Raw genomic sequence first — 57267 nt, forward strand, 5'->3', positions numbered from 1 at the left:
TTCTCCGGCGTGTTCTGGTTGACCCAATTCAAGGCTTGGCCAAAAGCCTCCAAAGTCGCGTCCAATTTGGCGGCCTGCGACTGGGACACCTTGAGCTTGCAGGATACGGTCAGGACTTGGGTCATGGTTCTATTGTGACTTCCGCATTCCTCCCGGCACTGACCCTACGGGTACAGTGCGGGGCTCCTGCGATTTCTAGCTGAATGTCCAACTGCCCATAACGAGATGTTTTGGACTACGGAGTGCAGAATAGACCAATAAACAGAACAGTGTCCAAATCAATTCAGATTACTCTCGCTGTTTTCGTTCATGGCTGCAGGGATCCGATGGTCAGGCTGCGCCTGGGCAAACACCTGCACTTCAGTGCTCATTTTGCGCAGTTGGCGGGCCAACTTGATCGCCTTGTCGCGGGGAAGGGGCGGGCTCACCACCGCCGGCAGACAGCGCAATAGGGGTTTCAGGGCCGTCTTGGGCAGGCGTGCGTAGAACGATAAAGCCGAGAGGATATCCTCTTCAAAATAGGGGTTGCGATACTCTAGGAGGCGCACCTGATACAGCTCTGGGGGAAGAGGCCGTCCTTGGGTTAAGCGAATCAGGGATTCCACCGTTCCCATCACATAGAGTTGATCGCCTTCTTTCAACGGGGTCTTGCCCTCTTTTTGCCAGATCTTGGGAAAAACACAGGGTTTCCCCGGTCGGGAGCGATGCAGCAAGATCACCAGGTCATAGTCCTGGGCCAGTTGGCGCAAGGATAGCCCCAGGTAGTGGCAATCGGCCGAGACCTCCAGCAGCGTCACCAGCAGAGTTTCCCCTTGCCAAGCCAGGGTGCCGTAGACGGATCCCACCAGTGCTGCGGTGGCAAAAGCCCGTGCCCCCAGCCCGGTAGCGCTGTAGCTGATCCCCAGCGTCTGCATGTGGCGCTGCATCCGAGCGGCCAATTCGGGATCGGTAACCCGCAAAATGGTGCGGATCCCCGGCTGCAGGCTGTGGGCCGTCAGGGCCGTCTCCAGGTTGGTGAGATCGTCAGGGGTGGTGCAGATCAGGCAGCGGCTGCCTTGAATGCGAGCCTGTTGCAGCGTGCTTGCCAGGGCGTAATCCCCACGAATCACCACTGCCCCCTCCCGTTCCGCTGCCTCCAAGAGAGGGTTCTCGCTATTGGGATCCACCACCACCACCTCGTAGCCCATCTGCCGCAACAACTGCAGCACCAAATAGCTCAGCCGCCCCAACCCTGCGATCACCACATGATCCTCTTTGGGCATACGGGCAGCCCGACCCAAGCCAAAGCGACTGCTCACCAATTTGTCGGTCACCAAGCCGTAAATCAACCCCACCAGGGCGGCCCCCACCAAGGTCATCATCACCGCCAGCACCTTCGCCCCCAGCGGCGTTTCCGGCTGTTGAAAAGCCTCAATATCCCCGTAGCCCCCTGTCAGCACCACGATCGTCAGCAACAGCCCATCGATGAGGGGTTTGCCGATCATCCTGAAGTTGATCACCCCCAGCACCAGCATGGCCCCCAAGGTGAAGGTGAGGGTGCGCACGATGGGCTTGACCTGTAGGAGTCCCTGCACTCCTCTGCGCAGCCAAGACCCAAGGGATCCCCGCCCCAACGACCTGCCTTGCCGTTGTTGTCGCTTGTCCTGCATCTGGCCGCTGGCCCAGCGCTGTGCCCGTGAGGAGCCCCGTCGCCCGTTGCGTTCCAACAGTTGCAGGTAGGCTCTGGGATCGCAAATGACCAAAACGCGATCCCCCTCCAGCAGCTCTGCCTCGTGGTCAAAGTCGTCGAAAACTCGCTGTTTGGAAAAGTCAGAAAGCCCATCCACCGGGTAATGAAACAGCACCCGCGCCCCAAAAGTTTCCTCCAGCTCCGAGAGGGGCATATGCAGCAGGCGGGAGTTGTATCCGATGGTCAGCTCTACCACGTTCCAGAGGGTGGTCTCTCGGTCTGAGACAAAGTAAGCCGGATCTGCCAGCTCTGGCGGAAGCGTGGCCGGCTGGGCTTCCAGCTGGGGCAGCTCAAAGTAGCCAACAAATTCGTCGGAAACGGCCTTAAGGGCAAAAGCCGGGGCAGCCAAAGCCGCCACCGATAGGGAAAAATGCTGTGGCAAAACCGAGTCGAGATAGCGGGCAAGGCTGTGGTTGAACAGACGCGAGACGACGCGCACCTGTGGGTTGAGATCTCGAATTAGCAAAGCCAGCTCAAAGTTGGCTTGGTCATCGTCCTCCAGCAGCAGCGCCACCCTAATCCGCTCGATCCCAGCCCGCTGCAACACCCCCGGCTGGCGGGGATCCGCCTGTAGGTATTGCCACTGCTCTTCCAAATGAGGGGGCAGATCGGGAGCAACTACTACAGCGCGACGTCCAAAAGCTTCTAGGGCTTGGAGAGTGAGCTCCACCAAATCGTTGTAGCCGCAGACCAGGATAGAGACACCTGGATCCCTGCCGTTCTCTTGCACCTGCGCCTGAGGTAGTCCAGAAAGGGAGCCCACCATACTCCGCCATCTACCCTGCTCCCGTTATACCCGAAGCCCTTCCAGCTTTTGCGGGTGTTGTCAATACTGCTCCGCGGGGCTCCGGCCACAGACCGATTGCTCAACAAGATCGGCAAGATCGGCTGGGTCGCCGGCCATCTCGAGTGCTGTCGAGGACAAGGGGAAGCCACCCAGTTTCATCCCAAAGGGTGAGAAGTGAGAACAACTCCCAAGAGCTTGACCTGGTACTTGAGATCCTCTATCATTGCCCCAAGGCGAGGTTCTTGAATAAAAGTCTCAATAAAGCTGGCCTAAGATGAGGGTCAACGGAGTGAGATTTGCGGGAACCGCCTTTGTCCTTTGGGCGTAGCTTTCAGGTTTTTTCTCAGAGAGAGGCATGGCCAGCTTGGCCGGTGGAGCTGTATCTCTTGAGATGTTTTTGAACTTAGGAGTTGGGTATGCGCTTATCGCGACGGCAATTTGTCAGTGGAGCCACGCTAGGTTCTGCGGCTCTGGCAGCAGGGTCTCTTCTGCGTCCGGCCCATGGCGCCAATCAGGAAGTGAACCTCTACACCTCGCGGCACTACGGCACAGACGAGAAATTGTACGAACTTTTCAAGCAGAAAACGGGCATTACCGTGAAGTGGGTGGAGGGCAAAGCCGATGAGATCATCGAGCGCATCCGCAGCGAGGGATCCAACAGCCCCGCCGACATCTTCATGACGGTGGATGCTGCCCGGTTGTGGCGCGCTCAGAACGAGGGCTGGTTTCAACCCATCCAGTCGGAGACGCTCTCCAAAAATATTCCCGAGTCTCTGCGGGATCCAGAGGGGTACTGGTTTGGCCTCACCAAGCGGGCGCGGGTGATCATGTACAACAAAGACAAGGTGGATCCCAAGGAGTTGTCCACCTATGAGGACTTGGCAAACCCCAAATGGCGGGGCAAGGTGCTCACCCGCTCCTCCAGCAACGTTTACAGCCAATCCTTGACGGCCTCGATCATCTTGGCCCACGGGATCCCGGAGGCGGAAAAGTGGGCGCGGGGCTTGGTGGCCAACTTTGCGCGCCCGCCGGAGGGGGGAGATATTGATCAAATCAAAGCCGTAGCCGCTGGCGTAGGAGACGTGGCTTTGGCCAACACCTACTATTTGCCGCGTTTGATCAAATCCGACAATCCAGAAGAGCGCGCCGTAGCCGAGAAAATCGGCGTCTTCTTCCCCAACCAAGAGGATCGCGGCACCCACGTCAACATCAGCGGGGCCGGCATTCTGAAAACAGCTCCCAACAAAGACGCGGCCATCCAATTTTTGGAGTTTCTCTCCGGGCCAGAGGCGCAGGCCATTTTTGCCCAGGGCAACAACGAGTATCCAGTGCTGCCAGGGGCCGAGATCGACTCGGTGGTGGCCAGCCTTGGCACCTTTAAGGAAGATACGATCAACGCTGCCAGCATTGGCCGTGTCACCCCTGATGCCCTAAAGGTAATGGATCGGGCCGGTTGGAAGTAGATCAGGCCTCCAGGACAGGCCCTGAGTGCAGCCTTTCATTGCTTGACGCCGTGAACGTTAAGCAGCTTGACGGTTCTTGGCCAAGCGTCGATACTCTAGGACGGCGTTGCTTCCGTTTGAGGCCGCTCAGGCGTCCTGTCTTTCTTTTTCAAAAGCTTCTGGAGGTTTGCCAAATGAAACAACTGCGAACAGCAGGCTTGTTCTTGCTCCTGCTTTCTTTAACCTCTTTCTACACCAATAGCCCGGCAAAGGCAATTGAAAACCTTCCCGAAAAGGCTCCTGTTCCAAAGCGGGATCTGCTTTTGACCACAGAAAACGGCGTCAAAATCTACAATGGTGGGTTTGGCTCTGGCCTTGCCTTTGATGGCCAATGTTTTTATGTGCTCACCGATCGCGGTCCCAATATTGATGGAGCTGAGTCAAACGACAAGATTTTCCCTAAGCCAGACTTTACCCCTCAAGTTGCCAGATTGTCTTTGGACGGCAAGGGCTTCAAGTTGGACAGGGTCATCCTGCTGCAAGACGAGACAGGCAAAAATCTCACCGGGATCCCCAATCCATCTGACTCGGGGGGAACGGGAGAGAATGCCTACGATCTCAGCGGCAAGCAGCTTGCGCCGGATCCCAAAGGTATCGATCCAGAGGGGATCGCGGTGGCCAAAGATGGAAGCTTTTGGATTGCCGACGAATACGGACCTCACTTGATCCATTTTGATTCCAATGGCAAGGCCATCGAGTGGCTAAATCCTTTTGGAAGTGGAGTTGGCGGCAAAAAGCTTCCAGAAGTTTACAAAAATCGGCGCCCCAATCGCGGCATGGAGGGGCTAACTCTGACGCCCGATCAGAAATACTTGGTCGGCATCATGCAGTCTCCGCTTTTGAACCCCAACAAAGATGTTCAAAAGACCGCAACTGTTTGCAGGATACTCTTCTATGAACTGGCCACGGGCAAGTTCAAAGAATACCTCTATCCTTTAGAGGGAACTGGCACCGCTGTTAGCGAAATTGTCGCCATTACCGACACAACCTTCCTGGTTCTCGAACGGGATGGCAAAACGCCGGGAGAGGACAAAGAGGTTACGAAGAAGATCTACAAAATCGATACTGCCGCTGCCACGGATGTCTTTGATCCTGGTCCAAATGGCCTGCTGGTTAACGGCAAGACTCTGGAGCAGTTAACCCAAGAGGAAATCATTGCAGCGGGGATCAAGCCCGTTTCCAAAGAAGAAGTATTTGACATTATGTCGATCCCCAATTATCCCCACGACAAGCCCGAGGGGTTGGCCATTCTCAACTCAACTACCCTAGCGATAGTTAACGACGACGACTTTGGCATCGTCTCGGAAAAGGGCGCGGTTCAAGAAAAAACTATGCCTTACCTTGGTAACAAGCAAGACGAGAACATCGTTTATTTCGTTAAGCTGCCCAAGAGCTTGTTTTGAGAGAAAACTTGGTTGGGGATCCCTGGAGGATCCCCTTTTCCTCCCCAGGAGTTGCTCAAGAGGTAGCTCCCGCCTGTTGAGATGGACAAAGAGATGAGGTTGAAGTTGTTGAGCAAATCTCTGCCGGGAAGTGGCTTCTTTCCTCTGAACGGCTGGGCGCTTCTGACTCTGACCCTCAGCGGTCTCATTCTCGTTCCTGTCCTTACGGTGTTGCTCAGCCTTTTTGCGGACGAGCGGCAGGTTTGGGAGCACCTGGCCGATACGGTCTTGGGGCTTTATGTGCGCAATAGCCTGGTGATGATGGCAGGGGTGGCGGCGGGGGTCATCCTGGTGGGCAGTGGCACTGCCTGGCTGGTGACCATGTGTCAGTTTTGGGGGCGGGCCTGGCTGGAGTGGATGTTGGTGCTGCCCCTGGCGGCCCCCACCTATGTGTTGGCCTACGCCTACACCGATTTTTTGCAGGTAACCGGCGGTTTCCAGATCTGGCTGCGGCGGGTAACAGGTTGGGGGATCGGCGACTACTGGTTCCCTAACATTCGCTCGTTGTGGGGGGCGATCCTGCTGCTGATCCTCACCCTCTATCCCTATGTTTACCTCTCGGCCCGGCTGGCCTTTCAGGAGCAATCGGTGGCCTGCTTAGAGGTAAGCCGCTCCTTGGGCTACGGGCCTTGGGCCAGCTTTTTCAAGGTGGCTTTGCCGCTGGCCCGACCGGGGATCGTGGCCGGCTGTCTGCTGGCCTTGATGGAAACCCTCAACGATTTCGGCACCGTCAGCTATTTCGGGGTAGATACCTTTACAACCGGCATCTACCGCACCTGGACGGCCCTGGGCAATCTGGTGGCGGCGGCTCAGCTTTCGGCGCTGCTGTTGCTGCTGGTGCTGCTGCTGATGGCGGTGGAGCAATTCTCCCGCCGGCGGGCGCGCTACTATCGCCAAGGGTTCAAACCCACCCCAACCCGTTATCGCCTACAAGGGATCCGGGCGGTGGGGGCTTGGCTAGCCTGTGGGATCCCAATTGGGCTGGGCTTCGTCGTTCCGGCCTTGATTCTGCTCAATATGACCCTGCGGCAGGGGGAGTTGGGTCGCCGCTTTTGGAGCTACGCCCAGAACAGCTTTCTGCTATCGACCATCACGGCTGTCATTGCCGTTTCCGTGTCGGTGGTGGTGCTGTACGGGCTGCGCATGCAGGGGCTAGGACGGGCGGGATCCCCGTGGGGCCTGCGGCTGGCAGTGCAGTTGTCTTCTCTGGGCTATGCGCTGCCTGGGGTGGTGATTGCAGTGGGGGTTCTGATTCCCCTAGGGTGGTTGGATCAACTGCTGAGCTACCTGCGGCAGGTGGTGCTGCAACAGCCACCTGGCCTGGTGATCAGTGGCACCCTCACGGCTTTGGTGTTCGGCTACCTGGTGCGGTTTTTGGCCGTGGCTTTGGCCACCGTCGAGGCCACGCTGCTGCGCATTCCCCCCAGTTTGGATGAAGCGGCCCGCAGCCTGGGACAGGGATCCCTGGGCACCCTGTGGCAGGTGCATTTGCCCTTGATGAGGGGTGGCCTCTTGGGGGCTATGCTGCTGGTATTTGTGGATGTGATGAAGGAGCTGCCGGCCACGATGGTGCTGCGGCCCTTCAACTTCGACACCTTGGCGGTGCAAACCTACCGCTTGGCAGCCGATGAGCGTCTCGCGGAGGCAGGGGCACCGGCTTTGGCCATTGTCTTGGTGGGGATTTTGCCGGTGGTTCTGCTCAACTCCCAGATGGCGCGGCAACGCAACCTCGGCTCCTCAGGGGATCTCCTTTGAGAACCCTACAAGGCCTCCGCTCCGGCCACCACCTCCAGGATCTCCTGGGTAATAGCCGCCTGGCGAGCTTTGTTGTAGGCAAGACCCAGCGTGCGAATGAGCTCGCTAGCATTGTCGCTGGCGTTGTTCATGGCCGTCATGCGAGCTGCCAATTCGCTGGCCGCCGCCTCCTGCAAGGCCCGTAGCAACTGGTTGTTCAGGTACAGCGGCAGCAGTGCATCCAAAATCTGCACGGGATCCTGCTCAAAGATCATGTCCTGAGGTGGGGCCGAGACCGCTGCGATGACTTTGCTGCGCTCGACAGTAAACTCTCCGCCCCGCACCAAAAGACGAAAAATTTCATCGTCTTGAGTGGCCAACCGCGACGGATCGAGGGGCAACAGGGATTGCACCACCGGACGGGAGCTGATCAAAGAGACAAAGCGGGTATAGAGCAGCTCTACCTTGTCCACCTTCTCCGACAAGAAGGCCGAGAGGAGCTGATCCCCAATCTGGGCAGCCTCAGCCGCCGTGGGGATCTGCGACAAATTCACGTAGGTCTTGGCGATGGGAGCGGAGCGCCGCTGGAAATACTGCACCGCCTTGCGGCCCACCAGGTAAAGCTGCACCTGCTGCCCTGTCTCCTGCAGCTCGCGAACCCGCTCCTCGGTGCGCTTAATCACGTTGGCGTTGTAGGCTCCGCACAAGCCCCGATCCCCGGCCACCACCAACAGCCCCACCGTCTGGATGGGCCGCTGCTTCAGCAGAGGCAAGTTGACATCCTCCAGTCGCAGCCGCGTCTGCAGTCGATAGAAAACCTGGGCCAGTCGGTCGGCAAAGGGACGGGTGGCCATCACTTGCTCTTGGGCGCGCCGCACCCGAGCTGCTGCCACCAGTCGCATGGCCTCGGTGATTTTGCGGGTGTTTTTGACCGCTTTGATGCGATCGCGGATGCGCTTGAGGTTTGCCATAACCTACTCCCTCTATTTTGGTGGTCGACAGGGATCCGGGCCAGGAGAGATCCGCGTCACCCTAGGCCGCCTTGGCCACGAAGCTCTGCTTAAACTCTGTGATGGCCGTTTTCAAGATTTCTTCTGCCTCGTCGGTGAGCTGCTTGGTGGAGAGGACGATCTCGCCGTACTTGGGATGGGTGGTGCCTAGGTAAGCCAAAAGGCCCTGCTTGAAGCTGGAGACCTTCTCCACCGGAATGTCATCCAAATAGCCTCGTGTTCCCGCATAGATAATGGCCACCTGCTGATCCAGAGACAGGGGAGAGTATTGCGGCTGTTTCAGCAACTCCTGCAGCCGTTGGCCGCGGGCCAGTTGCTTTTGGGTAGCCTCATCCAGGTCAGAGGCAAATTGGGCAAAGGCTTCCAGATCGCGGTATTGCGCCAGTTCCACCTTGATGGAGCCAGCCACCTTTTTCATCGCCTTGGTCTGAGCTGCCGAGCCGACGCGGCTGACGGAAATCCCGACGTTGATGGCCGGGCGGATGCCAGCGTTGAACAGATCCGATTCCAAGAAGATCTGCCCATCGGTGATGGAGATAACATTGGTGGGAATGTAGGCCGATACGTCGTTGGCCTGGGTTTCCACGATCGGCAGCGCCGTCATGGATCCCTCTCCCAGTTGGCTGCTCAGCTTGGCGGCTCGCTCCAATAGCCGCGAGTGCAGGTAGAACACATCCCCAGGATAGGCTTCTCGACCGGGTGGACGGCGCAGCAGCAGTGACATTTGCCGATAAGCCACCGCCTGCTTGGAGAGGTCGTCATAGACCACCAGGGTGTGTTTGCCCTGGTACATGAAGTATTCGGCAATGGTGGCACCACAGTAGGGGGCCAGCCACTGCAACGGAGCTGGACTATCGGCGCCGGCAGCCACCACAATGCTGTAGTCCATAGCCCCTCGCTCGGTCAGGATGCCCACCACCTGGGCGATGGTGCTCTGCTTCTGGCCAATGGCTACGTAAATGCAGATCACATCCTGCCCTTTCTGGTTCAGGATCGTGTCCACCGCAACGGTGGTCTTGCCGGTTTGGCGGTCGCCGATGATCAGTTCCCGCTGCCCCCGCCCGATGGGAATCAGGGCATCGATGGCGGTAATGCCGGTTTGCAGAGGCTCGTACACGGAGCGGCGATCGACAATGCCAGGCGCTGGCGATTCGATCAGGCGAGACTCCGTACACTGGATCGGGCCTTTGCCGTCGAGGGGGTTGCACAGGGGATCCACCACGCGGCCCAAGAGGGCTTCCCCCACCGGGATGCTGGCGATTTTGCCCGTAGATTTGACGGTGGATCCCTCCTGGATATTTCGCCCGGAGCCGATCAGCACGGCACCGATGTTGTCTTCTTCCAGGTTGAGGGCAATACCGGTGGTGCCATCCTCAAATTCCAGCAGCTCGCTGGCCATCACCTTATCCAAACCGTAGATGCGGGCAATGCCATCCCCCACCTGCAGAACTGTCCCCACATTGGAGACCTGCATCTCCTGGTTGTACTGCTCGATCTGCTGTTTGATGATGGTGCTAATCTCGTCTGGGCGAATGGTAGGCATAGCAGTCCTCTCAAGTAATGGGAAGGGATCCTCAAAAACCAACTTAGGCCAACTGCAAGGCAAGCCGGCGCAACTGTCCACGCAAGCTGAGGTCGATCACCTGGGATCCAATCTTGATGACCACCCCTCCCAGCAGCTCCGGATCCTGAGTGGCTTGCAACTCCACACCGCTGGCCTGGGTGAAGTCCATCACCCGCTCGCGAATTGACTGCTGCTGAGCTTCCGTCAAGGGTATCGCCGTCGTCACCTCGGCCAGGACGATGTTCTGGAGCTTCCGCTGCAGATCCAAAAAGCGCCGGCAAACAGTCCCGAGAAACATGATACGGCGGCGGTCGGTCAACAACTTCAGCGCATTCAGCAGCAGAGGGTGGATCTGATCGGCAAATACTTGCTGCAGCAGGTTCTTTTTGGCCTCGGCCTTGATCACCGGGTTGGCGAGAAACTGGCCCAGCTCCGGCGTAGCCCGCAAAACCTCGGCAATAAAGCGCATATCGGCGGCAAAAGTGTCCAGCAATCCCTGGCCTGACCCAAGAGCAATGAGAGCCTCGGCATAGGGATCCACCACCTTCTCAGCCATTGTGCTGCTGATCATACCTTTCTCCTCCTTGAGAGCTAGCGGGCAATCATTTGGATCCCTCTCTCGATCAAGCTGCGGTGAACCTCTTCGTTGAGGTGCTGCGGCAACTCCTGCTCCACCTTGCTCAGGGCTTGGCGAACGATCTGCCGACGCAACTCCTGAAAAACCCGCTCCTGCTCGCTGGACAACTCTTTCTCGGCATTGGCCCGCAGCCGCTCCACTTCCCGCTCCGCCTGCTCCAACAACTCTTGCCGACGGGCTTCGGCGTTGGCTTCCGCCTGCTTGCGGATACGTTCAGCCTCCTGCTGAGCCTGGGCCAGCTTTTGCTGCTCCTCCGCCAGCCTCTCGATGGCTTCCCGCTTGCGCTGCTCCGCCTGCCGCAGTTCTTCTAGGATCCCCTCCCGCCGCTTGGCCAGGGCTTCTCCCACCACTTTGCGACCCAAGATAAACAGCAAGGTGAGAATGATCGCGATGTTGATCAGGTTGCTCTCAAGAATCTTGGCCAAGAGATCCCCCTCTCCTGCCTTGGCTTCTGGGAGTAGCTCCGTGGTCTCGGCCACAGCCAAGATCCAACCGGCCACCCAACTCCACACAGGCATCGCAAGCTCCTCCAAAAGTACTTCCAACCAGCGATCTAACGAGCACTGCCCAACAGTTTCTGGGTAATCTGGGCGGCAATGGCATCCACCTGCTGCTGCAGCTGTTCGAGGGCTGCCTGCTTCTCTTGCTCGACCTGTAGCCGCGCCGCCTCCAGCTTCTGCTGGATCTCTGCCTGCACAGCAGCCAGTTTCTCGGAACGAATGCGAGCAGCTGCAGCCTCTGCCTCAGCGATCACCTGCTGGGCTTGCAAGCGGGCCTGGCTGATCTCAGACTCATACTGTCGGGTCAACGACACCGCCTTGTCCAACCGCTCTTGGGCTTCCGCTTGAGTGGTGCGGATGTAGTCGCTGCGGCTGTCGATAGCCCGCGTAACCGGCTCATAGAAGAGGGAGTTGAGCACTGCCACCAACAGCAAAAACTGAATGGCAATCAGGGGCAGGGTGGCATCCAGATCGAAAAGACCACCTTTTTCAGCCGCTTCAACAGCCAATAGAGTTTGGAAGAGCATGGGTGTTATGACCCCAACAGAAACTTAGGTCTACCGTCAGGCCGGGTTGGGGGGCGGATATGGCTCACCTCGGCCATCGCTGCGGCCCGCCCCCGTAGGACACTAGGCGAAGGGGTTGGCAAACAAGAGCACCAAAGCCACCACCAAGCCGTAGATGGTCAGAGCTTCCATGAAGGCCAGGCTAACCAGCAGGTTGCCGCGGATCTTGTCTTCCGCCTCAGGTTGGCGGGCCACCCCTTCCATCGCAGCAGCAGCGGCGTTCCCCTGTCCGATCCCAGGACCCAGGGATCCCAGACCAATGGCCAGAGCAGCAGCCAGAACAGAAGCAGCAGAGGTTAACGGATCCATAGTGAGATGCTCCTTGGTGATTGACACAACAACAACGTCTCTTGAGCTTCAGAGGTGATCGGGTCTGATACACTACAGCCTCAAATCACTCCCTTGTCGGCGGCTTTCAGAACCAATCTGTCAGCCCCAACAAACCTTACCAAAAGAAGGGATCCCTTGCGCTGACCCATTTGAGATGATCCTCCCGAAAAGGTTCAAGATGGATCGACCGACCAGCGGGATCAATCGTGGTGATCCCCTCCTCCATGACCTTCCAGCGCCTCTCCAATGTAAGCTGCCGAGAGGGTTGAGAAGATCAAAGCCTGAATTGCCCCCGTAAACAGAAACAAAATCATCACCGGCACTGGGATAAACAGAGGCACCAGCAACACCAACACCGCTATCACCAGCTCTTCGGCCAGGATGTTGCCGAACAGACGGAAACTCAGGGAGAGGGGCTTGGTGAAATCTTCCAAAACATTGATGGGCAGCAGAATCGGGGTAGGCTCAATGTATTTTTTGAAGTAAGACAGCCCCCGCTTGCTGATGCCGGCCACGAAATACATGATGCTGGTGAGCAGCGCCAACCCGGCAGTGGTGTTGATGTCGTTGGTGGGAGAGGCCAGCTCCCCTTCCGGCAGAGGAATCAGCTTCCACGGGAAGAGGTTGCCCATCCAGTTGGAGACAAAGATAAACAGGAACAAGGTGCCGACATAGGGTACCCAGGGCCGGAAGTTTTTCTCGCCAATCTGGGCACGGGCAATGCTCTGCACAAATTCCAGGGCATACTCGACAAAGTTTTGCAGACCAGCCGGCTCCCGCTGCAGTTGACGGGTGCCCAAGATAACCACCGTCAAGATCAGGGCAATGGCGATCCAGCTGGCGATCAAAACCTGCCCGTGAACCGTGAATTTGCCCAGGTGCCAGTAAAGGTGATGGCCGACCTCGAGTTCTGCCAAAAGAGGAGGAGAGGAGAAGGACAGGTTCATGGGCATCACACAGAAGAAGATGAACGGGTCAAGGTCTGGACAAGATGAATGAGCAGGGTGACCTTGTAGGTCATGAACCCCAGGAAAATGGGCAATATCTGTAAAGACTTCACCTGAGTGGCTAAAACGATCAGCCCGACAAACAGAGCCAAACGCGTCACCCCCAAACGGTTGCGGCTTTTGCCCAGCTCCGCTACGCCGCGGCCCAGCATGCGCAGATAAACCACGCCAACAACCGCCCCCAGCAAGTAGTTGGCAGCTACCCCCAGAGAGTAAACCAGGGCCACTCCCACGGCAATGGCCAGACTTACCCCCAAGGTAACCAGCACCAGCCACAGCTGCAGCGCTTCATAGCTCCCGCTGCCAGCAACTGCTGCCCCCCTAGCTCCACCCTTCACCTTCCTCGCCAAATCGGGCTTCCCCAGGGCAAGGGGTGGCTCTGACGCAACTGGATCCCCTGTCTCTTCCTCCCGCTTCGGAGAAGGAGGTGCATTCTCCAAGGGAGGCAGTGGTCTGGGCTTCCACTGGGTCGCCTTCCAACGGGTAGAACTGTGAGAGAGGAGTCTGGAAGAACGGGCCATGGTTTCGAGGTCATGCCTCTCAAGGTTTGACCTTAACCCAAGATAACACGATTAAGTAACAATACTTAATGAGATTAAGTTGGGCCAAGGTCTGAAGGAGACTCCGCTGGTCGCTCAGACAGGCAGCTGGCCTTCCGAACGACAGGGATACTCCTCTGAGGAGCTAGCTAAGAATCTACCACTTTCGGGGATCGGTAGCGGCAAAATGGAAAACTTTCTGAAAGCTGTCTGGTGTAAAGTTTTGCTGGGGATGGTCAGCAGGCGTTAACATTCCGTAACTCTCTGTGTCCCGTCCTGGATCCCCCAGGTTTCATATACTAAGGGGCAGGAGTGGCAGAGGGTGAGGATGACTCCCCAGAGTTGGCTGGTGGATGCAATCTGGCTGGACTACCGCTTGGCAGTGGCGCTGACGGTGGTGATGCCATTGCTGCTGCTGATTTGGGCTTTTGCGGTGGGGTTGCGGCCCTTGATTCAGCTATTGATCGTTTATTGGCGGGTATCGAGCCTCTTGGCGGTGACGGTGTACCTGATGATTGGGGGCCTGCCCGTCAGCTTTCTCAGTGGAGCAATGGCGCGGCTGTTGATCTTGGTTTGTCTTTGGTTTTGGCGGGACTGGAGTGCTGCTCTCGAGCAGTCGAGAACCTGGGCGGCGCGAGCCTTTTTGCTCTGGCGGTGGGGCCTGACTGGTTATATGGGGGCCGGGATCCTCTTTTCGGGGGCCTTTGTGCCCTGTGCTTTCCGCACTTCTCTGCCAGAGGAGTGCCGGGCTTGGTTTGGGCCACCGCTGGGGTTTCGGGAGATCTTCCATCCCAATGTATCGCCGGAGCTGCTGGGGAGCGTGGGGGCCTGGGGGCTGGTGGCCTACCTGCTCTACAGCCTCTACTTTGTCTGGCGGCTGCGACCCGGAACTGATAAGGGGGAACTGGAAGCATGAGGGCCCTGCCTTGGCCCTTGGCCTTGGAGCGCTATAGCCAAGACCACCCGCAAGAGGTGCTGCGGGTGGAGGTGGAAAGCGAGGGAGAGTCTGATCTGGTGCTGATCTACCGCGGCTACAGCAGCTCCTTGCGCCGACCCACTCCCCCCGATCCCGAAGCGGCGGTGATCCCTCCCCAGGCCCGCTTTTTGCAGTTGGAGCGCTTGGCTGCCCCCTATCACCCCGATCGCTCACGGGTTCTGGCTGTCTATCGCAACTGGGGAGAGCTAACAGCATGGCTGGCCCAAGAAGGGATCCCAGTGACGGAGTAAGGGATCCCTGGCACCTACCGCCCCACAGGACTGGGTTGCCGCTGGAGGATGGTGTATTCTGCCGGCTGCAAAAGCGAACGTCCTGTCATTTCGGGGGGCTGAGGCAGGCCCAAGATCTCCAGCAGGGTGGGGGCCACATCAGCCAAAGTGCCGTTGGAGCGCAACTTGACATCGCCGCCACAGCCGGGGATTTTGCGCCTTTCCCCCTCCACCAGAATGCAGGGAACGGGGTTGGTGGTGTGGGCCGTCCAGGGGTTGCCGTTCTCATCCCACATCAGCTCGGCATTGCCGTGATCCGCCAGGATCAAAGTAGTGCCTCCCGCATCTACCACTGCCGCCAGCAGCCGGCCCAAACAGCGATCCACCGTTTCCAGGGCGCGGATGGTGGCTTCGTAGTTGCCGGTGTGACCTACCATGTCGGGGTTGGCATAGTTGAGCACCACCAGGCTGTATTCGCGGCGGGCGATGGCCTCTATCGCCTTGTCGGTCACTTCCACTGCCGACATCTCCGGCGCCTGGTCGTAGGTGGTCACCAGCGGGCTTTGCACCAGGATGCGATCTTCGCCGGGGAAGGGCTGCTCGATGCCGCCGTTGAAGAAGTAGGTGACATGGGCGTATTTTTCCGTCTCAGCAATGCGCAATTGCTTGAGGCCGGCCTCGCTCACCACTTGGCCCAGCAGGTGATCCAGGTTCTGCGGCTTGAAAAGCACCTGCACCGGCAGCTCCGCCTCGTACTGAGTCATGGTGATGAAGGTGAGATCCGGCAGCAAGGGGCGCTGAAAGCCTGAGAAATCTGGGCAGACAAAGGCTTGGGTAAGTTGGCGGGCGCGATCTGGGCGGAAGTTGAAGAAAAGCACTGCATCGCCGGGTTGCACAGCCCCTGGAGCCAGGCGGGTGGGCGGGATGAACTCATCTGTGAGATCCTGGGCATAGAAAGCTTCCATCACCTCGGCGGCGCTTTGTCCACAGCCAGGGCCGTCTTGGGTCATGATCTCGTAGGCTTTTTGGGTGCGCTCCCAACGGCGATCCCGATCCATGGCGTAGTAGCGTCCGGTCAGGGTGGCGATGACGCCATTGCCCAGCCATTGCAGCTCTTTTTCCAGGGCGGCCAGAACCCTGGCACCATCGCGGGGCAAGGTGTCGCGGCCATCGGTGATGGCGTGGACATAGGCCGGAATCTCAGCCTGGGCCGCCAGCTTGAGCAACCCATAGAGATGGTCGATGTGGGAGTGAACCCCCCCCTCGGAGCAAAGGCCAACGAAGTGAAAACGGCCCCCTCGCTCTCTGAGCTGGCGACAAACTTGCATCAACAAGGGATCCTGGAAGAGGGATCCTGTCTCTATCGCGTCGCTGATGCGCACCAATTCCTGCGGCACCACCCGCCCTGCCCCCAAGGTCAGGTGCCCGACTTCAGAGTTGCCCATCTGTCCTGCCGGCAGGCCCACGGCCCGACCCGAAGCTTGCAGCAGGGTGTGGGGATAGGCAGCCCAAAGGCTATCCAGGACAGGGGTTTCCGCAGCCAGCACCGCGTTGCCATCGAGAGCATCCCGATAACCCCAGCCATCCAGGATCACCAAAACCACAGGTGCTACCGATTGCGAATCCATGAAATGGCCTCTCGTTTTATTTAAGACATAATACCAGCCCAGGCAACACGATACCGGATCTTACATTTGCGCTCAAGATTTCAGTATTATCAATCTTCTTTTGAGAGGATAAGGAAGTGCCTGCACAGGCAGGATGGAGTCTTTAGAGCCAACTCCTATGGACAACTGTGCTGCGGTCAAGAGTATTTCTGCGGATGAAATTGCAGATGGGATCCTCAGGGGCTGGGCTGCAACCGTTTGCGCAGAGACTCCGAGCGCCGCTTAGCAATGGCATTTCGGGGATCCAACTTCAGGGCAGTTTCGTAAGCTTCCAGGCTTGGGCCATAGAGATTTTTCTTCTCATAGGCATGGGCCAGATTGTTCCAAGCAGTTACATAACCAGGATCCGCAGCCACGGCATCCTTGTAGTAACGGATGGCCAAGTCGTACTGCCCCTGGCTGAAGTAGGCAAAACCGAGGGCGTTGCAGACGGGGGGAATGTTCTCCCCGGCCACTTCTAGGGCTTTTTTAAGCTGGGCAATCGCCTGGTCGTAGAGGCCTTTTTGCAAATAGACGCTGCCCAACTCGTAGTGCTCCTGCGGGGATCCCTTGCCTTTGCTCAGGCGGGGCTGCAGCTCACGGATGACCTTTTCCTGGGCCCGTACCCGCAGCACCTCCCGCAGGACAAAGAAGCCCGCCACGCCGAGGATACTGGCCAGAGCCACCAAATACAGGAGGGGAACGTTAACGCCCATTTTGCTTGATCCACTTGCCTGTGACTGGCCTCGCTGGCGTCACGCCTGCAGGTGAGCCTCGATAAACCAAAGATCTTTGTCAATCTGGCGCGAGATCTCGGTGAACAGGTCTGCTGTGTCGGCATCCCCCAGTTCGGTGGTGCGGTCAATGTTGCGGCGGACGGAAGCTGCATATTGAGCGTAACGGGCTGCCAAAGCCTGCAGGTGATCCCGACCCTCTTCAGCGGCCAGATCGTACTCCGGCAAGGTGGAGGTTTGGGCAACGATGCGAGCCGTGCCGCGGGCGATGCCCCCCAGCGCCGTAACCCGTTCCGCCAGCATGTCCACGTAGTTTTCCAGGGTGCCGGCGAAGGTGTCGAACATCTCGTGCAAGGCGATGAAGTGCATGCCTTTAACGTTCCAGTGGGCCTGTTTCACCTGCGTCTTCAGATCCAACGTGTCTGCCAAGGACTGGTTGAGCAGCTCCACCAGTTGCGCGCGAGCCTCTGCCGGCAAATCGATCTGGGTGGGGTAGAGACGGGTTTTCTCGGCGGTAACCATGCCTAATCTCCTAATTGTGTTTCCATTATCGGGGATCCGCTTCGGCTTCCCAACTGAGCCCATAGTAACACAAACTCAGAATGAGTATGAGTTAGGAGGAGTCTATAGAGTTACTTGCCGATGCAGAAGCGGCTGAAGATCTGATCCAGCACTGATTCCGAGATCTCCTCGCCGGTGATCTGGCCAAGGGCATGTAGGGCGCCCCGCAGGTCGATGCTCCAAAAGTCCAGGGGGAGCTGAGCTTGGATGGCCTGCCCCACCTGTTCCAGGCTGGCTTGGGCTTGTTGGAGGGCAGCAGCCTGCCGCTGGTTCAGGCTTATCTCCAGATTGGGCTGGGGACGTCCCTGGGTGACAAGCTGCTCCAGGGCTTCTTCCAGCTCCGGGATCCCTTTCCCTTGGGCGGCAACGGCGGGGACGCGGTGGGCAATCTCGGGGGGGAGAGGGATCCCCTCTGGCGGGGCGAGGTCGGTTTTGTTGATCACCAGGATGAGGGGGCGATGGCGGATCGACTCGTAGATGGCGGCGTCGGCAGCCGTCCAGCCCGCTTGGGCGTCGATGACCAGCACCAGCACATCGGCAGCCTGGGCTAGGCGTTGGGAGCGCTCCACCCCCAGCCGTTCCACCGGATCTTCGGTGGCGCGGATGCCGGCAGTGTCCAGGAGCTGGACGGGGATCCCTTTCACCACTAGGTGGGATTCCACCACGTCGCGGGTGGTGCCGGGCAGATCGGTGACGATGGCCCGATCCTGTCCTGACCAAGCATTGAGCAGGCTGGACTTGCCCACATTGGGCCTCCCGACAATGGCCACCTTCACCCCGGTGCGCAGCAGTTGTCCCCGTTCTGCCGTGGCCAGCAGGGCTTGCATCTGGGCTTGAATAGCTTGGAGCCGGGCCTGCCAAGCGGCAACATCCAAGGGGGGCAGATCCTCTTCAAAGTCGAGGCGAGCCTCAATTTCTGCCAACAAACCCAGCAGCTCCTGGCGCAGGGCGCGAATGGATCCCCCTAACTTACCCTGCAAGCCTGCTAGGGCCATCCGGGCCGCCTGAGGGGAGCGGGCCGCCACCAGATCGGCCACACTCTCGGCCTGGGTGAGGTCAATGCGGCCATTCAGAAAAGCGCGCAGGCTAAACTCCCCCGGCTGAGCCAGCCGCGCCCCCTGCCGCAGGCATTGTTGCAACGTGGCCTGAACCACCATGATGCCACCGTGGCAATGCAGCTCTGCCACATCTTCGCGGGTGTAAGAACGGGGGGCCTGCATCCAAACGGCCAGCGCTTCGTCTAGGATTTGGCCTTTCTCGTCGCGGATCCAGCCGTAGAGGAGCCGATGGCTCTCCCAGACTGCGCTGCGGCGGGCAGGGGTAAAGATGGCTTGGACAATGGGAAGGGCTCGTGACCCGGAAAGGCGCACAATCCCCACACTGCCCTGTTCAGGCACTACCGCAGTGGCAATGGCAGCGATCGTATCGGCCAGGGGCGCAGTCGGATCCATCCTAAACAAAGCCCTGAGGGAGTTCGAGCAGCCGTTGGATTACAGCTCGGCATCCACTGGATTACAAATCGACATTCAAGTTAAAAAGCCACGCCCTCAGGCTGAGGGCAAGGTAGCCTGACAGTGGAAACAACGCTCCTCCCAGTCTTTATGAAGCCGCTACGCACGTTTAAGGTCACTCCCTACCTGCCTACTCCGCTGGAAAGTCTGCGCTTGTTGGCTTACAACCTGCATTTTAGTTGGAACGTAGAAACCCGCAGCCTATTCCGGCGCATGGATCCGGATCTGTGGGACGCCTGCGGCCACAACCCGGTGGCTTTGTTGGGGCAGATCCGGCAGGAACGGCTGGACGAATTGGCAGAAGATCCCGGATTTTTGGCCCAACTGGAACGGGCCAGCCAACAACTGCAGAGCTACCTGCAGGAAGACACCTGGTATCGCAAGTACCGCTCGGCCCAAGCGGTGGAAGGGGAGTGCTACGCTTATTTTTCGGCCGAGTTTGGCCTGGCGGATTGTCTGCCCATCTACTCAGGCGGCTTGGGGGTTTTGGCCGGGGATCACCTCAAGGCGGCCAGCGATCTGGGCTTGCCCTTGGTGGGAGTGGGTTTGCTCTACCAAAAGGGCTATTTTCGCCAGTACCTCAACCCCGACGGCTGGCAGCAGGAACGCTACCCAGTTAACGATTTCTTTAACATGCCCCTGGAGCTGCAGAGAGATGCGGAGGGCCGCGAAATTCGCATTGAGGTGGATTATCCCAACCGCAAGGTGTTCGCCCGCATTTGGAAGGTGACGGTGGGGAGGGTGCCCCTCTATCTTCTGGACACCAACATCGAGCCCAACAGCCAGTACGACCAAGACATCACCGATGAGCTGTACGGTGGCGACCAAGATCTGCGCATCCACCAGGAGATGATGCTGGGGATCGGCGGCGTGCGGGCTTTGCGCGCCCTTGGCATCCATCCCACCGTCTACCACATGAACGAGGGGCACTCCGCCTTTTTGGCAGTAGAGCGGATTCGCCTGTTGATGGTGGAGCAGGGGCTGAGCTTTGAAGAGGCCTGGCAGGTGGCCAAGTCCAGCCAGATGTTTACCACCCACACGCCGGTGCCCGCCGGGATCGACCTATTCCCGCCCGACAAGATCGATTACTACCTCGGCTTCTACTACAGCCAGATGGGCCTGAGCCGGGAGCGCTTTTTGGCTTTGGGACGGGAAAATACTGGCGACTTCCAATCTCCCTTCAGCATGGCAGTGCTGGCCATCAACATGGCCTCTTTTGTGAACGGTGTGAGCAAGCTGCATGGGGCGGTTTCCCGCAAGATGTTCAGCCGGCTGTGGCCTGGGATCCCGCTGGAAGAAGTGCCGATTACTTCCATCACCAACGGGGTACATGTCCGCACCTGGGTGGGGGAGGAGAACCAAGCCCTCTACGACCGCTACCTGGGGCCGGATTGGGCAGAGGCTCCTCCTTCGGATCCCCTCTGGCAAAAGGTGGATCGGATTCCGGATGGGGAATTGTGGCGGGCCCACGAGCGCAGCCGCTCCCGCCTGATTAACTTTACCCGCGAGCGCTTGATGGAACAGCTCCAGAAACGGGCTGCCTCAGCGGCTGAGATCCAACGGGCCTCTGAGGCCCTCAACCCGGAGGTGCTTACCATTGGGTTTGCCCGCCGCTTTGCCACCTACAAGCGGGCCACCCTTTTGTTCCACAACCTGGAACGGCTCAAGGCTTTGCTCAACCATCCTCAGTACCCGATGCAGTTTATCTTTGCCGGCAAGGCCCACCCCCGCGACATACCCGGCAAAGAGCTGATCCGCCAGATCGTGCAGGTGTCGCGGCAGCCGGAGTTTCGCCAGCGCTTGGTTTTCATTGAGGACTACGACATGTATGTCACCAGCTTGATGGTGGCCGGGGTGGATGTGTGGCTGAACAACCCCTTGCGCCCCCGGGAGGCCAGCGGCACCAGTGGCATGAAGGCGGCAGCCAACGGTGGACAGAACCTCAGTATTTTGGACGGCTGGTGGGACGAGGCTGACTATTACCAGACCGGCTGGCCCATTGGCCGCGGTGAGGAGTATGAGGATCGCGCCTATCAAGATGAGGTGGAGTCGAATGCCCTCTACGACCTGCTGGAACAAGAGGTTGCCCCTCTCTTCTACCAGCGCGGCAGCGATGGCCTACCCCATCAGTGGATCCAGCGCATGAAGCAGGCGATTCGCCTCAATTGCCCCCAGTTCAGCACGCAGCGCATGGTGTTGGAGTACGTCCAGCGAGCCTACATTCCTCTCAGCAACTACTTCGACCGCATGCGCCGTGACCACTTCGAGTCGGCCCGCCAGTTCGTTCGTTGGCAAAACCACCTGCAGGAGCATTGGTACAACATCCAGGTTCTCAACGTCCAGATCGAAACCCCGAAGAAAGCTGCCGCTGCCGGCCTTGCCTTGGCACAGGATGACCAAGTGGTGATGGCCAGGGATCCCCTCACCGTGACGGTGGAAGTGCGGCTGGGATCCCTGCGACCTCAGGATGTGATCGTGCAAGCTTACCAGGGGCCGGTCAATGATGAGGGCCAGATTCAGAAGGGACAGGCGACCCCCCTGCGCTATGTGGAGACGGTGGAGGATCGGGCCATCTTCTCCGGCCAGATTTGCTATGAGGCCAGCGGCTTGCAAGGGTTGGCCATCCGCCTGCTCCCCTTCCACCCCGACATGCACGATCCCTACGAGCTGCGGTTGATGCTTTGGGCCTAATGGGGATCCGGAGCACGCTCGCGTGAGCGGGCCAGGAGGGAGGGCAACCCAATCGGGCAGAATCGAAGAGAAATTGAAAAAACGGGATGCGTTGGTGACAGCGGTGCGGAGCAGTATGTTCAGAGCCCACGACTCTGCCGGCTTGCGCGTTTTGATTGCAGTTGCCCTGTTGCTGGGGAGCATGGCGAGTTGGCGGCAGGATCGCCTTTTGGCAGTGATGGGTCTGGCAGGTGCAGCGGCCATTTCTGCCTTCACCCGTCCTGCCATCTTGGCCTACAACCGTGGTCGAGAACGGTGGCTGAACCGGGATTTGCCGGGGGCTATTGAACAGCTCAGCTTGGCTCTGCAGCGGGATCCCTGCCTGGCCAACGCCTACATTTTGCGGGGAGAAGCCTACTTTGCCCTCGGCCAAGTTCCCCAAGCCTTGGAGGATTTCGGCCAGGCGACCCGGTTGGCCCCACGCCGTCCAGAACCCTATTTTTACCGCGGGCTGATTCGTCAGTCTCTCGGGGACCTCCAAGGAGCAACGGCGGAGTTTGCTGAACTGGTGCGCCTACACCCCAACGTCCCCCACCACCTAAGCTAGGCCAACCTGCTAGTGCAACGGGGCTCCCTGCCTTTGGCCCTAGCCCACCTGGATGAAGCCATCCGCCTGGATCCCACCTCAGCGCTTGCCCATTCCCAGCGGGCCCGTTTACACAGCTACCTGGGCGAATGGGAGGCGGCTTTGTCCGATTGGTCGCAGGCTATTTACTGGGATCCCAGCCCAGCCCACTACTACCAGCGGGGGGTGACCTACGCCTGTGGTGATTACTTTGACGAGGCCATTGCCGACCTCAGCCGCAGCCTAGAAATAGAACCCCAACAGCCCAACGTCCTCTACAGCAGGGGCAACCTTCTCTATGCGCTGGGGGAGATCAAAGCGGCTTTGGACGACTACGAGCGGGCCTTTCGCCTGGAAGCGGATATGAACCGCATCGACCTCTCCGACGAGTATGGCTTGTACGGACGAGGGCTGGCCTACTGGAATATGGGAGATAAAGCAACAGCTTTTTCGGATTTGCAGGCAGCTTTGCAGGTCAGCCGCCAACATCACAACCTGGCTCTGGAGCAGCGGGTACGCCGGTCTCTGCTGCAACTTAGCAATCCCGATTCTGCCTAGCGGAATTGACGTTAACTAGCTATTCCTTAGTAGGTGCTTTGCCTGACGCTGCGACTCCACGACGCTGCCGCTGAGGCCCAGATCCTGAATCGCCTGCAGCGGCTGACAGAGTTTTCTGTTCCTGAAGCAGCGGGGGGCTGAGGCCAAAGCAGTAGCCGACATTGCGCACTGTGTGGATCAAGCTGGGCTGGCGCGGATCCCGTTCCAGCTTTTTGCGCAACGAGAGGATATGGGTATCGACGGTGCGAGGGTTATCGGTGGAATCCGGCCATGCTCGCTCTAGTAGCTCTAGACGAGAGACGGGATCCCCGTCCGCCTGCACCAGCACCATCAGCAGGCTAAACTCCTGGGGCGTGAGGTCGATCCCTTCCCCAGCCAAGGCGACGCGCCGTTGCACCAGGTCAATTTTGAGATCCCCGTACTGCAGAAAGGTAGGGGGGATATGACGCTGTCGCCGCCGAGCCAAGGCTAGAAGGTGGGCATCCAGCAGTTGCATACTAAAGGGCTTGGTGAGGTAATCGTCCGCTCCTGCTTCTAGGCCGGCGATAATGTCCGCTTCGGATCCCCGGTGGGAGAGTAGCAAAATCAGCAGATCGTACTGGCGATGGGCCCACCGGCACAATTGCAGCCCGCCGCGGTTGGACAGCTCCGCATCCAAAATCAGCAGGTGAATGGGCTGGTGTTGCAGCAGAGTCTTTGCTTGGCGAAGGGTCTCTGCTTCCCAAACTTGGTGTCCGGCCTGTTGCAAATGCCAACACAGCAAGCTGCGCAGATGAGGGTTGCCTTCTGCCAGCAAGATGTGCAAGGGTTGCATGGCTGTTCGGTTGGGATCCCGCCCACATCATAGTGCTCCGCACCGCTGACGCGACAGTGCTATGCCTCCGGCACCCTACCGGGAACCGCACTGCTGTCCCAGTAGATAGCGAGTCACCTTGGACTCCGTCCCGCTAGCGCGAACGGGCAATGCTGTTCGCTTTTGGCAGCGCGCGGCGTTATAGACTGACAATCTCTACCAAGACCAAGGTGCTCCGCACTGCTGACATGATGGCCGATTCTCTCCCCCCCATTTCCGAGCGCAAACAGGATCACCTGGACATTGTTCTGCAGCAGGATGTGGCTGCCAAAGGGATCCGCACCGGGTTTGAGCGGTTTTTCTTTGAGCATGTGGCGCTGCCGGAGCTGCTGTTGCCGGAGATCGACCTAAGCTGCGAATTCTTGGGAAAACGCCTACAGGCACCCCTGCTCATCAGCAGCATGACGGGGGGAACAGAGGCTGCCCATGAGCTAAACCGACAACTGGCCGCCGCTGCCCAACAGTTGGGTATTGCCATGGGGGTGGGATCCCAGCGGGCAGCCTTGGAACATCCAGAGCTAGCCCGGACTTACCAGGTGCGCCAAGTGGCCCCGAATATTCTGCTGCTGGCCAACCTGGGTGCCGTTCAGCTCAACTACGGCTATGGGTTGGAGCAGGCGCGACGGGCGGTGGAGATGATCGAGGCGGATGCGCTGATTCTGCACCTCAATCCTCTCCAGGAGGCGGTTCAACCCCAAGGGGATCCCGACTGGCGTGGATTGTATGGCCGCATCGAACGGTTGGTGGCGCAGTTGCCGGTGCCCGTGGTGGTGAAGGAAGTGGGCAATGGCCTCAGTGCCAAAGTAGCCCAGCGGCTGGCCGAATGCGGCGTGGCAGCCCTGGATGTGGCGGGGGCGGGCGGCACCAGTTGGAGCGAGGTGGAGGCCCATCGCCAAACAGATGCTCTCAAAAAACGCATTGCCCACAGCTTCAGGGACTGGGGGATCCCAACGGCTTTGTCCCTGCTGGAAATTCGTCGCCTGCTGCCGGACTTACCCCTGGTGGCCAGCGGCGGCATCCGCAATGGCATCGACGCGGCCAAAGCTATCCGTCTGGGAGCCGATGTGGTGGGTATGGCCGCCCCCGCTTTACACGCCGTCTCCCAAGGACAGATGCAGGCAGTGGTGGACACCTTTCGCGCCGTGATCGAGGAGCTGCGCATTGTTGCCTTTTGCACTGGATCGGCCAACTTGGCTCGGCTGCGACAAGCTACCCTGCGGCGGCAGGATACTTGGGATCCCTTGCCCTAAACTCCAAGCACTTGCCACAAACTGAGGGTCAATACCAGAGCCCCCAGATGATAGGGCCACTGTATGCTTTGTCGAGATGCTTTGTCGAGCTATTTTGCCGGTCAGCACCCAGGAGAGAACCAGAGCCAAGATAGCGTGGATCCCTGGAAAAACCGAATCACCGCCCGGTAAACCTGCCAGAGATAGAAAGAAGGGATCCCGGCTGGGAGAAAGTTGCCCAGGTTACCGGTAGCACCTGGCCTGCCTCCGTCCGGACGGTCAAGGCAAAGGCAATTCTCGGCTAATTCGCACCATCGGCCCCAGTCCCAGTCCCGTTGGGTTCAAAGCCTGCATCTCAAACAGGGCCAGAATGTGGCGCACTTGCAGCTCTGGACGGGCAGAATTCACTCCCATTGCCACCACCAAGCCGCAATAGCCACCCGTATCGCGGCAACGCCGCTCCCAGCGCTTGCGAGCCATGGAGTGGACGGGATCATCTTCGGGAAACTCTCCAAACAGGTGCAGATCGCGATTGCCCGTTTGCACAATTTCCAAGTCGTAGCGATCGCCATCGAAGGGATCCACCCCTGTGTTGAAACAAACGCCTTGCGGCCCGCCTTCCCCACGCAAATTCTCGATGAGCTGCTTTGCTTTTGATCGAGAGGTGCGCACAATCACCACCGGCAGCCCTTCTCCATTTTTCACCAGCTTGCTTTGGGGGAGAGGATGCCATTGCCCCGTGCGCCGCAGCATTTCCACCGTTGTCCACGGCAAGACCCCCAGGCCTATCTGCGCGCCCTCGGGCACCAAATCATCCCGCAGCAGGGTTTGTGCAGGTTCTTCCGCCTCCCCTTCCAGCTGCAGCAGCTCTTCGGCCACGTCCGGCAGGGTGCGCACCTGCACCGAAAGGGTTGTCCCCTTCTCCTGGGGATTGGGAATGCGGTACCGGCCTTGATAGGGTCGAAAGTCATCTTCCAGCTTGCGGTGGTACTGCTTGAAGAAGCGATGCAAGGCTTCCAAGGCCACCGATAAGGCCGCCGCCTCATCCTCCTGCAAAGTCACGCGCAAGCCTTCCAGGGGGTGAATGGTGCCAAAGTTCGGCTCAACTTCCTCAGGATCCAAATCTGCCAAGTCCAGATCCGGCAGTTCGTTAAGTTCAGGATTGCGAGCTTGGAATGTGAGATAGAGACAATCTTGTCTGAGGAAGGCTTCCTCCATCTCTTCGGGAGTATCCGGCTGGCCCGCATCCTGGCGAAACTGTTTGAGGGAGGGCAGCGAGCGATAGAAAAGTACCCCATACTCCATGCCCAACCGCCCCATGACCGAGACGTAAAGGGTTTGGATATCCCAGTGATTTAGGTCGATCGCCAGGATTTGGTGATCCTCCAGGTAATCCCAGGGGGCATCTCGCCAGAGGGTAAGGGCTTTGCCGGTCAGCAACTCAGCATAGTGTTCCGGCAGAGGGGGAGGGATCCGCTCGTTGGCCTCTTCAAAGCTCTGCAGGATCTCGTCGATCAGAGGCAATTCCGGCTGGCATTCCACCTTGATGTCCAGCTCGTGCAGGATGCCGCGCAAGAAAAATTGCACCTCTCGATCCCGCACGATGATCTTCTGGGGGCGAGCAGGTGAGGCAGCATGGGGCCGCTCCATGGCCACAATCAAGGTTCGCACCATCGGCTCAAAGCCAGAACCGGCGGGCACCACTTCCATGGCCCGTACCACGCCCTGAACGCCATCTACCCAAAGAATGCACTCCCCTTCCGTTTGGGATCCCACGGGTGGCGATCCTGAGAGCTTGTGACGATCCCCTTCCCACACGGAGGGCACCTGGGGCAGCTTTTGCAATCGACGAACCGTAGCGGCTGGGAGACCGGACATAGACATCCAAGGAGAATCAGGAGAACAACCCAATCGGCTGAGTAGGTATGCCAAACTGAGCAGGGATCGGCCTTGGCCTCCTGTCAACAAGACCCAGGGATCCCGCTAATGCCAATCTAACCACCAGTGTAGAAGCTGAGTTCGGCTTCAGCGAGAGGAGACAGCAGAGCCAAGTTCCATGGCACCAGAAGCTGATGGTCAGATTCGAACTGACGACCGCTCGATTACAAGTCGAGTGCTCTACCAACTGAGCTACACCAGCAATTTCTGCTCACCGATTCTAGCATTTGTCCCCTGCGAACTGGGGCTCGCAGGGAAGGACGCCCAGCCGACTTCACGAGTCAGCTACTGCCGATCCACTGCCGGGCGAGCAATGGGAGCTAGGTAGATCACCAAAGCCCCTGCCAGAAACCCCAAGACGTTGCGCAAGACCGGGATCCAATCCTGAGTACGTGTGACCACCGGGCCGATACCGAAAGCCCCGAACAGAATGAACCACAGGGGAGAAATGAGCAAGGCCCAACGCCAGTTAAACAGCTCCTCCGCATGGCGGGGCTTGCCGGCAAACCCGAAGACAATCCCGCCCAAAATCGAGGTCACCAGCGTTAGGATCCACTGCTCCTGAGGCAGGCCGGGCACCACGCGGCAGCCTCCCTGATGAAAGCAGCGATCCAAAACATCCACGGTCTCCAGGATGGCGCGGTGGGTGCCGTGCTCCCGCACGTAGAATTGATTGCCAAAGCGAGATTGCAGCTCAATCCAAAAGGTACGTGGCAAGATCTCGCGCACAGCATCCCCCACATTAAACGCCAGCAAGTTGCCCCCCCTGGGATCCGCCACCATCAGAACGCTGCGCTCATTCAAGCCCCAGTATTCCTTCACCTGACGACCCGGTGTTTGGTCGAACTGAGTCAGCACCCGCAGCTTCCAGCCGGTGTCTTGCTCTAACTTGTTCAGATGCTGGGCCAGTTGAGCTTCCTGATTGCTGGTCAACTGATCCGCCAAGTCCAAGACCGGCACAGGCGGCTGGGGCAACTCCATCGGCACCACTGGCAGGGCAGGTTGCGCCCAGGTCAGGGATCCCCCACCCACCGCAATCAACAGCCCAAGGCAAAAGCCCACCCCAACGCGGAGTATCCGTTGCCACTCGATGCTCATGCTGATCCCTCTCTTAGCTTTGACGCTGAGATACTGAGAAATGATGTTAAGAAATGTTTCAATTTCTTATAGATCTATCATGCACCGGAACAAGACGTTTGGCCAGAGGGATCCCGAGGAAGCAGCGGTGGCGAGGGCGATGTTTATATCAAGCTGGGGCTAAAGGTGCCGGCGGGGTCGAAGTGCTGCTTCAGCTTGCGCATCAGACTTGCAGCCGGGCCAAAGTCATGGGCAAGAGCCCTCTTCAGAGCTGGCGGAGCCTCCAGAAGCAGGAGAAATCCGCCCGCAGACTTGAGGTAGCACTGCAGTTGCATCAGGGATCCCACTTCTGGCTGAACCAGCCAAGCCCGTCCTAGCCCACAGCCTCGGTGCAGTTGCACCTGAGCCCCAGGAAACAGGGTTTGAAACTGCTCCAATGTTGCCAGGCTCTGATTGGGCAGGCACCCGAACTTGGCCAGCACTGCTCCTGAGCCGGGTTGAGGCAGGGACAGAGAGCCGGGATTCACTTCCTGCAAAGTCAGCCCTGCAGGGGCCAGCCGCCGCGTTTGGGCCATCTGTTGGGCGATTGCTCGCTCCGATCCATGAAAGCTGAGCCAAACTTGGGATCCCTCTGCCCTCAGCCAGAGATCCACCCCCACAGGGTTAACGGGGCCGGTCAGCACCTGCTGACACAGGACCTCCAGCTCCGGCAAAGATCCTATGGCCAGCAAAGCAGACTGAGCTGCCGGCAAGGGGTAAAGCCGCAGGCTCACCTGGGTCAAAATTCCTAGGCTGCCCAAGGATCCGGTGAACAGCTTCATCAGGTCATAGCCGGCAACATTCTTAACAACCCGCCCGCCCGCTTTGGCCACCTCCCCATCCGCCCGCACCCAGGTCATGCCCAGTAGCAAGTCGCGGATCCCGCCGTAACGCCAGCGCAGAGAACCCGTATCGGCAGTGGCGATAATGCCCCCCAGGGTAGCCCGCTCCGGATAGAGGGGATCCACCGGCCACCATTGCCCCCGCTCGGCCAAGATGTGTTGCAGTTCCGCCAAAGTCATGCCAGCTTCCACCGTGACGGTGAGATCAGCAGCCGCATGGTCGATGAGCCGGCGTAAGCCGCGCGTGCTGAGAACCAAATCCACCGGCTCCACAGAGTGGGCCCAGCCCCACTTGCTCCCCTGCCCCAGCGGCAGCACTTTCCGCCCTTGGCAATCCTTTAAGATTCCGGCCAATTCCGAGACCGTTGATGGAGTCTGGATCGGCAAGGGATCCCCTGGATCAGATAGCAAGGTCGCCAGTGAATGGGGAGAAGACATTGGGGAAAGCGAAGCAGAGATTAAACAGAAGCAGAGATTAGAGAGAAAACCTGTCCAAACCAGCCGAATTGCGGGGTTATCCCACCCTACCTCAGTCTACAGCCAGCAAAAATCTCAGCTTGGAGAGATGACCCTCAACCAGAGCCAGCCTTCAATGTGGTACCGCCCTTACACAGGTCTGCCGAAAATCTCGGAACCAAAGCTCTGTCTCGCCGCTGCTCACCCAGGAAGATCCTGAAGAGATCCATAAGTCTACACAACTTTCTTTCCCCCGCGAACTAGTATTTGATAGCGGTGGGAAGTCCGTGCACAGCGGATCGGGCTCCATAGGCAAAAATTTTGTAAGCCCTGTAAGCAATGTAAACAAAAACAAAAAACGGCAACAGTAGAAAACGTAGTCTGCAAACGCTGCGGGCGGATTGTCTGCTAGGGTAGATGCTCTCTGTATTGGGGAAAAGCAGTCGTGAGTGCGATTAGCAACATCATCTTGGTGGGTATGGGGATCCTTCTGACCCTTGCCAGCCTTTGGTACGGGCAAAACCACCATCTGCTTCCCGAATCTGCTGCCGAATCAGCCCCCTTGTTCGACAGCCTCTTTAACAGCACCATAACCATTGCCACAGGGATCTTTTTGGTGGTACAGGGTGTACTTCTCTACTGTATTGTCCGCTACCGCAAGCGGCGAGGCGACAAAGGCGACGGGGATCCCAGCCACGGCAATGTGCTGCTGGAGATCGTGTGGACGGCGGTGCCGGCGGTGATCATTCTTTGGTTGGGCTTGGCCAGCTTGGATGTTTACCAGGCCATCTACGGGGGTGCTGATGTCGGCGGCCATATCCACGCGGCCATGGCGATGGAGTCTTCCCACGAAGCTGAGGCGGGGGATCCCGGCTACGCTTATACCCCTGTAGTGCTACCCGGGAAGGAAATGGGCCAGCCGGATCTGGTCGTCCAAGTGCAGGGCATGCAATATGCTTGGATGTTCACCTACCCGGATTCCGGCCTGGTGGCCAGCGAGCTGCACCTTCCTCTAAACAAGCGGGTGCGCTTGGATATGACGGCTCTGGATGTGAACCATGCCTTCTGGGTGCCGCAGTTTCGCCTCAAGCAGGATGTGATCCCGGGCCGAGAGACCCACCTGGAGTTTGTGCCTACCCAACTGGGGCAGTACCCCATCATCTGCGCAGAGCTGTGCGGCCCCTATCATGGGGTGATGGCAGGGCAATTGTTTGTGGATACGCCGGAAGACTTCGAGCGCTGGCAGCAGGAGCAAGTTTTGGCCGCCCGTGGCGAGGGCAGCACCTTGGCCCTCGTTTCAGATTTCTCGCCAGTCCATCCCTCTCCTCGGCCAGGCTCCCCTGAGGCCGAGTCTGCCTTTGCCCATGTCCACCACCAGCGTTTGGGCGTCTCCCCCTCAGATTTGAAGTCTCTCCAGTCCCATTCTGGATCTCTTCCTTCCGCAGGCTAGCCGGGATCCCTGACGCCCCTTTGGCCTGCGCTTGTGGGAACAACATTCTGCCAACGCGATATAGGAGCTTTTGTGCAATGACCCAGCTGCAAGACAGCCCAAGACTTGTTGCTGCACCGAAGGTTGAACTTGAACTTCCTGCTGAGCCTTGGTGGCGCTTCTTTACCTTCTCCACCGATCACAAGGTCATCGGGATCCAGTACTTGGTGACCACCTTTTTCTTCTACTTGGTGGGAGGGGCGCTGGCGACGGCAGTACGGGCAGAGCTGGCTACTCCAGAGGCCGACTTTCTCGGCTTTGAGCGGTACAACGGTGCCTTTACCCTGCACGCCACGATCATGATCTTTTTGTGGATCGTGCCTGCTTTGGTGGGGGGCTTTGGCAACTACCTGGTACCGCTGATGATCGGGGCGCGGGATATGGCCTTCCCCAAGCTGAATGCGGTGGCCTTTTGGCTGGTTCCGCCCACAGGGATCCTGCTTTTGGCCAGCCTGTTCATAGAGGCTCCGGCTGCCGGCTGGACTTCCTACCCCCCCCTCAGCTTGATCAGCGGCAAGGTGGGGGAAGAACTCTGGATCCTGAGCATTTTGTTGGCAGGAACCTCTTCCATCCTGGCGGCGGTTAACTTCATCACCACCATTCTGAAGATGCGCATGCCCGGCATGAAGATGGAAGACATGCCCCTGTTTTGCTGGGCCATGCTGGCAGCGTCTATTCTTACCCTCATTGCAACACCGGTTCTGGCCGGTGCATTGATTTTGCTTAGCTTTGACCTCTTGGCAGGCACGGCCTTTTTTAACCCCAGCGGCGGCGGGGATCCGGTGGTCTACCAGCACATGTTCTGGTTCTACTCCCACCCGGCGGTGTACATCATGATCTTGCCGGTCTTTGGCATGATCTCGGAGATTTTGCCGGTGCATGCCCGCAAGCCCATCTTTGCCTACAAGGCCATCGCCTACTCCAGCTTGGCCATCTGCTTTTTGGGGTTGATCGTCTGGGCGCACCACATGTTCACCAGCGGCACCCCTGACTGGATGCGGGTGTTCTTCATGATCGCCACTATGGCTATTGCTGTCCCGACGGGGATCAAGGTGTTTAGCTGGCTGGCCACTTTGTGGGGCGGCAAGATCCACTTCCGGTCGGCCATGCTGTTTGGCATGGGTTTTGTCTCGATGTTCGTGATCGGCGGCTTGAGCGGGATTATCCTCGCCTCGGTGCCTCTGGATATCCACGTTCACGACACCTACTTTGTGGTGGCCCACCTACACTACGTGTTGTTTGGCGGCAGCGTCTTTGGGATCTATGCCGGCATCTACCACTGGTTCCCCAAGATGACGGGGCGGCTGCTGAACGAGTTTTGGGGGCGGGTGCACTTTGTATTGACCTTTGTCGGCTTTAACATGTGCTTCTTGCCGATGCACAAGCTGGGCCTGATGGGGATGCCCCGCCGGGTGGCCCAGTACGATCCCCAATTTGCCGACCTCAACTGGATCAGCTCGGTGGGGGCCTTTGTTCTGGCCATTTCCACCCTGCCCTTTTTGGTTAACGCCATCTACTCCTGGGTGGCCGGGCCAAAAGCTGGGGATAATCCTTGGCAGGCCCTGACACTGGAGTGGACAACTTCTTCTCCCCCGCCCCATCACAACTTTTATGGGGATCCCATTCTGCTAACTGGCCCCTACGACTACGGCTTGCACAGCAAAGAGACGCTGGACTACTTTGCTGCTCAGTTGCAGAGCTTGCGGGAGCTGGCACTGGCGGAAGCGGAGCCTACTTCTTCTTAGCAGGCCGGATGCCCGGTGGGCGGCTGATCCCCTGCTCACTGGGTATTCCAGTCTTGGCTGGGCTGCTTGTACAGCCTCAAGAAGTCTCAGGAATTCAGGAATTTAGGTGGAAAGGAATATGCAAGGATCCCTTGCCTCTGAAACGCTGATGGTTGGCCACCCACAGGCCCACGCTGAGCACCCGGATCATCGCGTCTTCGGCATCTTGATGTTTTTGGTGGCAGAAGGCTGCCTATTTTTGGGGCTTTTCATGGCCTACCTGGCCTACAGCCTCACCGCCCCGGTGTGGCCGCCGGAGGGAACCCCAGAGCGGGAATTGCTTTTGCCTGGGATCAACACGGTGATTTTGCTCTCCAGCAGCTTCGTCATTCACAAAGCTGGGTCGGCCATCAAGGCCGATGATGTCAGGGGTCTGCGGCTGTGGTTTGCCCTCACAGCGCTGATGGGGGCGGTTTTCCTGGCAGGGCAACTCTATGAGTACAGCAACCTGGAGTTTGGCCTCACCACCAATTTGTTTGCCAGCACCTTCTATGTTTTAACGGGGTTTCATGGTCTCCACGTGATGGCAGGGTTGCTGTTTATTCTGGCAGTGCTCTGGCGCTCCTTTAAACCCGGCCACTACAGCGCCCAACATCATTTTGGCGTCGAAGCTGCTGAGATCTACTGGCACTTTGTGGATGGGGTTTGGGTTGTGCTGTTTATTCTGCTCTACTTGCTCTGAGCTCGGCCTTCACCCAATATAGCCACGATTTGGATCAGCGCTTCTTGAAAGGCATCTCGTTCCGGCTGTCCTTGCTTGAGGTTGTATTCCAATTGCAAAAGCTGCTGCATTGCTTTCAGTAAAGCTGTGGTCTTCAGGGATCCCACCTCTTTTTGCAGAAAGTAAACCCGATTGGGATTCCCGATTTCTGCTTTCTGGGCGATGACCTTGGGATCCCGTTCTCCCTGATCCAGCAGCAGCCGCACCCATAGCCAGGTGCGAAATTGGCCCACCAACACCGCCAGAACCTTCAGAGCCGGCTCGTTTTGATCCAGAAGATGGGTCAAGATGTGCAGGGCTTGCTCTAGGTTTCCTTTGCGCAGGGATCCCGCCAATTGAAAGCTGTTGTAGGCGCTGGCCGGAACCAAGGCTGCGATTTGCTCAGAGGAAATTGGATCCCGTTGGCCTGCCGTAAACAGAGCCAGCTTCTCCAATTCCATTGCCAACCGGCGAGTATCGTTGCCCACGGCCTCGGCCAAGGTCTGGGCGGCTTCAGCACTGAGGGCAAGATTCCGTTGTTGGGCTTCCCGCTGCACCTGCTGGAGAATGCCCTCCTCATCCCAAGGGGCCAGTTGCGAAAACTCGCGGACAATGGCCGTTTTTTTGAGGATTTTGGTGGATTTCAGGCGCCCATCGGGTTTATTGCTGGTGGTCAAGAGCAGATGGGTGGTAGGGGGTAACTGGGCCAAGGTTCGCTCCACTTCTTCCCACAGATCTTCCGGGCAATGGTGGGTGAGTGTTGTCTCTTCCAGCCAAACCAAGCGGGCGTTGGATCCCAGCGGCGGGGTCATGGCTTGGTTGAGCCCGGCAATCGTGGATTCCGGCGGCAGGCGATCGTAGTTAAAAGCAGCCCAGTGGGGATCCAGCACTTGATCCCGCAACTGCTGTACCGCCTGCATCAGGCGATAGGTATCATCCCCCCAGTACAGGTAAACGGGCACGCTTCGACCGAGTGATTTACGAGATGCTTTTCCCCTACTTCCTCCATTTTGCGTAGGTCAGTTCCCCTTGTCTAAGCGGTTTGGCCGGGATCCCTGCTCAACTTGGTGGAGGGAGTCAGTCCAAGTGAAGATACCGAGCCCAGCTTGACTCAAGTTGTTTAAGAATAGGTCAAGTACTCGCCCTGTCTGGCGAAAACAAAGGCATCTTTACATAACTTTCATAATCCAGAAGTCTCCGCAGCTCAAAAAGTTCTGTATTCCCACTGAAGAGGTTTCGTAGACCTTCTCCTACAGTTGAATTAGGAGCAGAGACTGCAGGGTTAAAGATTATGGATGGCATTGGCGAGTTTGAGTTTAAGGTGCAAATCTTAGCCCGTTGCATGGGATCTGCCCTAGGGCTGGGCCGCCCCACTCGTGTTCAGATTCACTATTCCAACCTCAATTCCCAAAACAAAACCAAAGCGAAGGAAGGTCAATCTGAGTCAAAAAGTCTATCCTCCCTAGGCGATCAGATCTCTTCGAGTCTCAGCAATCAGGGCAAAAGAGGATCCCAAGGTCAAGCTTTAGCCTATGTTGCCTGAAGAGTCTTTCGAGAATTAATCCGTGGTAATTCAGGAGGATTTTTGACTGCGGCGATCCAACACTTACTTAGAAATTGGGACAGATCTTTCTTGTGGTTTTTCTCGTTACTCTTTCTTTGCATTCTATAGCGATTTGTTCTTAAGACCGAAAACTCAACTTTGACAATTCTTCTTTGACAATTCTTCGATGCTTTTCGTCTTGTAGAGTCTTGTGAGTTAGCCGATTCTTTATTTTTGTTAACGAGGACTTTGTCCGGCTGGCGCGATAAGAAGTTGCGCTCTTCTTCATTGTCTCTTTGCCTCTGGGGATATAGACTAAAGCTTTGTCCCGCTGGTGAAACCAGTAGGATGACTTGAGGTGTGGGGATTTGGGCCCAACACGCCCCAGAGGATTATGGAACGAGCAACGCAACTGTGGCAGGGTTTTCTGCTGCGCGATTTTCCCATCAAGGCTTGGTGGCAGGGAAGCCTTTTGGGTCGTCTATTGGGATCCCTGCAAAGTTGGGGGAAGAGCAGCATATTGGTTCAAACTTCCGACCGGATTGGCCTGGGGCTAGTGCTGCTCTACTGGATTTTCTCTGCACAAAGCTCCACCGGCATCCTGGGCCTGATTTTGCTGGCTATGGCCGCTCTGGTGGGCCTGTGCGCTTTGGTGGAAACGCCGATTGGGCTGCCGCTGCATCTGCCCCTGGGCCTTTTCTGGGGAATTGCCACCTTGGCAACGATTCTCTCTCCGGTTGCCTACGCAGCACGGGATGGCTGGCTGAAGTTGACTCTCTACCTGGCTGGTTATCTGTTGTTGCATCGTCTGCTGCGCAAACCCCAATTCCGAGATGGGATCGTTGGATCCCTGCTTTTGGTCAGCTTGGTGATGGGGATCCATGGCCTGCGGCAATACTTATATGGGGCAGCGGAACTGGCCACCTGGGTGGATCCGGAGTCGGGTTTGGCGGGTCTGACGCGGGTGTACAGCTATCTGCGCAATCCAAATCTGTATGGGGGCTACTTGATCCCGGTCATTCCTCTGGGGCTGGCCGCCACTTGGATTTGGCCCAGTTGGGGGGCGAAACTCCTGGCCGGGTTTACGACGGCGGTGAACCTGATTTGCCTGTTGCTCACCTACAGTCGTGGCGCCTGGATTGGGGGGCTGGCCACGCTCACCCTGATGGCCGTGCTGTTGGCACAGTGGCATTCTGTCGATTTGCCAGCCCGCTGGCGGCGTTGGGCCTTGCCGGCCCTGTTGGGCGGAGGGGGGGCTGCTCTGTTGCTCGGGATCCTGACGGTACGCTCCCTGCGGCTGCGGGTGCAGAGCCTTTTTTGGGGGCGGTTGGATACCAGCAACAACTTTCGCCTCAATGTCTGGGCGGCGGTGCTGGAGATGATCCGCGACTTTCCCATCTTGGGGATCGGCCCCGGTAATGTTGCCTTTAACCGCGTCTATCCCCTCTACCAACGAGGCAACTTCAGCGCCCTTGGAGCCTATTCAGTGCCGCTGCAGCTCACTGTAGAGACTGGCTTCATCGGCTCCTTAACTTTCGCCTGGTTCCTCTTGGTGCTCTGGGATCACGGCTGGAGATGCTGGAAAACTTTGCTCAACTTGCGGGATCCCCAGGGTCTGTGGGTGGCAGCAGGCTTGGCCGCTTGCACCGGCATGATGGTCCACGGCTTGGTGGATACCATCTGGTATCGTCCACAGGTACAAATGCTGTGGTGGCTTGCGGTAGCGCTCATTACAGCCAGCTTGGCCTCTCTTAGCCCTCAGCCGCCCGTGGATGTTGGTGAGACCCCATCGGAGGCTTCCTCCCGTTAAGGTAGCTTAAGCTTGACCTTCCAGTCTTGACGGGAGCCAACCCAGAGTGGTAAGCATCTTCAGTAGGAGATAAAAAATGTATCCGTTTTTACAATTCACAGGTGTTGGTAGTGTTAGAAATTAGCGGAACTGTTCAGGGTGCAGGAGGCAGATGAAAAAAATCGAGGCCGTGATCCGGCCATTTAAGTTGGATGAGGTCAAAATTGCTTTGGTCAATGCCGGGATTGTCGGCATGACCGTAAGTGAAGTACGGGGTTTTGGCCGGCAAAAGGGACAAACCGAGCGTTACCGGGGATCCGAGTACACGGTAGAGTTCCTACAAAAGCTGAAAGTGGAGATCGTGGTCGAAGATGACCTGGTGGATACGGTGGTGGAGAAGCTGATTGCAGCGGCTCGCACCGGCGAAATTGGGGACGGCAAGATTTTCATCAGCCCCGTCGAAAAAACCATCCGCATCCGCACTGGCGAACTCAACCAAGATGCCCTGTGAGGAGGGATCTTTGGGGTTTGGGCTACCCGTCCTGAGCCTTGTGGGGGTTTGCTGCATGTCTCTTTTGCTGTATCTCTGATGAGGTGTTCTTGCCCCACTTTCCGGGTAACGTCTTTTGAGAAGTACTGTCCCTTTAGGTGAGTCGAAAAGCATGAGTACAACAATGATCCAAAAGCTCAAGAGCCAGGTGCCCCAGTGGCTCTGGCGACCGGCCAGGTGGAGTCTGACTGCTGCTCTAATGGCTGCGCTGGTCTTTCTATTCGGCCAGGGAACTGCCTTTGCTCAAGAGGCCGAGGCAGTTCAGAAACACGCTGACACTGTTTGGACGATCGTGGCAGCAGCCTTGGTGTTCTTCATGCAGGCGGGGTTCGCCATGGTAGAGACGGGCTTTACCCGCGCCAAGAACGCCGCCAACATCATGATGAAGAACTTGATGGACTTCTGCATGGGCTGTTGCGCCTTCTGGTTGATTGGGTTTGGCCTCATGTTCGGCAAAAGTGCTGGCTTCTTCGGCACCGACTGGTTTGCTTTTGGCTGGCAGCAGGCTTACGAGGCAGACGGCTGGCCTTTCACCTTTTTTGTTTTCCAGCTGGTGTTTGCCGCCACTGCCGCCACCATTGTTTCCGGAGCCATGGCGGAGCGCACCAAGTTCTTGGCCTACTTGATCTACTCCATCGTTATTTCTGGGCTAATCTACCCCATCTCTGGGGGTTGGGCCTGGAACGGGCTGTTCGGCGACTACAACGGCGGCACAGCCGGCTGGCTGGAAAATCTGGGCTACATTGATTTCGCTGGATCGGGGGTGGTGCATTTGGTAGGGGGCGCTGCGGCCTTGGCAGGCGCCATTGTGCTCGGCCCTCGCATTGGCAAGTACGGCCCTAATGGAGAACCGCGGGCGATCCCTGGCCACAACCTGCCGCTGGGGATGCTGGGAGTGTTTATCCTCGCCTTTGGCTGGATCGGGTTTAATGCCGGTTCCACCACTGCAGCCTCTGTCGATATTGGCTGGATTGCCATGAATACGCTGCTGGCAGCTTCGGCTGGAGCAATTGGGGCGATGTTCACCTCTTGGGTTCATTTTGGCAAGCCGGATATGACCTTTGCCGCCAACGGTGTCCTGGCCGGCTTGGTGGGCATCACTGCCCCTTGCAATACAGTTCATCCGCTGGGGGCCTTGATCATTGGCTTGGTGGCCGGAATCCTCGTGGTGCTCTCCGCGGTGATTTTGGATACGGCGCTGAAAATTGATGACCCAGTGGGCGCGGTTTCCGTGCATGGCACCTGTGGTATCTGGGGGGTGTTGGCAGCAGGGATCCCTTGGTTTGCTCACGCCAATTCAGAGGTTACCTGGGCACAGTTCGGCGTGCAGGTAGTAGGCGCTCTCGCTCTCTTCTTCTGGTCCTTCATCACCTGTCTAATCCTGTTTTTAATCCTCAAGGTAACTGTTGGCTTGCGCGTCAGCGCCGAGGAAGAGATTGCCGGTTTGGATGTGGGCGAGCACGGCAACATAGCCTACCCTGACTTTGTCATTGCTGCCACCGAGGTGGAGGGAGCTTGAGCTGTTGCGCTCGGTTCGACGGGAGGCTGTCGGATCTGAGCGACACGGGACTGAAAATCAAGAGAGGGGGTCAGGGCTGGCCCTCTCTTTTATGGCTTGCTGATGTATTTGGTGGCATTGGTGTAGGTGGTTACGGGTAGGAGGGGAGAAATAGCTCAAAATCGAGGTGTGGGACTTGGAATGGACTTGGAATCGAGATGAAAAGTCAGATAGGTGAGACTGTTTTCTCTCGTCTTCGGCAGGGGATCCTTTTGGGTTTGAGGACAGGGGGGAAAGTCCTGCTGGGGGTTGGAGCTTTGCTGGGGTTGGGAAGTTTGGTTGCCCCGCCTGCTCTGGCCCAGACGGATCTCACGGCTCTGGAACAGGCTCTCCCACCCGAGGCTTGGGCTGAGCTACAAACCTTACTGAAAACTCAGCAATACCATGCCGACATCGTCTGGACAACGGTGGCCGGGGCGCTGGTGTTTTTCATGCAGGCGGGCTTTGCCATGGTGGAGGCGGGCTTCACGCGGGCTAAAAATGCTACCAACATTGTCCTGAAGAACCTGATGGACTTCTGCTTCGGGGCCTGCGCTTTTTGGTTTTTGGGGTTTGGGCTGATGTTCGGATCCCATGTGGCCGGTTTTTTGGGCACCAACTGGTTTTTTTTCAACTGGCAACAGGGAGCTGAAGCCGGCAGTCAAAACGATGCTTGGCCTTTCACGTTCTTCTGTTTCCAACTGGTGTTTGCCGCCACCGCTGCCACCATTGTCTCCGGGGCAATGGCGGAACGCACCCGCTTTTTGGCTTATTTGATTTACTCCATCGTCATCTCTGGGGCGATCTACCCGATTTCCGGGGGCTGGGCCTGGAATGGCCTGTTTGCCGACTACAACGGTGGTACAGCCGGCTGGCTGGAAAACCTGGGCTACATTGACTTTGCCGGGTCGGGGGTGGTGCACTTGGTGGGTGGGGCTGCAGCTTTTGCGGGAACTTTGGTGTTGGGGCCGCGCTTGGGGAAGTATGGTCCCAATGGGGAGCCGCGGGCTATTCCCGGGCATAGCTTACCCTTGGGCATGTTGGGGGCGTTGATCCTGTGGCTGGGCTGGATTGGCTTTAATGCCGGCTCTACAACGGCAGCGATTCCTGATATTGGCTGGATTGCTTTCAATACCTATTTGGCCGGGGCGGCAGGAGCCATCGGCGCTCTCTGTACTTCCTGGGCCATTTTTACCAAGCCGGACATGACGTTTGCAGCCAATGGGACACTGGCGGGGCTGGTGGGCATTACTGCTCCTTGCAACACTGTTCATCCTTTGGGGGCAATCCTTATCGGCTCGGTGGCCGGGGTGTTGGTGGTGTTGTCGGTGCTGTTTATCGAGGGCACCTTGAAGGTGGATGACCCGGTGGGGGCGGTGTCGGTACATGGGGTGTGCGGCGCTTGGGGGGTCATTGCTGCAGGGATCCCGTGGTTTGCCCATGCGGAAGCGGGGGTGACTTGGGCGGTGTTGCCGGTACAGATTCTGGGGGTTATTGCCCTGGGAGGATGGTCTTTTATCTGTTGTCTGGCTTTGTTTTTGATTTTGAAGGGCACCATCGGTCTGCGCGTCTCGGCAGAAGAAGAGTTGGCCGGCTTGGATATTGGCGAGCACGGCAACATTGCCTACCCTGACTTTGTCACTGCTTCGGGAGAGTTGGAAGGTTGAGTTGAGCAGTACACTGGGATCCGGTTGAATGCGCTTTTGGATCCCATGCACCTTCTGATCCCGGCGGCTGGCAGCGGCAAGCGAATGGGGGCTGCGGTCAACAAGCTGTTGCTGCCGCTCTTGGGTCAGCCAATTTTGGCTTGGACGTTGCAGGCTGCGGATCAGGCCAGCTCCATCGAGTGGATCGGCATTCTCTCCCAACCCGGCGATTGGCCGGCCATCGAGCAGATCCTGGCGGCAATGGATCTGTCCACGCCGGTGCAGCTTTTACAAGGGGGGGCGACGCGGCAGGAGTCGGTTTACAGGGGGGTTGAGTATCTCTATAACCTGGGAACAGTAGAGCGGGTGTTGATCCACGATGGGGCCCGCTGCCTAGCTACCCCTAAGTTGTTCGATCGCTGTAGTGCTGCTTTGCAGCAGGTGGATGGTCTCATCGCGGGGATCCCTGTCAAGGACACGATTAAAGTCGCTGAGGCAGGCCCAAAAGGGATCCAAATTCAGTCAACCCCAGAACGCAGCCGGCTGTGGGCAGCGCAAACGCCGCAGGGGTTTCGCCTGTCGATGCTATGGCAAGCCCATCGGGAGGCTCTGGCCCAGGGTTGGCAGGTAACCGATGATGCAGCCCTATTCGAGAAGCTGGGTTGGCCAGTCTACATCGTCGAAGGGGAGGAATCCAATCTGAAGCTAACCACCCCCCTGGATGTGTTGCTGGCCGCACAAATCCTGCAGCAGCGTCTCGGACCAGCGCGTTAGCTCAATTCAATCCCGGTAGGGCCAGTCTCAACCTTGGGAATTAAAAGTAGGAAGGAGGAAATCTAGGTTCACTAAGAGCACTTTGATCACCCCATCTCTTGTGGTCCGTTGGAAATGAAAATGATAAGTCTGGCTGTTTAGAATCTAATGCACCCAAGACACCTGAAACCAAGCAAAAGATGAGATTAATGCACTTTTCACTTTCTTCATAAACTTGCCGTTCTGAGAACCGAACTACAACCCAGCCTCTATCCGCTAGATAAGCATCACGCTTACTTTGCTTAGGATCATTCACAGTATGGGCTGGCCTACACAGATTACCTTCAAGAAACCATGGCTCATCAATTTCAATGTCAATGAGTAAAACGAGTGATCTTTTTCCATCTCTAGATACCTGCATTGCGATATCGGGGGTATAGCACCGGACACTAGACTGCTCTATGCTAACAGCTGACCTCTCTGGAAGCAGAGTAACTTTAAAGCTATCTCTCTCTAGACTTTCCAATTGTCTCATCAAAGCATTTCGAAGGAAGTTATCAAATCTTCCGCAGCGAGCATCAGAAACTGTATCAGGATACTGGACCCTTTGATTAGCAATAAGCTCCATAGCCTGATCTCGGTGTTCTCTTTCAATGGCTTCGCACTCTGCTTCCCACTGCCGGAGGTCCTCTTGATGTTCTCTCAATCTTTCTTGGTAAGCTTGTATAAGAGCTTCACATTCTGCTTCCCACCGTCGCAGAACTTCCTCATATTTCTGTTGATGAACTCTCCGGATCTCTTCACATCTTACTTGCCACAAACAAACCTCTTCGTAATATTTATTCAGTTTTTCCTGGTGGGCTTGTTCAAGGGCTTTGCATTCCGCTTCCCAGCAACGCAGAGCTTCTTCATGTTTCCATATTTTTTCTGCTCTTTCTCTCTCATATTTTTCTTTTCGCTTCTCGTATGTCCATGATTCGTAGAGAAAACGTGCTAGCGCTGCAATACCGACAATACCTGCTAAAACAACCAATTCTGGAGCCTCCGCAATAATCAAGGTAATGAGCACAGCAACACCAGCACCAGTTGCCCATGCCGATTGCAGCTTGCCCATCAAAGGCTGGGGTAGCTCGGGTAGATTTGGCCTAACAGGGCGTTCCGGCATTCGAGGTAGTTCAGGTTCCGTTGGGCGCTCCGGCATCTGTGGCGGCTCCGGCTCCAGCGGACGGGCAGGCATCTGTGGCGGCTCCGGCTCCGGCGGGCAAGGTGGGAGATCTGGCCCCCTCAAGAGGAGAGCAATCGGCTGGGGTAAAACAACGTAGGGGTAATAGTCTTCCCGAACGTACCTTAAGATGGGATGCGAGTGCCTGTCGTGATCTTGCATGCTTGAGCCTCCAGATAAGTTCCCTTGGAATCCAGTTTGAAAAGACTTTGGAAAAGGGATCTTCAAAGAGGCCCTTGAAGGGGTAGGAAGCAAGCAAATGCGCGAACCGACGTCGTGGCCTGTCTACATTGTCGGGGCTGGCCCCGGGGATCCGGAGCTGATTACCCTGCGGGGGCAAAGACTGCTGGCGGAAGCCGATGTAGTGTTCTACACAGGTTCTTTGGTGCCAGAGGGAGTGCTGGCCCATTGTCGCCCTGGGGTTGAGGCCATTGACACCCGCTCCTTCACGCTGGAAACGCTGCTGCCGCAAATTGTGGAACGGGTCAAGGCGGGGCGGCGGGTGGTGCGGCTGCAGGATGGGGATCCCTGCCTTTACGGCGCTCTGCACGAGCTGCTGATCCGGCTGGCAGAGGCAGGGATCCCTTTTGAGATCGTGCCGGGAGTAAGCGCCTTTCAATTGGCAGCCGCCCGTTTGCAGGTGGAGTTGACCATACCCAAGTTGGTACAGACGATTATCCTCGCCCGCGCCAGCGGTCGCACCCAGGTACCGGAAGCAGAAGCCCTGGCCAGTCTGGCAGCCCACCGCGCCTCTTTGTGTCTATATCTGAGCGCCCGCCACGTGGAACAAGCGCAGGCGGATCTGATGACCCACTACCCCGCCGATACCCCGGTTGCCGTTTGTTATCGCTTGGGTTGGCCGGACGAACAGATCTGGCTGGGATCCCTGGCCGAGATGGCCGCCCTCACCCGGCAAGCCGGCTTAGAACGCACAGTGCTCTATCTCGTCAGCCCTGCCTTGAAAGGCTTGTCAAGCTCCAGATCTGCCCGCTCGCGGCTCTACAGCCCTGACCACACCCACCTCTTCCGTCCCAGAATGGGCCGGCAGCCCCGTTTGTAACAGGCTCTTTCAGTATATTGACGGACTCCGGCAGATTGAGCACAATGAGGCAGCAAGATGAAGTCAGAGGCCTGGACTTCTGGCGAGGGGGCACTCGTTTTTGCCGAGAGAAGTGGATCCCTCTTGGATTGGAGTTGTTACAAGACCATTTTTTCACTCTCTAACTTAACTTTGCGAACTCTAACTTTATGGCTGGCTCATCTGCTGCTCGCAGCGTGGAAACCCTGATCAAGGCTCTGCAGAAGGCCCTGGCCCCCCTGCCAACCCGTTCGGCCCTGAAGCAAGATGTCCTTTACCTCATGGTGGATCTCCCACGGCAGGGGATGTTTAGCCGCTCTATGGTGTTGCATCGAGTTGCCAGCCAATTGGGGGGCTTGCCTGTGCAGGGAGTTAGCCAACTGGTGGTGTACGGTCGGCTTCAGGGGGAAACACAGCCGCAGTGGAAAAAAGTCTTCTACTTGTCCTCTGGGGAAAGCAGTGCCGATGCCACGCAGATTGTATTACCGGGCACCAAGATTTCTGAGATCAAGGTGCTGGAGGCCCAAAAACCTGTTGTGGATCCCGACGGCAAATCCGATTTTCGCAAAGTTAAAACCCTAGAGGCGCCGGTTCCCAAAACTCAGAAAGAGCGCCGGCCAGAACCGGCTTTAAGCCAGCCCTCGGTTGCTCACGCCCCTTCCCAGACCGAGATCCCGACCCCTCTGCCTACAACTGCTCGCCCCAGTTCTCCTATCGACGTTCTGGCCAACTTTCCGACACTTGATCAATGGTTGCACAGGCCTGCTCTAAGGCCCTTCTTGGGGGGAGCTCTGGCTTTGTCTCTCCTGCTGGGGGCTGGGTTGGTGGTGCGCTCTTTTGGGCAAGCCGATGTTCCTGCCCGAGCCAGATCGCTGGGGTTGGGGATCCCGCTGTTGATCTTGGCCGCAGGGGGGGGCTGGCTGGGGTGGAAAGGTCGGCGTGTCGATGACACCCTTGAGCGAGAAGAGGGATCCCAGGATCCCTTTACAGAAGGGCTGTCCTTTTTACAGGCCAATCCAATTCCTGAGGCAGTGGAGCGGTTTCAGGAGGCTGTGCGGCGACAGCCAGATCACGTAGAGGCCCACATTGAACTGGCCCATCTGTTGGCGAAAACCAACCGACTGCAGGAGGCATTGAGCCACTACCAACAGGCCAAACACCTGAACCCGAACTGGAGCGGCATCAACACCCACCTGGTGGAAACCCTGAAGGCTCTAGCACGGCAGTGGCTGGCCCAGCATCAGCCGGATGAAGTTCTGGCCCACTTACCCGAAGCATTCCCCCTCACCCAGGGATCCGCCCAAGCTGAGATCTATAGCCTGCTCGGCCAAGCCTGGGCAGAGAAGGGCAACTGGGCAGAAGCGTTGGCCCAGCAACAAAAGGCCCTGGGGTTGGATCCCCACTTCAGCGAGGCTCATCTCTGCATTGCTCAAGTTCGCCTCAAGCTGGGGCAATGGGACGAGGCCATCGATTCCTGTTGGGCTGCTTTGGAGTTGAATGATCGCCTGGGCCTGGGCCACGCCGTGATGGGACAAGCGCTGATGCGCAAAGGTCAGTTAAAAGCGGCAATAGCAGCCTTCCGAACTGCCCTCAGCCTGGATCTCAGTCCTGAGTTGGCAGCCGCTGTGCGGGTGGATCTGGGTTTGGCAATGGTGCATGCAGGTCATCTGGCTCAAGCCAGCCAGGAGTTCAGCCAGGTGATCTTCAATGGCCAGTTCAAAAGACAGCAGGCTCGCGCCTACTACGGCTTGGGTCTGGTGTTGGCAGGCCAAGAGCAATACAGCGAAGCCATCAAGAACTACCGGCGGGCTTTGGAGCTGGCCCCCGATCTGCACGCAGCGATGGCCGCCATTGGCCTAGCCTACTTGGGGCCCAAACAACGGGATGCCTCTGGGCGCAAGTTCATCCAGCCCCAACAGTTGCAGCAGGCTATGCAGCAGTTTGAACAGGCCCTCGAAGGAGATTCAGAGTTGCCGGAAGCTCACTTTGGCCTGGGCGAAGTGGCGCGCATCAAGGGGGATCTAACCTCGGCGGAGGCCAGCTATCGACGGGCCATTCGCAGCAATGGCAGCTATGGAGCAGCTCACTATCGTCTGGGATCCATCCTTGCCCGCCAAGGCAAGCTGGAGCAGGCCATTGAACACTTTCGCTCGGCTTTGGAAATCGCTCCCAACTTCTCCGAAGCCAGAGTGAGCCTGCAACGGCTTCTCTCCAAACAGATGGAGGAGGCCCATACCGGCCTACTCGTCCCGTAAGGTGGGATAGGATCTTCCAGTTAAGGTTCTCTCAACCCATGACACCAACGCCAGGTTGGGTGGTCAGCCCTGCAACCGCCATCCAGCTCATCCAACAAGGGGCAACGCTTCTGGATGCACGCAGTGCGGAATTGCAAGCCGACGGGATCCTGAAGGGTTCAATTCCGGTGAACTGGACGGAGTTTGCTCAGCCAGAGGCTGCCAACAGCGGCAAGCTGTTGGCAGATGACGCCCTCCTCACCGAAAAGCTACAGGGCCTTGGCGTGTTTCAGGGACGTCCGGTGGTGGTGGTTGCCGATCCGCTGCGGGGTTGGGGAGAAGATGGCCGGATGGTTTGGATGTTGCGCAGCTTGGGTCATCCCCAGGCAGTCATGGTGGACGGGGGCTATCCGGCCCTGGTGAAGGAGGGAGTGCTGACCACAACCCGACAAAGCGCCGACGAACCGCAACGGGGCGACTTTGTAGTGCGGCGAACCGACCGGTGGGAGATCGACCGGGACACTCTGCGGGCCAGCCTTGGCTCCGACCGTGTGGCCATCCTCGACAGTCGCGAAGCCCAAGAATACAAGGGAGCCACCCCCTATGGTGAGGCGCGCGGTGGACACATCCCCGGCGCTGTGCATCTCTACTACAAGGAGCTGATGGATGCGGCGGGATCCCTATTGCCGCCCGCTGCAATTCACGCCCGCCTGCAAAAAGCCGGGATCCCTCCGGAAGCCGAGATCATTGCCTACTGCACAGCTGGGGTTCGCTCCGCTTGGGTCACGGTGGTTTTAACCCACGTGGGCCGGCAGGCCAAAAGCTATTCCGGTTCCATCCTGGAATGGGCGGCCGGGGATCCCCAGGAGTTCCCGCTCCAGCCATGAGGGGATCCCTGCCCACTGTGATCTTGGCCGGATGTGGCTATGGAGCCATCGACGCCTTGCGGGCGCTCAAAGGGCAGGCACGGGTGATCGCCATCAACCCCTATCCCTACAGTGTTAATTCAGGCATGTCCACGCGGCTGCTGAGTGGTCGGTTTTCTCTGGAGCTGGTGCGGATCCCTTTGCTGGAGCATATTCAAGCCAACGGCGCCCAGTTTTTGCCGGGGCGAGTCACCCACATCCAACCCGAAGCTCGAACCCTGACCCTGGAGAGTGAAGCCGGGATCCAAACTCTGGCCTACGACTATCTGTTGGTGAATGTGGGCCGGGAGTTGCGCCCCATCGATGGGATCCAACATGCCTTCACCATTCGACCGGCAGAACAATTGGTGGCCGCCCAAACCTGGATCCGGCAGTGCTGGCAACGGGCAGCCCAGGGGGATCGGACGCCGGGCCTGCTGACCTTTGTGGTAGCGGGAGGAGGCTGTACCGGCACAGAGCTGATGGGGGAACTCTACGATCTTTGTCGGCAGATGAGCGCAAAAACAGGGATCCCCTCGGCTCAAGCCCGGCTGATCTTGATCCATCGCCAGGCCCATCTGGTCGAGGGCTTCTCGGAACCCTTCCGCCGGGCGGTGGAAAGGGAAATCCGCCGTCTGGGGGTGGAAATCTGGGCCGGATGTCAGGTGAAAGCCTTTGGGCCGGAGCACGTGTGGCTCTCGGATGGCACCGAGTTGATAGCTCAGACCCGCCTGTGGGCAGGTGGCTTCCAGGTGCCGAGCTGGTTGAGCACCTGCGGCTTGCCAACAGGGCCGACGGGAGCCCTGCTCGTGGACAAATACCTGCGGGTGCAAGGCTCAGAGCACATCTTGGCGGTGGGGGACTGCGCTGACTTTGTTTGGGGATCCCGCCTCTTGCCCAAGATCGGCGTGTACGCGGTGCGCCAGGGGCCAATTGCAGCCCAAAACCTGCTGCGGCTCATCCGCGGCCAACCTCTGATCCCCTACCGACCGCAGGCCACGGTTTTTGTTTGTGTAACGGTGGGGAACCGCGTTGCCGTTGCCGAGAAAGGCAGGCTGGTCTGGCGCGGCTATTCAGCCACGGTGCTGAAGAACTTTTTTGATTGGCTGTACATGCGCAAACTTAAGCCCCTGCGCTGGCAGGAGTTTTTCTACTGACTCAAGCTCTACCAAGAACGGGGTTAAGATCAAAACCAGATGGGCCAGGTCGGGCTCGCTTCCCAAATCCTGAATATCTGAGAACTATGGCTATTCCCGGCGGCAATGGGCTATGAGCGGATCGACTTTTGCCGACCGGCCAGAGCAGCGACCAACCAGGAGCAACAATGCCTCTAGATAACCTGCGCGGACTCTATCAGCAAGTCATTCTGGAGCGGTACAAAAAGCCCCACAACTTCGGCAGAGTGGATCCCGTCCACCGCCACCAACGTGGCCACAACCCCTCCTGTGGCGACACCATCGACCTCACCTTACAACTGGATCCCAGCCAGGAGCGGATTGTCGATATCAAATTCGAGGGGGCAGGCTGTGCCATTGCCCTGGCTTCTGCCGATCTCATGGCGGATGCGGTGCGGGGGCGCACCATCCCCGAAGCTCTGCAGTTGGTGGAGCGCTTCCAAGCCATGATGCGCGGTGGCGAAGAGTTCCCGCGGGAGCAACGGGCTTTGAACGCCATGAAAGGGGTAGCCCAATTTCCAGTGCGCATCAAATGCGCCAACCTGGCCTGGCATGCGCTCAAATACGCGCTGGAATCGCCCGAACCCCAGGCCAATGGGTCGGCCTTTGTGAGCAACGAAAACACCGACTGACCAAAAGGCGCGGCAAGCCCCGTCCTTCAGGGCGGGGAAGGATAGCGCCGACCGTAGCCGACGCCCTTTAAAAACGCAGTGCCGGCCATGTGAATATCGTTGTCATCACGCATAGGCCAAGAATACGATTGAGCGGTGCAACGACTTCAAGCCTTCAAGTACGAATTGCTGCCCAACGGCCAGCAGGTGCGACTCATGCGCCGCTTCGCTGGCTCGTGCCGGTTCGTCTACAACAAGGCGCTGGCGTTACAGAAAGAACGCTACGAGTGTGGCGAGAAGAAGCTTGGCTACGCCGAGCTGTGCAAGCTGCTCACTGAATGGCGCAATAGCACAGAGACGGCGTGGCTGGGCGATGCGCCGGTTCACCCGCTGCAACAGGCGCTCCAGGATTTGGAGCGGGCTTACGCCAACTTCTTTGCCAAGCGCGCCGGCTTCCCGAAGTTCAAGAAGAAGGGCCGGCACGACAGCTTCCGCTATCCCGACCCGAAGCAGATCAAGCTTGATCAGACCAATAGCCGCATCTTCCTGCCCAAACTGGGCTGGCTGCGCTACCGCAACAGCCGAAAAGTGCTGGGTACGGTGAAGAACGTCACCGTCAGCCAGTCCTGCGGCAAGTGGTTTGTGTCGATTCAGACTGAGCGAGAGGTCGAGCAGCCCATTCCAACCGGCGGTGCGGTAGGCGTAGATATGGGCATCACCCGCTTTGCCACGCTGTCGGACGGCTCGTTCTATGCCCCCCTCAACAGCTTCAAGCGGCACGAGGCGCGCTTGCGCAAGGCACAGCAAGCGCTCTCCCGCAAAGTCAAGTTCAGCAACAACTGGAAGAAGGCGAAAGCCCGTGTCCAGCGCATCTATTCCCGCATCGCCAACGCCCGCCGCGACTTCCTGCACAAGGTCTCGACCGCGATTTGCAAAAGCCACGCGATTGTGTGTATCGAGGACTTGCAGGTGCGCAACATGTCCAAGTCGGCGGCAGGTACGGCAGATGCTCCTGGGAAGAACGTCCGCGCCAAGTCGGGGCTGAATAAGTCCATCCTCGATCAGGGGTGGTACGAGTTCCGTCGCCAGCTGGATTACAAGCTGGCCTGGAAAGGTGGCAGGCTCATTGTCGTGCCGCCGCAGAACACGAGCCGCACCTGCCCGTGCTGCGGCTATGTGTCGGCGGACAATCGCCCTACGCAAGCCAGGTTCAAATGCGCGGAATGTGGGTTCGAGGGCAACGCCGATGTGGTCGGCGCGATCAACATCCTTTCTCGCAGGATACAGCTGTTGCGAGACGAAGGGCAGGACACGACCGACGCTTCGGTCGGGATGCGGGTGGGTGCCCCACTCGTGTCAGCCCAGATGGCCTGTGGATCGAACCGCGTGAGCGGTCGGAAGCAGGAACCCGCCGAGACGACTGCGCAAGGAGCCATCCATGCGCAGCGTGGTAGGAATCTCCGGCCTAAAGGCCGGGGAGGATGTCAAGGTATTCTGTAGAGTACGCCAAGGCTGGCTCTTGCTACGGCCCCTAGATGTTGCCTTGTGTAACAGCAAGGGCATAATCTTTTGTCCTGCCTAGAGGTCTGCTGTACAACGAAGAGCGAGATACAGCTTTTCTCGACGTTGTGGGAGGTCTGTGGAGTTATCTGTGGAGTTAATAGAATCCCGGCCCCCTACACGTCTGTACTGGCTTCGGGAGGCGTCGTCGGAAAAAGCTGTGAACCCCATTGCTAGCAACAGCCGGTTAGTTCCACTTTTGGGAATCGTCATGGAAAGTCGTGGTTACAAAAAGTCCTCACAGAAGAGCTTTGAGTTGATGCGGCATTTCGCAGAAACCTACGCCAAACGCTCCGAGACCTTTTTCTGCTCGGATCCATCAATTACGACGGCGGTGATCGAAGGCTTGGCTCTGCACAAAGAGCAATTGGGCGCCCCGCTGTGTCCCTGTCGTTTTTATGAAGACAAAGAGGCAGAAGCAAAAGCAGGCTATTGGAATTGCCCCTGTGTACCCATGCGGGAGCGAAAGGAATGTCACTGTATGCTGTTCTTAACGCCGGATAACCCCTTTGCCGGCAAGAGCCAAACCCTAGAGGAGGTGCCCCTGGAATACCAAACTACCAAATGACAGCGCCCGGCAGGGACAAAGGCAGGCTTTGGAAGGGTGACAGGGCTCGGTATAATCGAAAAGCCGTTGGGCAATGGTTATTTGCACGAGGAGGAAACGCTTTTATGACTCCCTCACTTGCTAACTTCCTCTGGAGCTTGGTGGCTGGTGCAGTTGTGCTGGGGGCTCTCTTTGGCGCCATCATCTTTGTCAGCCAAAGGGATAAAGTGCGTCGTCGCTGAGATCCCCGCTCGTTGGCACTTGCCCGCCAATGCTTCCCTTTTCCCTGTACTGCTATCGCTGGGTGGGGAGAGACTGGGGTGGCAAGATGTGGCTGCGGTACGCAATCGCTGGAGGGCTTCGCCCCTGTTGTCGGGGATCCAGCTGGGTTGGGTGACCAACAGATTGAGATCTAAGGTGCTTGAAGCCGTTGTTGCAAACGATCACACCTTATGATCGAAGACTATCCAGCGATACCCCAGGGATCCCTTGCCAGCGTTGACCCACCCCTTGTATTACTGGCGGCAAAAAAACCGCTACTACCACGAGGATCTGGAGCGGCTGCATCGCTTTTTTGTCCCTGCCGGTTTGCGCATCTTGGAGATTGGTTCCGGCACGGGATCCCTGCTCAATGCCTTGCAGCCCAGCTTCGGGGTGGGGATCGACCGGGATGCGGACATTGTTGCCCAAGCTCAGGCAGAGTTTCCCCATCTCCATTTCCGGGTGCAAGATGCCCACACGCTGGACAAAGAGGATCCCGTTTTGGCGGAGCCTTTTGATGTGATCTTGCTCGTCAATACCCTGGGCTACCTGGCCGACATCCAGCAGGTTCTCCAGCAGTTGCGCCGCTTCTGTACCCCACGCACCCGCCTGATCCTCTCCCACCACAACCCACTTTGGGAGCCGATTCTGAGCCTGGCAACCGCTCTGAAGCAACGGATGCCTCTGCCGGCAGCCAACTGGTTATCGGCAGCCGATGTGGCCAACCTGCTGCACTTGGCAGGATACGAGGTCATTCAGCAGGGCAAGCGGCTGTTGTTGCCGCGGCGGATCCCGTTCCTTTCGACTGTGATCAACCGGGTGATTGCCCCATTGCCCGGGATCAACGCCCTCTGCCTGACAGAGTACACGATCGCTCGCCTGCAGCCCGACCCGGCTTGGGATCCCCCCCCTGAGCAGCAGCCTTCCTGCACCGTGGTGATTCCGGCTCGGAATGAAGCGGGCAACATCCGCCGCTGCGTGGAACATTTGCCCGAGATGGGATCCCGCACCGAGATCATTTTTGTGGAGGGGCATTCCAGCGACGGGACTTGGGCCGAGATCCAGCGGGTACAGGCGGAATACCAAGGGATCCGCAATATCCGGGCTCTACGGCAGGAGGGCAAGGGCAAGGGGGATGCGGTGCGCAAGGGGCTAGCCGCCGCTACAGGGGATGTGTTGATCATCCTCGATGCCGATTTGACCGTACAGGCAGAGGACCTGCCCAAGTTTTTCCGGGCTGTGGCTTCCGGGCGATGTGATTTTGCCAATGGTTGTCGCCTTATCTATCCCCTGAAACCAGAGGCAATGCCTCGGCTAAACCAATGGGCCAATCGTTTTTTTGCCGCTCTCCTCTCCTACATTCTCGGCATCCGCATCAAAGATTCCCTCTGTGGCACCAAGGCCCTGTGGCGGGAGGATTACCAGCAGATTGCCAAGCTGTGCCAAGAGTGGGGGGATTTCGACCCGTTTGGAGATTTTGACCTGTTGCTGGGATCCGCCAAGCGCACCCTGAAGATCCTGGATATCCCCGTGCGCTATTTCCCCAGAACCTATGGTCGCTCCAACATTCACCATGTGCGAGAGGGGCTGCGGCTGCTGCAGATCTGTGGCTTTGCCCTCAAGCGCTTTAAGGGATACTGAAGTTTGCTCTGACCCAAAGGTGCCGGTCTGTACTTCTGTCGAGGCAGGGCCAGTCTCTGCAAGTACTTCTCCACCGTTGGGATTCCCGCCTAGGCACCCAGGACTCGTTACAATAATTAGTCAATCGGTCACTGTAATGTGTGGATCGGCCCCCATGGGGAGTGCCAAGGGAACGAGCAATGGGAGAATCCGTATTGAGCAGGCTGGGCCAATGGATCTCGAATACCCCCCTGCGCTCCCTCGACCAAGCTTATGAGGCTGCCCTGCGCATTAAAGCCATTGAGGATCAATACTTCCAGGGAGGGTCCATTGGCAGCAACGGGCAACATGGCCAGAATGTCAGCCGCTACTTTCAAATTCAACTGCGCCGGCAGCTGCGCCAGATCGATCTGCGTTTGGCAGAGTTCAGAGCCAGCAGCGCCTTTTCTCGCCTGCCGGATCCCGAGCAAAATGGCAGTGGCCCTGTTTCTGTCCAAGATAAAGATCAAGAACGCCATGCCGCTGAGGTCGATGCTCCTGAAAGCAACGGCGAAAACCCTGAGAATGGTCGCCAAAGACGAGATCTTTCCATCTTGGAGAAACTGCAGTTTATCGATCAGGTGACTTCTCGATACAAACGCCCGACCAGAAAATCCCAGCCCATCTCTGCTTCAATTTCCACTTCACCTGAGCCTCTCGAACGGCCAGAACAACCTACCTCAACCCAACCCAGTTCTCCTGATGTCTCTGTCAAGGCAGGCTCCGGCAATGGCGCTGCCCCGGTCGCTTCCAAAGCTGCGATTCTGCCCCGTTCTATTCTGCGCACAGCCAGCCAAATCCGCCGTGAGCTGAGTTCCCAGGCCGAAGAGGAACTGATCCAAGAGTATCGGGAGGCTCGCACTCGCACACTGGTATCGATTCGTTTTCTGTTGTTGTTGGCCATTTTGCCTCTGCTCACCCAGATCCTCTCGAAAAACTTTCTGTTTGGGCCATTGGTGGATCACTTCCAACAACGGGAGCCTGCCATTGTGGCTCTAAGCCACGAATTCCAAGAAAAAGCCCTGTCAGAGTTCGAGTTTTTCAAGGAAAGAATAGAATTTGAGCGAGCTTTGCACCATCAACCCCCAGAGTGGGATCTGGAATCAGAAGAGCAACTGTCCATGAAGGCAGAGGAACTGCTGAAAAAATATAGCCGTAGGAACTCGGAAGGATTGAAGAATATCCTTGCTGATTTGCTTTCGCTGCTGGTGTTTGGCTGGCTTATCTTTATTGGGCGTGAGGAAATCGAAGTCCTCAAGTCTTTTTTGGATCGTCTGATCTACGGTCTCAGCGATAGTGCCAAGGCTTTCATTATTATTCTCTTTACCGATATGTTTGTCGGTTATCACTCACCCCACGGTTGGGAGGTGCTGCTGGGTAATTTGGCTGCTCATTTGGGTGTACCGGAGAATCGCGATTTTATCTACGGCTTTATTGCTACTTTTCCGGTTTTTCTGGATACACTTTTTAAGTATTGGATCTTCCGCTATTTAAACCGTGTATCGCCGTCTTCAGTAGCCACCTATCGGGCTATGAACGATTAAGGGTTCGCAGTTGCATTTCAAACTGGGTTGAGACGCTTCCCAAGCGCTCCTTGCCGCTGCCGTAACCATCCACAACCTCTCTCAGAGGAAGAAAGAAGTTGGGGATCGACCTGATGAATCGTTTGATTGCCATTTGAAGCAACCGTAATTCGAGTTTCCTGAGTTAGCTGGGCGGGCGCAAGGATTGTCGATGGCAGAACCCGCAGACAAACCAACGCTCCAATTCGGCGGCAGGGGTAGGACAGCGGCAGGCGGGGCAAGGGAACAGGTTCTCCTGGGTTTGTTGTTGCTTCACCACTCTGGCCCAGCGCTCGAAAGCCACTTTCGGGTCGGAGGTGGGCTGTTTTGGATTGGGGCTGCGACAGGATCCAAGGCGTTGTCCATCTTGGTCTGCTAGGCGGGGAGCGCCATAAAACTTGCTGGTCAGCTCCGCATCAGGATGGGGGGCAGCCGGGCTGGATCCCTTGTGCCAGGCACCAGAGCTGAAGCGGATATCGCTGAGGGGAGATTGTAGCCGGCTGTTGAGTTTCCTGAGAATGATCTGGCGTTGCAAGGTTAAGTTTTGTGCCCAGGCCGGGGTAGAGGTGGCCACCTGCAGCACCTGTCGGCGCAGGCTGAGAGGATAGGTTTGGGCGGCTACGGCCTCTCCGACGAGTTCGGGCCAGAGCTGCCGCAGGGTTTGCATTTGCTTCAGTTCAGCCCAACGGGGATGGCTGCCAAAGCTTCCCAGTACCTCATCTAACCGCTGCAACATGGTGTCGATAGGGTGTCAATGGCAGGCAATAGCTTAGGAAACACCATTTTGGTCTTCCGGCGATTGAGCCGCTTCTTTGAGGGCAGAGTGAATGGAGTCGGTATCGGGCAAAGAAGGGGATCCGCCATTTTGACTGAGGGGGGCAAATCCCTCTAGGCTGCGGATATGAATATCTTGTTGCGGGAAGGGGATGCGGATCCCACGTCGCCGAAACTCAGCCTCGATCAGGAAGTTTAGCTCGCTGATCAAGACAAACTGATCTTGAGGACGGTTGATCCACACCAGCAGCTCAAAGTTAAGTGCAGAAGGGCCAAAGGACTTGAGCCAGACTTGGGGGGCAGGGCTGCTCAACACCCGAGCATTTTCTTTGGCTGCGCTGAGCAGAGCTTCGGTGACCAGGGCCGTATCGGAGCCGTAGGCCACGCCGACCGGAATGTGGATGCGACAGCGGGGATCCCGGTAGCTCCAGTTCACCACCTTTGATTCGGTAAAGCGGGAGTTGGGCACGATCACAAAGATGCGATCCAGGGTGCGCAAGACGGTGGCCCGTGGGCCAATGCGCTCCACTGTGCCGAGCAGGTTGTCCACTTCCACCAGATCCCCGATTTGGATGGGGCGCTCCAGCAAAATGGCAATGTAGCTGATGTAGTTGTTGGAGAGGTTTTGCAAACCAAAGCCGATCCCCAAACCCACCGCCCCGGCAATAACCGCCAAGGAGCCCAGATTAAGGCCGCTGAAGGGCAAGACCAGAAGGATGCCGAACAGGGTCAGGATGTACTTGAAGATGGCCGCCGAAGACTCTTGGGTGCCCAGATCCAGCCCCAGGCGTGCCAAAAAGCGCTGCTTGAAGCCAACACTGACGTAGTGGGCGCCGGTGAAAACCAAGATGGAGAGGACGAGGAAGACCAGCAAGCTGGCAATCGAAACGCTGGAGTTGGGCAGAGGCTGGGTGAGAACGCCCAGAGCCGTGGCAACCACGCGACCCAGGCCCAGGTAGAAGGAGCGCTGAAACGGTCGTAGGGCAGGGATGAAGCTGATACCGCGATCCAGCGAGATGCCGGCGATGAGGATTGCCCCCACGCCCCGCAGCAGCATCCCACCCACATCGATCCAGGTGCCCCAGGCCTCTCCGGCCTTAAGCTCCAACCAGCGTTGCAAGCGGGTTAGGCTGCGGTCGAACAGCCGCCAGAGAAAGAACCCCACCACCAGGGTGGCGATCCCTGCCAGGAGGGTCAGAACCAGCACGCGCGGATCCTGGGCCCGCTGCAGAGCCAGCAGGTCTTCGCGGTAATTGGCAATCGCTTGCTCCAACCGCCGCGCCCAACTGTTGGCCACCAGACGCACGTCATTCAGGCTCACCTGACCCGGTGCCACCCTGCGCTCTGCGGCAGCATCGGCATAGGTGACGGTAAACAAATACCGTTGGGTGGCCTCAAAGCGGCCTCTTTCCCCCAGGCGTAAGATGTATTGCCCATTGGCATCCTGGGCCACCCGTACCTCTGGCTCCGGCAACTGGCCTTCTTCGAGAAAGCGCTCGATGATCGCCCGAACGTTGTCGGCCCGCACATCGCTGGGGTACTCTGCCGTCTGCAGGCGAAACACCGGGATGTTCCCCACCAACACCTCTGTGCCCTCTTGGCCGGTCAAAGGGATCCCGACTGGGCTGGGAGCCGGAGCAGGGGATCCCTCAGGAGTTGGCGCTTCAGCCGGTGTGGGTCGGGGATCGGCCAGGAAAAAGTTGGGATCCCGAAATTCAAGGGCTTGAGCCAAGGGGATCCCTGAGGAGGCAGAGGCGACGGCAGGGGTGAGCCAGAGACCTATCCCCACCGTCAGCCCAACCCAAAGAGCTGCTCGCTTAAGTGGGACGGAGTCCTGCATGGCCGGTTTGGTACGAACGCCTATCGATCAATTGGGGATCCCTGGTGCTGCCCCGCAAGCTCATGGTGGCACAAGCCGACCTCAATTTTGGCCGATCTGAGCAAGGATTTTAGGTGCCCTGAGAATGGCCCAGAAGGCGTTGACGCAGCTTTTTGATTCTATCTCGCAGCTCGGCGGCTTCCTCAAATTCTAGGTTTTTGGCGGCCTCTTTCATCTTCAGTTCCAGTTGGCCGATCAGCTCTGGAATCTCGGAGAGAGGGATCTCTTGCGCAGCTTGAAAGGCTTTTTCCAGATCTGGGTCGTTAAGTTTGCGGGAGATGGCCAAAAAAGACAAGATGGCATTGCTGTTTTTCTTGACGATGGGCTTGGGCGTGATGTTGTGTTGGCGGTTGTATTGCAATTGAATTTCGCGGCGACGCTGGGTTTCGGCAATGGCCCGGGCCATGCTGCCGGTCATGGTGTCGGCGTACATCACCACCATACCGCGGACATTCCGCGCTGCCCGCCCGATCATCTGAATCAGGGAGCGCTCTGCTCGCAAAAACCCTTCTTTGTCAGCATCCAAAATGGCCACCAAGGAGACTTCTGGCAGGTCTAACCCTTCCCGCAGCAAGTTAACTCCTACCAACACGTCAAAGGCCCCTTCTCGAAAATCTTGTAAGATTTCAATTCGCTCAATCGAGGTGATCTCGGAATGCAAATAGCGAACTCGGATCCCTCGCTCCTGGAGATATTCTGTGAGATCTTCTGCCATCC

The 57267-nt window shown here is 57.8% G+C and carries 50 protein-coding genes, 1 tRNA gene and 1 pseudogene (1 of these 52 cut by a window edge); 28 read left to right on the top strand and 24 right to left on the bottom strand.

The genetic code is table 11. The annotated features are described in order from the left end of the window. Both NW805_RS00320 and NW805_RS00325 read right to left on the bottom strand, forming a co-directional pair. Positions 1 to 125: pseudogene (locus NW805_RS00320) on the bottom strand (RNA-guided endonuclease TnpB family protein); the annotation flags it as partial. Between the two features lie 153 nt (positions 126 to 278). Continuing rightward, complete coding sequence (locus NW805_RS00325) at positions 279 to 2495, bottom strand: NAD-binding protein (RefSeq protein ID WP_414421286.1); 2217 nt, start codon at positions 2493 to 2495, stop codon at positions 279 to 281. Positions 2496 to 2926: 431 nt separating this feature from the next. Between NW805_RS00325 and NW805_RS00330 the strand changes: the two genes are divergently transcribed. The 3 genes from NW805_RS00330 (at position 2927) to NW805_RS00340 (ending at position 7215) form a co-directional block, all read left to right on the top strand. Next, positions 2927 to 3979, top strand: a complete 1053-nt coding sequence (locus NW805_RS00330; protein WP_414421287.1) for a Fe(3+) ABC transporter substrate-binding protein — start codon at positions 2927 to 2929, stop codon at positions 3977 to 3979. A 173-nt stretch (positions 3980 to 4152) separates the two neighbouring features. Further along, on the top strand, positions 4153 to 5421 hold the full coding sequence (locus tag NW805_RS00335) for an esterase-like activity of phytase family protein (protein WP_414421288.1): 1269 nt from the start codon (positions 4153 to 4155) through the stop codon (positions 5419 to 5421). Between the two features lie 93 nt (positions 5422 to 5514). Next, positions 5515 to 7215, top strand: coding sequence for an ABC transporter permease (locus NW805_RS00340; RefSeq protein ID WP_414421289.1), 1701 nt, complete (start codon positions 5515 to 5517; stop codon positions 7213 to 7215). Between the two features lie 5 nt (positions 7216 to 7220). Here the strand turns inward: NW805_RS00340 and NW805_RS00345 are convergent, their stop codons facing one another. The 8 genes from NW805_RS00345 to NW805_RS00380 form a co-directional block, all read right to left on the bottom strand. Next, positions 7221 to 8165, bottom strand: coding sequence for a F0F1 ATP synthase subunit gamma (locus tag NW805_RS00345; protein ID WP_414330493.1), 945 nt, complete (start codon positions 8163 to 8165; stop codon positions 7221 to 7223). A 61-nt stretch (positions 8166 to 8226) separates the two neighbouring features. Further along, entirely contained in the window at positions 8227 to 9747 is a 1521-nt protein-coding gene (gene atpA, locus NW805_RS00350) for a F0F1 ATP synthase subunit alpha (RefSeq protein WP_011434218.1), read from the bottom strand. A gap of 43 nt (positions 9748 to 9790) precedes the next feature. Next, the gene (gene atpH, locus NW805_RS00355) at positions 9791 to 10339 is read right to left on the bottom strand and encodes an ATP synthase F1 subunit delta (protein WP_011434219.1); all 549 of its coding nucleotides are present in this window, start codon (positions 10337 to 10339) and stop codon (positions 9791 to 9793) included. A 20-nt stretch (positions 10340 to 10359) separates the two neighbouring features. Next, positions 10360 to 10923 (bottom strand): F0F1 ATP synthase subunit B, encoded by a 564-nt coding sequence (locus tag NW805_RS00360; protein ID WP_414416569.1) that lies wholly within the window; start codon positions 10921 to 10923, stop codon positions 10360 to 10362. 35 nt (positions 10924 to 10958) lie between these two features. Continuing rightward, positions 10959 to 11432, bottom strand: coding sequence for a F0F1 ATP synthase subunit B' (locus NW805_RS00365; protein WP_414349846.1), 474 nt, complete (start codon positions 11430 to 11432; stop codon positions 10959 to 10961). A gap of 102 nt (positions 11433 to 11534) precedes the next feature. Then, on the bottom strand, positions 11535 to 11780 hold the full coding sequence (gene atpE / locus NW805_RS00370) for an ATP synthase F0 subunit C (protein WP_235280127.1): 246 nt from the start codon (positions 11778 to 11780) through the stop codon (positions 11535 to 11537). 221 nt (positions 11781 to 12001) lie between these two features. Then, positions 12002 to 12748, bottom strand: a complete 747-nt coding sequence (gene atpB, locus NW805_RS00375) for a F0F1 ATP synthase subunit A (protein ID WP_414330483.1) — start codon at positions 12746 to 12748, stop codon at positions 12002 to 12004. A gap of 5 nt (positions 12749 to 12753) precedes the next feature. Next, entirely contained in the window at positions 12754 to 13158 is a 405-nt protein-coding gene (locus NW805_RS00380; protein ID WP_238376806.1) for a hypothetical protein, read from the bottom strand. A 517-nt stretch (positions 13159 to 13675) separates the two neighbouring features. Here NW805_RS00380 and NW805_RS00385 point away from each other — a divergent pair. Next, positions 13676 to 14263, top strand: coding sequence for a DUF3177 family protein (locus tag NW805_RS00385; RefSeq protein ID WP_011434226.1), 588 nt, complete (start codon positions 13676 to 13678; stop codon positions 14261 to 14263). Further along, a complete protein-coding gene (locus NW805_RS00390; protein ID WP_414330481.1) occupies positions 14260 to 14574 on the top strand; it encodes a hypothetical protein in 315 nt (104 codons plus the stop codon). The genes NW805_RS00385 and NW805_RS00390 overlap by 4 nt, the downstream gene beginning before the upstream one ends. Before the next feature lie 14 nt (positions 14575 to 14588). On the opposite strand, the gene gpmI is transcribed toward NW805_RS00390, so the two are convergent. The 4 genes from gpmI to mnmE form a co-directional block, all read right to left on the bottom strand. Further along, positions 14589 to 16181 carry a 2,3-bisphosphoglycerate-independent phosphoglycerate mutase gene (gene gpmI / locus NW805_RS00395; RefSeq protein ID WP_414421290.1) on the bottom strand — a complete coding sequence of 531 codons (1593 nt, stop codon included), beginning with the start codon at positions 16179 to 16181 and terminating at the stop codon, positions 14589 to 14591. 215 nt (positions 16182 to 16396) lie between these two features. Continuing rightward, on the bottom strand, positions 16397 to 16915 hold the full coding sequence (locus tag NW805_RS00400; protein ID WP_414400697.1) for a tetratricopeptide repeat protein: 519 nt from the start codon (positions 16913 to 16915) through the stop codon (positions 16397 to 16399). Between the two features lie 39 nt (positions 16916 to 16954). After that, on the bottom strand, positions 16955 to 17455 hold the full coding sequence (dps, locus tag NW805_RS00405) for a DNA starvation/stationary phase protection protein Dps (protein ID WP_414416568.1): 501 nt from the start codon (positions 17453 to 17455) through the stop codon (positions 16955 to 16957). 110 nt (positions 17456 to 17565) lie between these two features. Continuing rightward, on the bottom strand, positions 17566 to 18945 hold the full coding sequence (gene mnmE, locus NW805_RS00410; protein ID WP_414421291.1) for a tRNA uridine-5-carboxymethylaminomethyl(34) synthesis GTPase MnmE: 1380 nt from the start codon (positions 18943 to 18945) through the stop codon (positions 17566 to 17568). A gap of 150 nt (positions 18946 to 19095) precedes the next feature. On the opposite strand from mnmE, the gene glgP reads away from it, so the two are divergent. The 3 genes from glgP (at position 19096) to NW805_RS00425 (ending at position 22858) form a co-directional block, all read left to right on the top strand. After that, complete coding sequence (gene glgP / locus NW805_RS00415; RefSeq protein ID WP_414421292.1) at positions 19096 to 21696, top strand: alpha-glucan family phosphorylase; 2601 nt, start codon at positions 19096 to 19098, stop codon at positions 21694 to 21696. A 115-nt stretch (positions 21697 to 21811) separates the two neighbouring features. Beyond that, positions 21812 to 22282, top strand: coding sequence for a tetratricopeptide repeat protein (locus NW805_RS00420; protein ID WP_414421293.1), 471 nt, complete (start codon positions 21812 to 21814; stop codon positions 22280 to 22282). 12 nt (positions 22283 to 22294) lie between these two features. After that, positions 22295 to 22858 carry a tetratricopeptide repeat protein gene (locus NW805_RS00425; protein WP_414421294.1) on the top strand — a complete coding sequence of 188 codons (564 nt, stop codon included), beginning with the start codon at positions 22295 to 22297 and terminating at the stop codon, positions 22856 to 22858. Between the two features lie 19 nt (positions 22859 to 22877). Here the strand turns inward: NW805_RS00425 and NW805_RS00430 are convergent, their stop codons facing one another. After that, positions 22878 to 23672: a response regulator transcription factor gene (locus NW805_RS00430; protein ID WP_414381044.1), complete on the bottom strand. Its 795-nt coding sequence runs from the start codon at positions 23670 to 23672 to the stop codon at positions 22878 to 22880. Positions 23673 to 23899: 227 nt separating this feature from the next. On the opposite strand from NW805_RS00430, the gene fni reads away from it, so the two are divergent. Beyond that, the gene (fni, locus tag NW805_RS00435) at positions 23900 to 24961 is read left to right on the top strand and encodes a type 2 isopentenyl-diphosphate Delta-isomerase (RefSeq protein WP_414406490.1); all 1062 of its coding nucleotides are present in this window, start codon (positions 23900 to 23902) and stop codon (positions 24959 to 24961) included. 258 nt (positions 24962 to 25219) lie between these two features. Here fni and NW805_RS00440 read toward each other — a convergent pair whose 3' ends face one another. From NW805_RS00440 to NW805_RS00455, 4 genes are all read right to left on the bottom strand, one after another. Beyond that, the gene (locus tag NW805_RS00440; protein ID WP_414421295.1) at positions 25220 to 26818 is read right to left on the bottom strand and encodes a DUF6930 domain-containing protein; all 1599 of its coding nucleotides are present in this window, start codon (positions 26816 to 26818) and stop codon (positions 25220 to 25222) included. Positions 26819 to 27007: 189 nt separating this feature from the next. Further along, a tRNA-Thr gene (locus NW805_RS00445) sits at positions 27008 to 27080 on the bottom strand. 83 nt (positions 27081 to 27163) lie between these two features. Further along, positions 27164 to 27859: a TPM domain-containing protein gene (locus tag NW805_RS00450; protein ID WP_414329371.1), complete on the bottom strand. Its 696-nt coding sequence runs from the start codon at positions 27857 to 27859 to the stop codon at positions 27164 to 27166. 260 nt (positions 27860 to 28119) lie between these two features. After that, on the bottom strand, positions 28120 to 29223 hold the full coding sequence (locus NW805_RS00455; protein WP_414421296.1) for an FAD-binding oxidoreductase: 1104 nt from the start codon (positions 29221 to 29223) through the stop codon (positions 28120 to 28122). A gap of 514 nt (positions 29224 to 29737) precedes the next feature. Between NW805_RS00455 and NW805_RS00460 the strand changes: the two genes are divergently transcribed. The 3 genes from NW805_RS00460 (at position 29738) to NW805_RS00470 (ending at position 33247) form a co-directional block, all read left to right on the top strand. Beyond that, a complete protein-coding gene (locus NW805_RS00460; RefSeq protein WP_414421297.1) occupies positions 29738 to 30742 on the top strand; it encodes a cytochrome c oxidase subunit II in 1005 nt (334 codons plus the stop codon). Positions 30743 to 30819: 77 nt separating this feature from the next. Next, entirely contained in the window at positions 30820 to 32526 is a 1707-nt protein-coding gene (gene ctaD / locus NW805_RS00465) for a cytochrome c oxidase subunit I (RefSeq protein WP_414421298.1), read from the top strand. Between the two features lie 118 nt (positions 32527 to 32644). After that, positions 32645 to 33247 (top strand): cytochrome c oxidase subunit 3, encoded by a 603-nt coding sequence (locus NW805_RS00470; protein WP_414421299.1) that lies wholly within the window; start codon positions 32645 to 32647, stop codon positions 33245 to 33247. On the opposite strand, the gene holA is transcribed toward NW805_RS00470, so the two are convergent. Beyond that, positions 33235 to 34227 (bottom strand): DNA polymerase III subunit delta, encoded by a 993-nt coding sequence (gene holA / locus NW805_RS00475; RefSeq protein WP_414421300.1) that lies wholly within the window; start codon positions 34225 to 34227, stop codon positions 33235 to 33237. The genes NW805_RS00470 and holA overlap by 13 nt on opposite strands. A gap of 975 nt (positions 34228 to 35202) precedes the next feature. Between holA and NW805_RS00480 the strand changes: the two genes are divergently transcribed. The 5 genes from NW805_RS00480 to ispD all read left to right on the top strand — a co-directional run bounded on the left by NW805_RS00480 (position 35203) and on the right by ispD (position 41104). Then, complete coding sequence (locus NW805_RS00480) at positions 35203 to 36618, top strand: IctB family putative bicarbonate transporter (protein WP_414421301.1); 1416 nt, start codon at positions 35203 to 35205, stop codon at positions 36616 to 36618. 151 nt (positions 36619 to 36769) lie between these two features. Then, on the top strand, positions 36770 to 37108 hold the full coding sequence (locus tag NW805_RS00485) for a P-II family nitrogen regulator (RefSeq protein WP_011430352.1): 339 nt from the start codon (positions 36770 to 36772) through the stop codon (positions 37106 to 37108). A gap of 151 nt (positions 37109 to 37259) precedes the next feature. Beyond that, positions 37260 to 38666: an ammonium transporter gene (locus NW805_RS00490; protein ID WP_414421302.1), complete on the top strand. Its 1407-nt coding sequence runs from the start codon at positions 37260 to 37262 to the stop codon at positions 38664 to 38666. 314 nt (positions 38667 to 38980) lie between these two features. Next, on the top strand, positions 38981 to 40351 hold the full coding sequence (locus NW805_RS00495; RefSeq protein ID WP_240527655.1) for an ammonium transporter: 1371 nt from the start codon (positions 38981 to 38983) through the stop codon (positions 40349 to 40351). A gap of 45 nt (positions 40352 to 40396) precedes the next feature. Continuing rightward, complete coding sequence (gene ispD, locus NW805_RS00500; protein WP_041437650.1) at positions 40397 to 41104, top strand: 2-C-methyl-D-erythritol 4-phosphate cytidylyltransferase; 708 nt, start codon at positions 40397 to 40399, stop codon at positions 41102 to 41104. A 40-nt stretch (positions 41105 to 41144) separates the two neighbouring features. Here the strand turns inward: ispD and NW805_RS00505 are convergent, their stop codons facing one another. Beyond that, entirely contained in the window at positions 41145 to 42320 is a 1176-nt protein-coding gene (locus tag NW805_RS00505; RefSeq protein WP_414421303.1) for a hypothetical protein, read from the bottom strand. 244 nt (positions 42321 to 42564) lie between these two features. On the opposite strand from NW805_RS00505, the gene cobM reads away from it, so the two are divergent. The 10 genes from cobM to pxcA all read left to right on the top strand — a co-directional run bounded on the left by cobM (position 42565) and on the right by pxcA (position 53879). Then, the gene (cobM, locus tag NW805_RS00510; protein ID WP_414421304.1) at positions 42565 to 43365 is read left to right on the top strand and encodes a precorrin-4 C(11)-methyltransferase; all 801 of its coding nucleotides are present in this window, start codon (positions 42565 to 42567) and stop codon (positions 43363 to 43365) included. 188 nt (positions 43366 to 43553) lie between these two features. Beyond that, the gene (locus NW805_RS00515) at positions 43554 to 45638 is read left to right on the top strand and encodes a tetratricopeptide repeat protein (RefSeq protein ID WP_414421305.1); all 2085 of its coding nucleotides are present in this window, start codon (positions 43554 to 43556) and stop codon (positions 45636 to 45638) included. 38 nt (positions 45639 to 45676) lie between these two features. Then, positions 45677 to 46504 carry a sulfurtransferase gene (locus NW805_RS00520; protein WP_414421306.1) on the top strand — a complete coding sequence of 276 codons (828 nt, stop codon included), beginning with the start codon at positions 45677 to 45679 and terminating at the stop codon, positions 46502 to 46504. Next, positions 46501 to 47679 (top strand): NAD(P)/FAD-dependent oxidoreductase, encoded by a 1179-nt coding sequence (locus NW805_RS00525; protein WP_414381017.1) that lies wholly within the window; start codon positions 46501 to 46503, stop codon positions 47677 to 47679. Before NW805_RS00520 ends, NW805_RS00525 begins: the two co-directional genes overlap by 4 nt. A gap of 167 nt (positions 47680 to 47846) precedes the next feature. Next, positions 47847 to 48329, top strand: coding sequence for a Fe-S cluster assembly sulfur transfer protein SufU (gene sufU, locus NW805_RS00530; RefSeq protein ID WP_011434254.1), 483 nt, complete (start codon positions 47847 to 47849; stop codon positions 48327 to 48329). Between the two features lie 135 nt (positions 48330 to 48464). Then, the gene (locus tag NW805_RS00535) at positions 48465 to 49808 is read left to right on the top strand and encodes an RNA-guided endonuclease InsQ/TnpB family protein (RefSeq protein WP_414421307.1); all 1344 of its coding nucleotides are present in this window, start codon (positions 48465 to 48467) and stop codon (positions 49806 to 49808) included. A gap of 271 nt (positions 49809 to 50079) precedes the next feature. Continuing rightward, positions 50080 to 50436: a ferredoxin-thioredoxin reductase catalytic domain-containing protein gene (locus NW805_RS00540; RefSeq protein ID WP_011432451.1), complete on the top strand. Its 357-nt coding sequence runs from the start codon at positions 50080 to 50082 to the stop codon at positions 50434 to 50436. Positions 50437 to 50540: 104 nt separating this feature from the next. Further along, positions 50541 to 50657, top strand: coding sequence for a photosystem II reaction center X protein (locus NW805_RS00545; RefSeq protein ID WP_011432450.1), 117 nt, complete (start codon positions 50541 to 50543; stop codon positions 50655 to 50657). Between the two features lie 256 nt (positions 50658 to 50913). Further along, the gene (locus tag NW805_RS00550; RefSeq protein ID WP_414384149.1) at positions 50914 to 52317 is read left to right on the top strand and encodes a glycosyltransferase; all 1404 of its coding nucleotides are present in this window, start codon (positions 50914 to 50916) and stop codon (positions 52315 to 52317) included. Positions 52318 to 52496: 179 nt separating this feature from the next. Next, on the top strand, positions 52497 to 53879 hold the full coding sequence (gene pxcA / locus NW805_RS00555; RefSeq protein WP_414421308.1) for a proton extrusion protein PcxA: 1383 nt from the start codon (positions 52497 to 52499) through the stop codon (positions 53877 to 53879). 163 nt (positions 53880 to 54042) lie between these two features. On the opposite strand, the gene NW805_RS00560 is transcribed toward pxcA, so the two are convergent. Then, positions 54043 to 54633, bottom strand: a complete 591-nt coding sequence (locus NW805_RS00560) for a DUF721 domain-containing protein (RefSeq protein WP_414421309.1) — start codon at positions 54631 to 54633, stop codon at positions 54043 to 54045. Positions 54634 to 54666: 33 nt separating this feature from the next. After that, positions 54667 to 56511: a mechanosensitive ion channel family protein gene (locus tag NW805_RS00565; RefSeq protein ID WP_414421310.1), complete on the bottom strand. Its 1845-nt coding sequence runs from the start codon at positions 56509 to 56511 to the stop codon at positions 54667 to 54669. On the opposite strand from NW805_RS00565, the gene NW805_RS00570 reads away from it, so the two are divergent. Continuing rightward, positions 56493 to 56624 (top strand): hypothetical protein, encoded by a 132-nt coding sequence (locus tag NW805_RS00570; RefSeq protein ID WP_414343450.1) that lies wholly within the window; start codon positions 56493 to 56495, stop codon positions 56622 to 56624. The genes NW805_RS00565 and NW805_RS00570 overlap by 19 nt on opposite strands. Here NW805_RS00570 and uvrB read toward each other — a convergent pair. After that, positions 56621 to 57267, bottom strand: partial view of an excinuclease ABC subunit UvrB gene (uvrB, locus tag NW805_RS00575; RefSeq protein WP_414421311.1) — the end only. The gene runs 1441 nt beyond the window's last position; the window shows 647 of its 2088 coding nt (coding positions 1442-2088); its start codon lies off the right edge, out of view — the gene reads right to left on this strand; it ends in the stop codon at positions 56621 to 56623. The genes NW805_RS00570 and uvrB overlap by 4 nt on opposite strands.

This window comes from Synechococcus sp. W60.1, from assembly GCF_047461575.1.
Lineage (GTDB): Bacteria > Cyanobacteriota > Cyanobacteriia > Thermostichales > Thermostichaceae > Thermostichus.

What these genes read in the sequence shown, in the direction of transcription:
- NW805_RS00325 (WP_414421286.1), bottom strand. Translation starts at nt 2,495, where the DNA reads ATGGTGGGCTCCCTTTCTGGACTACCTCAGGCGCAGGTGCAAGAGAAC.
- NW805_RS00335 (WP_414421288.1), top strand. Translation starts at nt 4,153, where the DNA reads ATGAAACAACTGCGAACAGCAGGCTTGTTCTTGCTCCTGCTTTCTTTA.
- NW805_RS00340 (WP_414421289.1), top strand. Translation starts at nt 5,515, where the DNA reads ATGAGGTTGAAGTTGTTGAGCAAATCTCTGCCGGGAAGTGGCTTCTTT.
- NW805_RS00345 (WP_414330493.1), bottom strand. Translation starts at nt 8,165, where the DNA reads ATGGCAAACCTCAAGCGCATCCGCGATCGCATCAAAGCGGTCAAAAAC.
- atpA (WP_011434218.1), bottom strand. Translation starts at nt 9,747, where the DNA reads ATGCCTACCATTCGCCCAGACGAGATTAGCACCATCATCAAACAGCAG.
- atpH (WP_011434219.1), bottom strand. Translation starts at nt 10,339, where the DNA reads ATGATCAGCAGCACAATGGCTGAGAAGGTGGTGGATCCCTATGCCGAG.
- NW805_RS00360 (WP_414416569.1), bottom strand. Translation starts at nt 10,923, where the DNA reads ATGCCTGTGTGGAGTTGGGTGGCCGGTTGGATCTTGGCTGTGGCCGAG.
- NW805_RS00365 (WP_414349846.1), bottom strand. Translation starts at nt 11,432, where the DNA reads ATGCTCTTCCAAACTCTATTGGCTGTTGAAGCGGCTGAAAAAGGTGGT.
- atpE (WP_235280127.1), bottom strand. Translation starts at nt 11,780, where the DNA reads ATGGATCCGTTAACCTCTGCTGCTTCTGTTCTGGCTGCTGCTCTGGCC.
- atpB (WP_414330483.1), bottom strand. Translation starts at nt 12,748, where the DNA reads ATGAACCTGTCCTTCTCCTCTCCTCCTCTTTTGGCAGAACTCGAGGTC.
- NW805_RS00385 (WP_011434226.1), top strand. Translation starts at nt 13,676, where the DNA reads ATGACTCCCCAGAGTTGGCTGGTGGATGCAATCTGGCTGGACTACCGC.
- NW805_RS00390 (WP_414330481.1), top strand. Translation starts at nt 14,260, where the DNA reads ATGAGGGCCCTGCCTTGGCCCTTGGCCTTGGAGCGCTATAGCCAAGAC.
- gpmI (WP_414421290.1), bottom strand. Translation starts at nt 16,181, where the DNA reads ATGGATTCGCAATCGGTAGCACCTGTGGTTTTGGTGATCCTGGATGGC.
- NW805_RS00400 (WP_414400697.1), bottom strand. Translation starts at nt 16,915, where the DNA reads ATGGGCGTTAACGTTCCCCTCCTGTATTTGGTGGCTCTGGCCAGTATC.
- dps (WP_414416568.1), bottom strand. Translation starts at nt 17,455, where the DNA reads ATGGTTACCGCCGAGAAAACCCGTCTCTACCCCACCCAGATCGATTTG.
- mnmE (WP_414421291.1), bottom strand. Translation starts at nt 18,945, where the DNA reads ATGGATCCGACTGCGCCCCTGGCCGATACGATCGCTGCCATTGCCACT.
- glgP (WP_414421292.1), top strand. Translation starts at nt 19,096, where the DNA reads ATGAAGCCGCTACGCACGTTTAAGGTCACTCCCTACCTGCCTACTCCG.
- NW805_RS00420 (WP_414421293.1), top strand. Translation starts at nt 21,812, where the DNA reads ATGTTCAGAGCCCACGACTCTGCCGGCTTGCGCGTTTTGATTGCAGTT.
- NW805_RS00430 (WP_414381044.1), bottom strand. Translation starts at nt 23,672, where the DNA reads ATGCAACCCTTGCACATCTTGCTGGCAGAAGGCAACCCTCATCTGCGC.
- fni (WP_414406490.1), top strand. Translation starts at nt 23,900, where the DNA reads ATGATGGCCGATTCTCTCCCCCCCATTTCCGAGCGCAAACAGGATCAC.
- NW805_RS00440 (WP_414421295.1), bottom strand. Translation starts at nt 26,818, where the DNA reads ATGTCCGGTCTCCCAGCCGCTACGGTTCGTCGATTGCAAAAGCTGCCC.
- NW805_RS00450 (WP_414329371.1), bottom strand. Translation starts at nt 27,859, where the DNA reads ATGGAGTTGCCCCAGCCGCCTGTGCCGGTCTTGGACTTGGCGGATCAG.
- ctaD (WP_414421298.1), top strand. Translation starts at nt 30,820, where the DNA reads ATGACCCAGCTGCAAGACAGCCCAAGACTTGTTGCTGCACCGAAGGTT.
- NW805_RS00470 (WP_414421299.1), top strand. Translation starts at nt 32,645, where the DNA reads ATGCAAGGATCCCTTGCCTCTGAAACGCTGATGGTTGGCCACCCACAG.
- NW805_RS00480 (WP_414421301.1), top strand. Translation starts at nt 35,203, where the DNA reads ATGGAACGAGCAACGCAACTGTGGCAGGGTTTTCTGCTGCGCGATTTT.
- NW805_RS00485 (WP_011430352.1), top strand. Translation starts at nt 36,770, where the DNA reads ATGAAAAAAATCGAGGCCGTGATCCGGCCATTTAAGTTGGATGAGGTC.
- NW805_RS00490 (WP_414421302.1), top strand. Translation starts at nt 37,260, where the DNA reads ATGAGTACAACAATGATCCAAAAGCTCAAGAGCCAGGTGCCCCAGTGG.
- ispD (WP_041437650.1), top strand. Translation starts at nt 40,397, where the DNA reads ATGCACCTTCTGATCCCGGCGGCTGGCAGCGGCAAGCGAATGGGGGCT.
- NW805_RS00505 (WP_414421303.1), bottom strand. Translation starts at nt 42,320, where the DNA reads ATGCCTGCCCGTCCGCTGGAGCCGGAGCCGCCACAGATGCCGGAGCGC.
- cobM (WP_414421304.1), top strand. Translation starts at nt 42,565, where the DNA reads ATGCGCGAACCGACGTCGTGGCCTGTCTACATTGTCGGGGCTGGCCCC.
- NW805_RS00515 (WP_414421305.1), top strand. Translation starts at nt 43,554, where the DNA reads ATGGCTGGCTCATCTGCTGCTCGCAGCGTGGAAACCCTGATCAAGGCT.
- NW805_RS00520 (WP_414421306.1), top strand. Translation starts at nt 45,677, where the DNA reads ATGACACCAACGCCAGGTTGGGTGGTCAGCCCTGCAACCGCCATCCAG.
- NW805_RS00525 (WP_414381017.1), top strand. Translation starts at nt 46,501, where the DNA reads ATGAGGGGATCCCTGCCCACTGTGATCTTGGCCGGATGTGGCTATGGA.
- sufU (WP_011434254.1), top strand. Translation starts at nt 47,847, where the DNA reads ATGCCTCTAGATAACCTGCGCGGACTCTATCAGCAAGTCATTCTGGAG.
- NW805_RS00540 (WP_011432451.1), top strand. Translation starts at nt 50,080, where the DNA reads ATGGAAAGTCGTGGTTACAAAAAGTCCTCACAGAAGAGCTTTGAGTTG.
- NW805_RS00545 (WP_011432450.1), top strand. Translation starts at nt 50,541, where the DNA reads ATGACTCCCTCACTTGCTAACTTCCTCTGGAGCTTGGTGGCTGGTGCA.
- pxcA (WP_414421308.1), top strand. Translation starts at nt 52,497, where the DNA reads ATGGGAGAATCCGTATTGAGCAGGCTGGGCCAATGGATCTCGAATACC.
- NW805_RS00560 (WP_414421309.1), bottom strand. Translation starts at nt 54,633, where the DNA reads ATGTTGCAGCGGTTAGATGAGGTACTGGGAAGCTTTGGCAGCCATCCC.
- NW805_RS00565 (WP_414421310.1), bottom strand. Translation starts at nt 56,511, where the DNA reads ATGCAGGACTCCGTCCCACTTAAGCGAGCAGCTCTTTGGGTTGGGCTG.